Source organism: Bacillus sp. REN10, from assembly GCF_016820555.1.
Classification (GTDB): Bacteria; Bacillota; Bacilli; order Bacillales; family Domibacillaceae; genus Bacillus_CE.
In genome coordinates this window covers 57,672-115,342 of the sequence record NZ_JADHDW010000011.1, presented here as the reverse complement: position 1 = coordinate 115,342, position 57,671 = coordinate 57,672, and the positions used below count along the sequence as shown (strand labels likewise).

Sequence of the window (57,671 nt, the reverse complement as noted above, 5' to 3'; positions counted from 1 at the left end):
CTGCTGCTAGAACAGGAATGTCTTGTGATGGAAACCTTTGGATGGATAACCCAATCTCTTCTCCTTTTATCGCATCTATTGCTATTAAAGCGGCCGAATTACAAGGGCGACGAAGTGGCAGCCGTTTCTTGCGGAAATTGCAGGAAGTTCTGTTTTTGGAAAATCAAAATGTTGCTGATCTGACTGTATTAACTAATTGCGCGGATCAATCAGGCTTAGATAAAGCAGAGTTTTTAAACGACATCTATTCTTCTAGCGCAGCGAAAGCTTTTCAATGCGATATGAAAATCTCAGTAGAAATGGATGTAGAGGAAGTACCGACTCTCGTTTTCTTTAACGAAAATATTGAGGAAGAAGGTATTAAAATTTCGGGTCTTTACTCTTATGAGATTTATGTTCAAATTCTTCAAGAAATGCTTGAAGAACTGCCAGAGCCGCTTTCCCCGCCGTCTTTAGAGGAGTTTTTGCAGTACTTTCGCCTAGTCGCTACAAAAGAAATTAGTGAAGTATATAATTTATCGATCAAAGAAGTAGAAATGACTATGAAAAAGCTCCAATTGCAACGAAAAGTCCGCAAAATCACAGCAAAGTACGGATCTTTTTGGGAGTATATAGAGGGATGAAATCCAAAAATGCCAGCGCCTCGAGAATGTAAGCTTAGCTGATGATCTCGAGGCGCTGTTTGTTTAGTTTGGATAAAATAAGAAAAGACCTTGTATCAGCTACAAGGTCTTTTCTAACGAACAAAGGGGATGGGAGAAATTTTTCACGGTCAAACAAAGGGGTATATGTTTGCTTGTGATCAACTTCACGTTTTCTATATTATCACCTTCAATGTCGATTGACAACACTTTGTATAACCTTTCACATATTTGTCATAACAATGGAATAGTAAGCGTAAACTAACATAAACTGGCACACTATAAAGGAGGGAGAAAGCATGAAATGGCTCGCCTTTTGGCTCTATGTTAGCTTGATCATGATCGCTTTTTTATTTAATTTATTAGGTTTAATGAGATTATACCCTGTATATGTAACAGCCCCTCTTCTTTTCATCGTGCTCTTTTTTCCCGTCTACTTGTTCAATAGAAAACACAAAAAAGTCTCCAGATAACAGAGACTTTTTTGTGCGTGTCGCCCCATAACAGTCGGCTTCGCTTTTAAGACAACAGGTTTTCCATTTCTTCTAGTTTTTGTTCGAAGACTTTGCATGCTTCTTCGATTGGAGCGGCTGTGTTCATGTCTACTCCCGCTTTTTTCAGTACTTCAATTGGGAAATCTGAACTGCCTGCTTTTAAGAATTCATTAATATACCGATCTACAGCTGGCTTGCCTTCCTCTAAAATTTGAGCGCTTAAAGCTGTAGCTGCACTGAAACCAGTCGCATATTGATAGACGTAGTAATTGTAGTAGAAGTGTGGAATTCGCGCCCACTCTAGGCCAATTTCTTCATCGATGACCATATCCTCACCAAAGTATTTTTTATTTAATTCATAATAAGCGCTTGTTAAAGCATCAGCTGTTAATGCTTCTCCATTTTGCGCTTTCTCATGGATCAAATGCTCAAATTCAGCAAACATTGTTTGACGGAAGACGGTGCCGCGGAAACCTTCTAAATAATGATTTAAAATATATAAACGCTTCTTCTCATCGTCAAGATTTTTTAACATATAATCATTAAGCAGTGCTTCATTACAAGTAGAAGCCACCTCTGCTACAAAGATAGAATAATTGCCGTACACATAAGGTTGAGACGCGCGTGTATAATAGCTATGCATGCTGTGACCAAATTCATGAGCAAGCGTAAACAAGTTGTTCACATTATCTTGCCAATTCATTAAAATATATGGATTAGTCCCATACGCACCAGATGAATAGGCACCGCTTCGTTTACCTTTATTCTCAACAACATCCACCCAGCGGTTGTCTAACCCTTGTTTTAATATACCGATGTACTCTTCCCCTAACGGAGCGAGACCGTTGATCATATACTCTTTTGCCTCATCATAGCTAATTTTCATCTTTACATCCTTCACAAGCGGTGTGTAAAGATCATACATATGCAGTTCATCGACACCTAACACTTTTTTACGCAGCTTAATGTAACGGTGCAGCAAATGTAAATTTTTATTGACCGTTGATACTAAATTATCATACACCGTCTCTGGAATATGATTGTTAGAAAGAGCAGATTCTCTCGCGCTATTATAATGACGAACGCGCGCATAAAAATTATCTTTTTTCACTTGGCTGCTCAGCGTACTCGCAAATGTGTTTTTAAACTTTCCATACGTTTCATAGACTGCTTTAAACGCTTCTGCACGCACGCGGCGGTCATCAGACTCTAATAATTGAATAAAGCGTCCGTGCGTGATTTGCACCTCTTCTCCATTCTCGTCTTTAATTGTTGGGAATTCAAGATCCGCGTTGTTTAACATACCAAATGTATTACTAGGTGCCGAAGTCACTTCTGATGCTTGAGCGAGCAAACTTTCTTCAGCGGCCGATAACACATGCGGACGCTGCAAATTAATTTCAGCAATAGCTTGCTTGTACACTTGTAATAATTCATGACTATCGACAAATGTTTTCAACTTTTCCTCATCGATCGCCAACAATTCAGGCGTAGCAAATGATAAAGCATTAGCAATTTGTGTATATAAATTTCTTGCTCGATCATCCATTCCTTGATAATGCGCATTGGTTGTATCTTGATCGTAGCGCATATGGGAATACGTATATAACTTCCCCATCCGTTCTAATAATTGATCTTGATAAGTGAAAAATTCATACAGCTGCTCTGCGCTCTCTCCAAGTGTTCCTTGAAAACTTTGCGCTTTCTTCGAAAGCTGCTTCACTTCCTCATATTCTTTCTCCCAGACTTCATCACTCGAAAAAATATCTTCTAGCTTCCACGTTAATTCCTCTGGGACCTCACTTCTTGAAGGTAATTGATTTACCGCTTGCTCGTTTGTCATCGAAAACCCCTCCTACATCTACTGTTTCACTACTTTATCATAGTATTTCGCCTGCCGAAATTCAAAGGAAAAGCCGGTTAATAATCAATTCTTCATATTGTTCGCTAAACCTTTTTTCTCTTTCCATTTGTTTATAAGTATGAGAACTGCTCTGTAAACTTTCAGGACTAGCCATTTGTATCAAGGAAAGATATTCTTCAACCAACTGATGTAAATTAGGCGATTGAAGCAGCGGAAATACATTTAACTGTAACCTTCCTTTTTCCACATATTTCTCTAAACAAGCTACTGCTTCCTCTATTTTATGCAAAAGACCTTCTTTCCATAAATAAAATTGCCACTCTAACGGATGACTTTTGAAAAGGGCCATATATCGAATGGGAATTCCCACCCATTCCGATAATAAAAATGGATTGTTCCCTGACTCATAGACATCACTTAAAAAAGGGTGATACCTCCCTTGTTGAAAATAAAGTTGCTTGTGAATCCATTGATGCTTTTGCTTTAGCCAATGAGCAAGGGAAAATGTTAAATTCGATGAAGGTTTGGAAAATAAAGGGGGGAAGGATAAACGAGAAAGCGGAATATTTTGTACAGAAGCTGTATATAACGAAGAAGAAAGCGGAGTCAGCCGTGAATAAAAAGTGCATATTTCTTTCTCTGGACAGTAAGCGAGAAGCCAGAAGCCAAAATCAGGTGAATATTGAATAAACAACCGATGGAATGCTGTCAATTTAAAATAGCCGCCTTGCCTTTTAATGGGCGGACCACCGTATATCCAAAAAGGTAAGTAGTCATTTTCAAGATAACCATTTGTCCTCTCTATAAATAGGTGCGTAGAAAGAGGTGAGCATTGAAATTCAATGGCAATTTTATTGGCAGCCAATATATCGGGCCGTTGAGAAAGCGAAGAAAGAAATGGCTCTAGCTGAGCTATGCTATTATGACTAATCCAAGCATACAAATCCGCCTTTCCTTTCAAATGACGTTCTGATTCACGTTCTGAAAAAGAGAAACAAGTAGAAGTGTGTTTATGGGCAAAATGGGGAATTTTAATCGCTCCTGCTTTAAAAATGACCGGACAACGACATTGAGGGCAGTAATATGAAGATTTCCTTAATAAATCCAATTGCTCCTGCGACTGCTTCTGTGCAAGATTAACTAGCTGTCCATTTGAGTCTAATGCAACAAGCATTCTTTTACTCACTCCTTATTTTTAGTCTATACATTAATATTCGACTTTTATTAATGAATTCCTGTTTAAAAAACCATATCAAAATATCCCCCATTGCTTGGAACAATAAAAAACGCTGATTTCAAATTGAAATCAGCGAACTTATTAATGAAAGTATTGACGGACGGTCTGGAATACATCTTTTTCCATTACACATGTTCCGTACTCTTGAAGTCTATGGATCGTCATTCCTGATTCATGAGTATATTCTAAAAGAATACTGAGTGTATCCTCAATATCCTCTTCGTCAAAATCTTCTTCATCAAATTCAACATACAAATAATATTTGTTATTAAAAGAATAGAGCTGCGTGAAGAGATCATCTAAATCTGAACGTTTACTCAACTGAATAATATCTTCAAAGTCATTAAATACGAGCAGAAACTCTAAAGCCGTCTCCTCCGTCTCTTCTTCATTGACAGTAAAGTGTTCATCCAAAAATTCTTCAAGACGGTCATCTACCGGAAAATCCCGATATTTATCTCCAGGAAGCGGCAGTTCAATACGCTGTCCATCTTTCGTTAAATTAGCTCGAGTGACTAAAATTTCTAATCCCTTATCTAAAGCTTGAACTTGAATCCACAGCGGCCCATCGACAGTAAATCCTTCTTCGTCGTGAATTTCCTCCATCATATCCCAGAAAAGCTCTTCACTGCGATCGCGATTATACCAAATCTCATCACGATCAAAGCCTCTCTCCTCTATATCAACGTAAGAAATGTAGAACTTAACTGTGTGATCATTAATGCGCTCAATTTCCATAACTACCTCTCCCTTCCGTCTAAGGGTACTTGAGGATTCCCCCTTATTATTAGGCATTTCCCACAATGCCTTGGTGATATACATTCACCTTATAATTATTGTATGACAAAAGAGCCATAAAAGAAAATATAAAGATTAGAAAAATATTGATGTGTGGCAATTCTATCTGAATCTTTTCATTATTTCAAGAGAAATTATTAAAAAAATAAAAACCCTCACACAATCGCATGAGGGATTTTATCCATGTTAGTTGACCAACCGCTGAGCTTCCAAAAGTTGAAATGTGCGAACTTTTCTTGGAAGGAAACGACGAATTTCATCCTCGTTATAGCCGACTTGCAATCGTTTTTCATCCATAATAATCGGACGGCGCAACAATCCTGGATTGTTTTGAATTAATTCAAACAAATCTTGCAACGGCAACATCTCAAGATCCACATTTAATTTTTGAAAGATCTTAGAGCGAGTCGAAATGATTTCGTCCGTACCATCTTCAGTCATTCTCAATATTCCTTTAATTTCTTCGATGCTCAAAGGCTCAGAAAAAATATTTCTTTCAACGTAAGGAATTTCATGTTCTTCTAACCATGCTTTCGCTTTACGGCATGAAGTACAACTAGGTGATGTATATAGAGTAACCATTCCTCAATCACACTCCTTAAAAATAAAATATAATACCAGTTGTTTATCATGAGGAATCTTCGTTCATACAGATTTCTAAATCAAATCTTTAAACAAGGCTACGATATGTATTATACCATGAACAGAAGATTGTTGAATATACTTTTCATTACTTTGTAATAATAATTTTAAAAGATATGTGTATTGCTATTAATATACATGTACCCTAAACAGAAGAAAGTTAAACATTTACACATCAATTTTTTCATTTATTTTGCCTAAATGATAGTTGTCATTTCAATCATTGTTGAATCAGCCATGCAAAACAGCCATCTTGACATTTTTTTAATATATTATCTTTCTGCTCTTGCTGAATGAAAGCAAAAAGTTCCCCACACCTTTCTCCATCTTTCTATTTATAAACAAGACGATACGTTTTCACGAAAAAAAAGCAGCCTAATGATCAACATCATCGGACTGCTTTTCAACTTATTTATAAGATTCTTGATACATCTTCATTTCTTTTTCTGAACAATAAACAAAATGACCAGGTGCAATTTCTCGCATTTGCACATCATCTGCTTCTGTATACTGATGCACGCTCGGATTATACGTTTTTCTCACTCTATTTCTCTCATAGTCCGGATCCGGCAGTGGAATCGCTGATAGAAGGGATTGCGTGTAAGGATGAAGTGGTTTTTCATATAGCACATCACTTGGCGCCAGCTCCACTAGTTTACCGAAATACATAACACCAATCCGGTCGCTAATATATTTCACCATTGATAAATCATGGGCAATAAATAAATATGTTAATCCTTTTTCTTTTTGCAGCTTTTGCAGTAAGTTGACAACTTGTGCTTGAATCGATACATCGAGTGCCGAGATTGGTTCATCGGCAATGATGAAATCCGGTTCAACAGCTAAAGCGCGAGCAATTCCTAAACGTTGACGTTGACCGCCAGAGAACTCATGAGGATAACGATTCGCATGTTCCCGATTCAATCCAACCGTTTCAAGTAGCTCATACACTTTCTCTAGACGCTCTTTTTTCGTCTTTGCTAACCCATGAATATCAATGCCTTCCGCAATAATATCTGCTACTTTCATGCGCGGATTCAGTGAAGCATAAGGGTCTTGGAAAATCATTTGCATTTTTCGGTTGAATTGCTTTAACTCTGATTTAGATTTTTTGCCATGAACATCTTTGCCGTCAAACAGCACTTGACCGTCAGTTGCATCATATAGGCGGATAATGGTACGACCAGTTGTTGATTTTCCGCAGCCTGATTCTCCTACAAGCCCAAGCGTTTCACCACGGTAAATATCAAAGGAAACATCATCTACGGCTTTCACCATGTTCGGCTTACCTTCGTTAAAGTATTGTTTTAGATTTTTAATTTCTAATAATTTTTCAGCCATCTTAGCGTGCCTCCTCAAACAATACAGGCTTATCATAATTGCCCGGCATTGGACGCCTTTGCTGTTGCACCATTAACGGCGGCTCAACCGCAGGCGCGTCAGGATGCAACAGCCAAGATTTCACAAAATGAGTATCAGACACCTTATAAATTGGTGGTTCTTGCTCAAAGTCAATTTTCAAGGCGTAATCACTCCGAAGGGCAAACGCATCCCCTTTCGGTGGATTTAATAAGTCTGGTGGTGTCCCTGGAATAGCATACAATTGCGTTTCTTCCGATGTTTCTAAGCTCGGCATAGAGGAAAGCAGTCCCCACGTATATGGATGACGCGGATCGTAAAATATTTCATCTACTGTTCCTGTCTCAACAATTTGTCCCCCATACATGACTGCTACTCGGTCAGCCACATTGGCCACAACACCGAGATCATGGGTAATAAAAATAATGGATGTATCAATCTTCTTCTGTAAATCTTTCATTAACTCTAAAATTTGCGCTTGAATCGTTACGTCAAGAGCGGTTGTCGGTTCGTCAGCAATTAAAATCTTCGGGTTACAGGCAAGAGCAATCGCAATAACGACACGTTGGCGCTGACCGCCAGAAAATTGATGCGGATATTGCTTCATTCGTCCCTCTGGATTCGGAAGGCCCACAAGGCTTAATAGCTCGACCGCTCGTTTTCTCGCTGCATCCCTGCTCATCTTTTGATGTTTAATGAGCGGCTCCATGACTTGTTTTCCAACCATCATTGTTGGATTCAATGAAGTCATTGGATCTTGGAAAATCATTGAGATTTCTTTCCCGCGAATCTTCTCCATTTCCTTCTCAGACACTTTCACTAAATCCTTGCCTTCAAACAGCATGTGTCCTTCTTTAATCCGCCCTGGCGGATTTGGAATCAATCTCATTAACGCTTTCGTCGTTACAGACTTTCCAGAGCCTGATTCACCTACGATCGCTAATGTCTCTCCTTTTGTTAAATGAAAGTCTACACCGCGCACAGCTTTCACTTCACCCGCATGCGTATCAAAGGAGACATGCAGATTTTTCACATCAAGTACTTTATCCATTGTTGTTTTCTCCTTTCCTTCTATTATTTACGCATTTTCGGATCGAGTGCATCTCGCAATCCATCAGCTAGTAAGTTAAAGCTTAAAATCAACATACTGATGACAATTGATGGAACGAGTAACATATGCGGATAAACTTGTAATGATTTAAATCCATCATTTACCAACGAACCAAGTGAAGCTTCCGGCGGTAAAATCCCTAGACCAATAAAGCTTAAGAACGCCTCTGTGAAAATCGCGCTTGGAATCGTAAACATCGTTGTGACGATAATTGGCCCCATCACGTTTGGCATTAAATGTCTCCAAATTAAACGGCTGTTAGACGCACCTAGCGTTCGTGAAGCTAATACAAATTCTTGATTTTTTAATTTTAAAAATTGTCCACGTACAATCCTTGCCATACTGACCCAACCAGTGATAACCATCGCCATCGTGATCGAGAAAATACCCGGTTCAAACACGAGAATAAATAGAATAACAACAATTAAATGAGGAATTCCCACTAGAATTTCAATAATCCGTTGCATAATGCTATCTACTCGTCCGCCGTAAAAACCTGAAATACCTCCGTAAGCAATTCCAATTATCAAGTCAATGACAGCTGCGAGCACTCCGATGTAAATCGAAATACGTGTTCCATACCAAGTTCTTGTCCATAAATCACGTCCTAAATCATCTGTCCCGAACCAGTAATATTCTTTTACACCTTTTGCTTCATACATATCAAAGCCGTCTTTATCTTTTCCGTCAAATGGCAACCAACTAACATTTTCAAGCCCTGGCACTTTCGGTGGCAGTTTTGCATGAGCAATGTTTTGCTGTTTATATGTGTATTTGTTCATTGAAGGTCCGAAAATGGCCATAAATGAAATAAAGATAATTAAAATAAGACCGACGATAGCCCCTTTATTTCCTTTTAATCGCAACCAAGAATCTTGCCAAAAATTTAAGCTTGGTCGGCTAATTTTCTCAGCCTCATTCTCACGTCTATCCGCAGGCTGGAAAAGGTCGTTAGAAAGTTGATCGTTCGTTTGTAATTTGTCCATGTTCATCATTTCTTCCCTCCACTTATACGGATACGTGGATCGATCACTCCATATAGAATATCAACAACAAAGACAACAAAAATAAATAGTACACTATAGAAAATTGTAACACCCATAATTACAGTAAAGTCATTCGTCATAATTGAACGAACGAATTGATCTCCTAAACCCGGAATACCGAAGATACGTTCGATAACAAGCGAACCAGTCATAATATTAACAGCAAGCGGGCCAAGTAATGTAATAATAGGAATCAATGCATTACGAAGAGCATGCTTTATCATAATTCCCGTTGAACTAATTCCTTTGGCACGAGCCAGCATAATATAATCAGAATTTAATACTTCCAGTAATTCTGAACGCATATAACGGGCAACCGTCGCAATAACAAATACCGATAAAGCAATCGTTGGTAACACCGTATAAGAGAAGCCTTCCCATCCTAGAACTGGGAACATATCCAGTTGAACGGCTAAATAGTATTGTAAAAATCCAGCAAATACAAACGATGGAATCGAAATGCCGATAACAGCAAATGTCGTCGCCGCATAATCAACCATCGTATTATGCTTTAAGGCGGCTAATAATCCTAAAATAATACCAACCACTGTCCCTAAAAGAATCGCTTGGAAACCTAAATAGGCAGAGGGACCAATACGTTCAGCAACCATCGTTGAAACAGGACGGTTATCGTATTGGAATGACAAACCTAAATCTCCTTGGAATAAGCCTGTCATATAATTGACGTATTGAACGGGAAGAGGATCATTGAGTCCATATTTATCAAGAATAATTTGTTGTTGCTCTGGAGAAAGCTTTTCTTGATTTGTTAATGGAGACCCAGGAAGAAGTTTCATTAAGAAGAAAGTGATCGTTGCAATGATCAGCAAAGTGATTAGCATATAAAATAAACGTTTCAGCGCGTATTTTAACACTTTTGAACCCTCCTTTACTCATTAGTAATATTTTTATTATTTTCGATTAATTCTGATAAATATCGCCCAATCAGGGAAAAAGGAGAGCATATGCTTGTTGTTTGAGCATATACCCTCCCTTTTATATATTTACAATGTTCTTACTGAACTTCTGCCCATTTGTAGGAATAATCTCCACCAGCATTGTGAAGAAGAATACCTTTTACGTTTGGACGTTGTAAGTAAGCACGCGCTCTTTGATACATTGGAGCAATCGCTGCGTCATCTTCTAACAAGATTTTCTCAGCTTTCAAGAAATTATCCCAACGTTTCTCAGGCTCCATTACAAGAGTTGTTTTTGCTTCTTGAATTAACTTATCATACTCTGGATTTGAATAACCTTGTTGGTTATGAGCTCCACCTGTGACGAACATATCAAGGAATGTCATCGGATCAATGTAATCTGGACCCCATCCACCGATAGAGAAGTCATAATTCATTTTTGTTTCAAGATCTAATTTTTGCTTAAATGGTTGTTGCTTAATTTTCACTGTTAAGCCATCTAAATTCGATTCAAGTTGCTCTTTCAAATATTCGCCAACTTTTTTAGACACATCGTCATCATAATTCAATAACTCTAAAGTAACTTGATCTTTGCCAATTGCTTTTTTCGCTTTTTTCCAATGTTCTTTTGCTTTCTTCAAATCTGTTGCTAAATATTTACCGCCCTCTTCACGGAAATCTTTTCCTTTTGGACCTTGGACGAAGTTAGCAGGTACAAAGTAATCAGCTGGTACAGATCCGTTGTTTAGAATAACATCTGTAACGCCTTTTTTGTCATAGCCCATTGCGATCGCTTTACGAGCATCTACATTTTTCAATACATCATTAGACGTTTGGTTTAAACGTAGGAAGAAAACTGACGCTTGTTTATGCGTAAAGAATCCTTCATTTTCTTTATACTTGTCCACAAATTCAGATGAAAGAATGACACGGTCCGCGTCTCCGCTTTCATATAAGTTCACTTGTGCTTGTGTGTCTTTTACAATTTTTGTGTTGATTGTTTCAAGTTTTACTGTGTCTGCATCCCAGTATTCAGGGTTTTTCGTCATAACGAACTTGTCTTCATGCTTCCATTGAGATAGTGTGAATGGTCCGTTATAAAGAGTTGTGTTTGCCTCTAAACCGAATTTATCGCCTTGTTCAGTAACAAACTTCTCATTTTGTGGCATGAAAATTCCGAATGCTGTTAACTCTTTTAAATAAGGAATGGCGTTTTCTAATTGAACTTCTAATGTTTTCTCATCTACTGCTTTCACCCCAAGCTCTTCTGGCTTCATTTTGCCTTCGTTAACCGCTTGAGCATTTTTGATATCATACATAATGTAAGCGTATTCAGCAGCAGTATCTGGATTTAACGCTCGTCTCCAAGCAAATACGAAGTCATTCGCAGTGACGGGATCTCCATTAGACCATTTAGCATCTCTTAATTTAAACGTCCACGTTTTACCGTCTTCGCTAATTGTTGGTTCGCCTTCAGCAATCCCTTCAACCGCTTTATCGTTTTCTCCTAAACGGTAAAGTCCTTCCATTGTATTGTTCATAACAATAAAAGAAACAGCATCTGTTGCTAAAGCAGAATCTAGAGATGGAATATCTTGTGTTTCAACTAAATTTAATACGTTTTTATTCTTGCTCGTTGTCTTTTCTCCTTCTGTGCTTTCCTTCTTTTCACCGCCGCCGCAAGCAGCTAGAAAAGTGCTCATTGCGAGCAGAAGCACAAGAAAAAGAGCTGTACTTTTTTTCTTCATCTAGTAACCCCCTCACTGATAATATCTTCCTGATTATTCAGAAGATTTCATAACTAATTATAAACCATCTTAACTTTTTTGCAATAATTATTTTATATTTTATTTACAATGTTGTCACAATTCAATACTTTTTTTGTTTTTTTTATTAGTTCTTCAGTAGCATAAGCTTTATATTTTAATTGAATAACTATTCACCGCGTTAAAGCGCTTTCTTTTTTCGATTATTACGAATATTTTATCTTTGTTATTGTTTTATATATATAATAATAATGTAAAATATATCGTAACATATATAGGTTCAACTTGTTAGATCAACATAAGAGTGTTTATTTGGATACGCTGTTGATTTTTGGCTAGATAGGATGTAATGATGTCGGAATTAGCTCTTTGCTATATAAAGTTGAATAAATAGCTGCTTTTAGCTATAATTCTGTTGGCTTATATGAAAAGAAAATAGGTGACTGCTTTGACAAAGTTTCTTCGATTATCTCTTATCATTATTGGTATAAATGTCATTTTCCCAATATTACTGTCATTGTTTTCGGTGAATTTCTCCAAAAGTCTTATAGATTATTCTTTCTTTTTCTCTCTGATCAGTTTAACAGTGGGGGCTAGTTTATTCGTCATTGAAGGAGGATTCTTTAACGGAATTCGTTATAGCTTCAAAAAAGTGAGAAAGTCATCGAAGGAAGGCGAATATATAGCTAGCTTTGATGATTTAGATGACACAAAAGAAGTTTATGAAGAATATCCTAAAAAGAGAGTGTTTATTTGGACATATCCGCTTTTAGCTGGCGGAGGCATTGTTGCTCTTGCTTCGTTTATTGCAGCATTTGTCATAAGCTAAACCATTTGTTCTCTTGACTCCATTTTTTGTTTCATTTATAATCGGGGCACATCATATTTGAAGCGTGTAAGAAAGAAGAGTACAAATAGAAGCTGGTTATCAGAGAGCCTGCGTTGGTGTGAGCAGGTAACCACACTGTTTGGAATGGGCTTTTCGATGCTCCTTTTGCGAACGTATACAGTAGCAAAACGGCGTATTCCATGCGTTAAATGGCTAAAAGAGGCTTAGCAGCAGCTTAAGCAACTTAGGGTGGCACCGCGGATATAACCATTCGTCCCTATTTGGGATGGATGGTTTTTTTATGTTTATTTTTAATTGCTTAAACAAGGAGAGAGATTTAATGGAAAATATTTTTTCAGGCATTCAGCCGAGTGGAACCATTACGTTAGGAAATTACATTGGAGCGATGAAACAATTTACGGAACTGCAAGATGATTATAATTGTTACTTCTGTATCGTAGATCAACATGCGATCACTGTACCACAAGATCGCTTACAGCTTCGCAAAAATATTCGCAGCTTAGCGGCTCTGTATCTTGCTGTTGGTATTGATCCTGAGAAAGCGACTTTATTTATTCAGTCGGAGGTACCGGCTCATGCTCAAGCCGGTTGGATGCTTCAATGTGTAGCTTACATCGGTGAACTTGAGCGCATGACACAATTCAAAGACAAATCATCAGGAAAAGAAGCGGTTGTTGCTGGTTTATTAACGTATCCGCCACTAATGGCCGCTGATATTTTATTATACAACACGCATTTAGTCCCTGTTGGTGAAGACCAAAAGCAGCATCTTGAACTTACACGTGATTTAGCGGAGAGATTTAATCGCAAATACAATGACATTTTCACAATGCCAGAAGTACGTATTCCAAAAGCGGGAGCACGCGTTATGTCCCTTCAAGATCCAACGAAGAAAATGAGCAAGTCCGATCCAAACTCTAAAGCATTTATTACGCTATTAGATGAACCAAAACAAATCGAAAAGAAAATCAAAAGCGCCGTTACTGATTCAGAAGGCGTTGTCAAATTTGATAAGGAAAACAAACCTGGTGTGTCTAATTTGCTTTCCATCTATTCTGTTTTAGAACAAGTCTCCATTGAAGAGCTTGAACAACGTTATGAAGGAAAAGGCTACGGCGAGTTTAAAGGAGATTTAGCAGAAGTCGTTGTTCGCCATCTTGAACCAATCCAAAAGCGTTATTATGAATTAATTGATTCAGAAGAACTGGATTTCATCCTTGATGAAGGGGCAGCAAAAGCTAATAAAGCAGCTTCAAAAATGATCAAAAAAATGGAAAACGCCATGGGACTTGGTAGAAAAAGAAAGTAACATTAAAAGCGGAAGGCGCTGTCTAGCAACGTACAAAAGACTGAATCCGAACCGATTCAGTCTTTTATGTTTATTGATTGCTTGATTGATTAATTTTTGAAGCGTGCTCTACTTCCCATAATTTCTCAAAAAAAGCTTGTCCTTTAATGAGGTTTTCGCATAAGCGATAATGCTGTTTCGACCAGCCTGCCTTTGCTTCTTGGTGAAAAGCTTTCTTTACTTCTTCAAAGTCCATTGATTGAATATCTTCATATTTATCAGGTGCCCACTCAGTATACCAATAACGAATTTCGGCTGAATTTTTTGATGAAAACAGCTGGTCTAAAGCCATGAACAACAATTGTTTCAACTGTCTTTCTTTACGAGTGAGCCCCTTCATATTTATCGGATCAATGGATAAAATATGATATTGTTTTTCTTCTAAAGCGACTTCAAATTCGTACCTTTCAACCGGATGAACTTGAAACATTTCATATACAAGCTGCTCTTGCCGAGGGACTAGACGGCTTTTTCTAACAGGGATTGTATAGCCCATTGTATCAATGGCTAAAATCCCTTTTCCATCTGAAACAACAAAGCAATGCTCAAGTTGAATTCGTTCGTGATTTCTACGTAGAAAGGCTTTTTTTCTTACATCTTCAAGTAATTGCTTTGGCAATTCTGATAATTGATTTTCAATATAGTCAAATAATGACTCTTCGATTAAGACGACTGGCACTTGATCTAATAACTCAACAGCATCATCTTTACGCCACTCGTGAAAATGACATACGTTATAGCCATTCTCCTCTCCTTCAAACCAATTCACCCAGACATCATGAAGATACAACATAATGACCCTCCTCACTTCTTCATCTATTTGTCTTCAAGTATGGGCAAAATAAAGTAATATTATTCCTTCTAAGTCTATATTTTCTCAACTTTCCACTTCCCCGGGAAATAAAGAGATACGGCCATTAACACAAAACCAATAATAAATAAGTAGCATTCGGAACGTTCTAAAATAAAAGCAATATATTCTTTCAGCGTCCAACCAGCCGTTAATACATTTAAATACATAATACAGCTAACTCCCCCCAGAACCGAAAAACCAAAACCAATTAAAAAGAGCGCGAGACGAAAGGCCATTAGCTTCTTCCTTTATTTATTTTTTCTGCTTGTCCTATATGTATGATTAATTAATAAAAACATGCAAAAAAGAGATAACTAAAATGAAAGCTTTTAGTTATCTCTTTTTGTTATTATTTCTGGAATTTACGTAAGGCAATCGTCGCGTTATGACCGCCAAATCCTAAAGAGTTGCTAAGTGCCGCATGCACTTCTCTTTTTCGAGATTCATTTGGTGTATAGTCAAGATCACATTCCGGATCTGGAGTTTCATAATTAATCGTTGGTGGAATCATATCATGCTTAATCGCTAGCGCAGTAAAAATAGCTTCTACTCCACCAGCAGCTCCGAGTAAATGACCTGTCATTGATTTCGTTGAACTAATCGAAAGCTTCTTAGCATGATCGCCAAACACTTGCTTAATCGCCATCGTTTCAAATTGATCATTATAAGGCGTGCTTGTTCCATGTGCGTTAATATAATCAATTTTCTCTGGAGAAATACCACCGTCATCCAGCGCTATTTGCATCGCTCTAGCTCCACCTTCTCCACCTGGAGCCGGTGCGGTAATGTGGTGAGCATCTCCTGTTGAACCGTAACCAACAATTTCTGCATAAATTTTGGCCCCGCGTTTTAAGGCATGTTCAAGCTCTTCTAGCACAAGAATTCCCGCTCCTTCACCCATAACAAATCCATCGCGATTCGCATCAAACGGACGGCTTGCTGTCTTCGGATCTGGATTTGTAGAAAGAGCTGTATTCGCACAGAACCCTGCCATGGACATTTGCGTAATTGGCGCTTCACTTCCGCCTGTAATCATCGCATCCGCATCTCCACGCTGAATCACTTTAAATGCATCCCCAATAGAGTTTGTTCCTGTGGCACAAGCGGTTACTGTACAAGAGTTTACTCCTTTCGCTCCTAGATGAATCGACACTTGTCCCGTTGCCATATCCGGAATCATCATCGGCACGAAGAAAGGGCTGACACGGCGGTAGCCACGCTCTAAAAAGGTCTTAAACTGATTTTCAAAGGTTTCCATGCCGCCAATACCTGAACCTACCCAAACACCAATTCGTTCAGCATTCGTTTCATCAATGGTTAAGTCGGCATCCTGTACAGCCATCTTAGCAGCAGCGACGGCAAATTGGGTGAAGCGGTCCATTTTGCGCGCCTCTTTCTTGTCCATAAACTGTTCTGGATCAAAGTCATTAATTTCAGCGGCTACTTTTGCCGGATAATCATCAGGGTTCACTCGTGTTAACGGTTTAATACCGCTTACCCCGCTTAATACATTTGCCCATGCTTCTTCTACTGAACTTCCTACAGGAGAAACAATACCAAGTCCTGTAATGACTACTCTACGTTTTTCCATGTTCCCACTCCTCATATATTCATAAAAAATTTTTCGTTTTAACGTCCCCATCTCATGGCAATAGCTCCCCAAGTTAAGCCGCCGCCGAATCCTACCATGACTAGTAAATCGTCATCTTTAATTTTTCCTGCTTCCAGTTCCTCAACAAAAGTAAGCGGAATAGAAGCAGCTGATGTATTTCCATATTTATTAATTGTTACTGACATTTTTTCAATTGGCAAATCTAATCTTTGTCTAGCCGCTTCCATAATACGAATATTTGCTTGATGCGGCAAGAGGAAATCAACATCCTCTTTTTGCAATCCGGCTTTTTCTAGAACATTTACACAAGACTCTCCCATTTGACGAACAGCAAACTTAAAGACTTCTCGCCCGTTCATTTTAACATGCTCGTCTTGATATAAATGCTTGAAACCAGCACCATCTGCTCCAAGCTCAAAAGATAAAATTCCACGTCCCTCTGAAACTGGGCCAAGCACAGCCGCTCCGGCTCCATCACCAAATAATACAGCTGTATTGCGATCATTCCAATCTAGTATTCTAGACAGTTTCTCCACACCAACAACCAGGACATACTTATAAGCCCCAGTATCAACAAATTGCTTAGCTGTCACAATTCCATACATAAACCCTGTACAAGCCGCACTAATATCCATTGCTGCTGCTTGTTTCGCGCCAATTTGCTCCTGAATCATGCAGGCAACGGAAGGAAAAGCATGATCAGGCGTAACTGTAGCAACTATAATAAGATCAATTTCCTCGGGGGCAATGCCAGCTTGTTCAATCGCGTTTTTCGCGGCCTTCACCCCCATATGGGAGGTGTTTTCTTCCTCACCAGCAATTCTTCGTTCTTCTATTCCAGTCCGGGTCCGAATCCATTCGTCCGAAGTATCCATTACTTTCTCTAAATCAACATTCGTTACAACTTTCTCAGGCACATAGCGCCCCATTCCAAGAATACCAGTATTCATAAGGTTTTCCCTTCTTTCAACCTCTTTTTTAAGATGATATCAATTATTAAGACTTGGTACTAATATTACTGAAAACAGCTCTATTTTGCAATAGGGGGAATTTGTAGAGCGTCGTCGAGCGGTGAAAAAAGGGGGCGAAACTAATTTTCTCGTATTTCCATCTGATCACACCCAATTCGAAACTAATTCCTACGAAAAAAGAGCCTCCTTAAAAATACGGAAGGCTCTCTTATCATTAGTTACTTTCTTGAGCGTCTTTTTTCCCTAGTTCATACGCTTCATTCATCACTTTTAAAAACATACCCATAAACGGTTCCACAAGATCCATGGAAAATTCAATACCTGCTTCTTTTACCTTTTCCTGCGCCTCTGGAAGATATTTCATCGCGATTTGCATAAATTCTAGATTTTTATTTTCGTTCATTTGTTCTCCTCCTTTTTTCTTGGAAGTTTACCGGTTTCGATATAATGATCAATCTCTTGGTTAATTCTCTTCACAAAGCTTTTATCCAATATTGGGCTGAACTTACTTAATGACAGTACACCATCTTGAAAATCAAAATGAAGGTTTCCTGACTTCAAATTTCCTTCAACAAACTGAGTAGCAGCCAATAAATATAACTTATCCACATGCTGAACCGTACTGGTTAATACGGTTTCTTGTCCAAGGTCAGATTGATCAGAAACATAACCGATAGCGTACAATCCCTTTTCTTTTAATTTTTCAATAACAGGTACATTATACCCATCCCCCGCAGGATAAACAACATCTGCCTGCTGAGCAATAATTGGTTCTAGCAACGCCAGCGCTTTTTCTGAATCGTCCCAGTTTCCTACATACCGTGTAACAATATTAATATCCGGCCTTTCGAACTTCGCTCCATCAACAAAACCTTTGACTTCGGGCTGCCATTTATATGTAGCTAAAACGCCAATAGTACCCGTTTTCGAAGCATATGCGGCCGTCATTCCTCCAAAGAACCCCATCGCATGGGCTTCAAATTTTAAGCTTGTTGTATTCTTCTCTTTTGCATCACCATTAAAACTGACAAAGTGCATATTAGGATACTCAGGTGCAATTTTATTAAAATAATCAGCATATTCACTTCCATGACCAAAGACAAGGGTGACACCTTTATGATCAAACTCTTCTACCGCTCTTTCGACTAAAGCTTGGGAGTCTATTCCTTCTTTATAAAAAATCTCTGACCCGTATTGAGACTGGATCTTCATCATACCTTTGTAACCCTTTGTTCCCCAGACTTGATCATTGATCGTTTTCGGAACAAGTAATCCCACTTTTTTCAGTGCTTCTGCATCGTCATTTGTTTGGCACCCCACAGCAGCCGCTGACAAAAGAATGGTGAGTGCCATCAATAGTATTTTTCTTATCATATACTGGATACGCTCCTTCTAGATCGATCTCGCTCCTGTTTCTATCTTACTGTTATTTCGTAAGGAGAAAAAGAGAAATCTTTGATTGAGAACGGATAAAAATACGAATGAACGAAAATATCTCTTTATCGTGCTCTAATTTCTGTGCTAAGATTAGGGGTGAGTGACAAAAAGATTTTCGTTGAAGGAGGAAAAATTCGGTGCAATATATTATGACTTTCTTTTGGTCTTTCTTATTGATTCAAATGTTAAGTTACGTTGTTGGTTCCATGAACGGAGCGGCATTTACTTGGATGCCTGGTACCATCATTTCAATCATCGTAGCTGTTCTTCTATTTGTCATTTCTGCCCTTGTTCCAAACGATCCGGTAGAACATCATTAAGAATCGCATGATACAAAATAGGCTGCCCAACTACGGGACAGCCTTATTTTCATTTGACAGTCAGTTCATAATCAATTACATCAATAGTTGCTGTTTCATGAGCAGAAATCTTTCCAGCAATCATCTCTCGAGCGAGCTTTGTTTCGACTTGATGCTGAATAAAACGCTTTAATGGTCTTGCTCCATATACAGGGTCAAATCCTTCTCTGGCAATCAATTCTTTCGCCGCTTCTGTTACTTCTAATTTGATTTGCTGATCATCTAACCGTTTTCTTAAATCATTCAGCATTCGGTCAGCAATTCCTTTAATGTTCTCTAAACTTAACGGCTTAAATAACACGATATCATCGACCCGGTTCAAAAACTCTGGGCGGAAATGACGACGTAATTGCTGAAGGACTTGCTCTTTCGTTTCTTCTTGAATTTCTTCCGTATTTTCTTTTCGCTCTAGTAAAAATTCCGAGCCGATATTAGAAGTCATAATGACGACCGTGTTTTTACAATCAATTGTTCGGCCCTGGGAATCCGTAATGCGACCATCATCAAGCATTTGCAATAAAATATTAAATACTTCTGAATGCGCCTTTTCAATTTCATCGAGCAACACGACGGAATATGGTTTTCTTCGCAATGCTTCTGTGAGCTGTCCACCTTCTTCGTAACCAACGTACCCAGGAGGTGCTCCGATTAACCGGGAAACCGCATGCTTTTCCATGTATTCTGACATATCGATCCGAATCATTTGCTCTTCGCTGTCAAATAACGTATGAGCCAATGTTTTCGCTAATTCTGTCTTCCCCACCCCCGTTGGACCAAGGAAAATAAATGAGCCGATTGGGCGGTTTGGATCTTTAATGCCAGCGCGCGCCCGCAACACAGCATCACTGACTAGTTGAACCGCTTCATCTTGTCCCACAACACGCTCATGCATAATGCTCTCAAGACGCAATAGCTTCTCTCGCTCTCCTTCAACTAGCTTGGTCACAGGAATTCCCGTCCACCGAGAAACAATCGCTGCAATCTCCTCATCCGTCACTTCTTCTCGCAACAGTCGATGCTCATTATTTTCAGAGGCAACCATCGCTTTTTCCAACTCATGAAGCTCTTTCTCCATCATTGGAATTTTGCCGTGGCGCAGTTCCGCCGCTTTATTTAAATCGTAGCGATTTTCCGCATCTTCTAGCTCTCGTCTCAGTTTCTCAAGATATTCCCTTTTCTCCTGAACTCGCTGAATAGCTTCTTTCTCCGCTTCCCATCTTGCTCTCATTTCATTCGCTTTTTCTTTTAAAAGAACGAGTTCTTCTTGTAATTGCAGGAGACGATCTTTACTCGCTTGATCTTTCTCTTTCTTTAATGCTGCCTCTTCAATTTCAAGCTGCATCACACGGCGCGTCACTTCATCTAATTCACTCGGCATAGAATCAATCTCCGTCCGAATCATTGCACACGCTTCATCCACTAAATCAATCGCTTTATCCGGTAAGAAGCGATCAGTAATATAGCGATTGGATAATGTAGCCGCTGCCACAATCGCTCGGTCGTGAATATTCACGCCGTGGTGAATTTCAAATCGTTCCTTCAATCCTCGTAAAATTGAAATCGTGTCTTCCACTGTTGGTTCTTGTACAAGCACTTGCTGAAAGCGGCGTTCAAGTGCGGGATCTTTTTCAATGTATTTGCGATGTTCTTCTAGCGTGGTTGCTCCGATACAATGAAGCTCTCCACGCGCAAGCATTGGCTTTAGCATATTGCCAGCATCCATTGCTCCTTCCGTCTTTCCAGCGCCGACAATCGTATGGATTTCATCAATGAATAGCAAGATACGTCCATCACTTTTTTTCACTTCATTTAATACAGCTTTCAATCGTTCTTCAAATTCTCCGCGAAACTTAGCCCCAGCAATTAACGAACTCATATCTAATGAGAAAATCGTCTTATCTTTTAAGCCATCAGGCACATCTTTCCGAACGATTCGTTGCGCTAATCCTTCGACAATCGCTGTTTTCCCCACACCTGGTTCACCGATTAAAACAGGGTTATTTTTTGTCTTTCTTGAAAGAATACGGATCACATGACGAATTTCTTGATCACGGCCAATCACCGGGTCCAATTTCCCAGAGCGGACTTCCTCTACTAAATCGCGGCCATATTTACTTAATGCTTCATAACTAGCTTCCGGATGTGGTGATGTCACTTTTTGATTCCCCCTTATATCATGAACAGCCTTTTCTATTTTTTCCTTTGTTAATGTCTCTTTTGTTAAAAAGCGCTTGATGTCATAATCGTTTACACTTGCCAAAGCAAGGGCAATATGTTCAACAGACAAATAGTCATCTTTCCACGCCTCTTTAATACGGTTAGCAGCTTGTATTACATTTTGTGCAGAAACTGATAAATAGGCTCCATATTGTACATTTTCTCCTGAAATAACCGGCTTTTTCACCAGTTCACTTTTCAAAAAAGCTTTCCAGTTACCATCGCTGCTCCCTGCGCGTTCCATAATTCTCACTAATAAACTGTCGGGACGATTCACTAATGCTAGCAATAAGTGATGAAGATCGATTTCCGTATGTTCATGCTCTTTCGCCAATATTTGTGCATCAGCTAAACCTTGTTGCACAGAATGTGTCATCTGTTCAATATCCAATGTCCCCACCTCTTTTGACCTTTTTTGACCTTTTTCATAATTATATTTCTTTCACAATAGACTTGTAAAGTGATAAGCTAGTCACTAGGAGAAAAAAGGTTATTTTAACCAAAACGCTTTACAATTTCTTTAGTTTTAGTGTTCAATAAAAAAGTTAATGATGAGTTGGAGGGTGATAAACGTGAATGATGCTATTTTACTATTAAAATACTTACTATTAGGAATGTTTCAAGGGTTTACAGAACCGATTCCCATTTCCTCGAGCGGCCATTTGCAGCTAGCCAAACATTTTTTTGGCATTGAAATTAAAGGCTTAACGTTTGAATTAATGGTAAATACAGCTTCCTTACTTGCTGTTTTAATGATTTACCGTCAAGATATTATCCGCCTGGCTAGCAACGGCTTAAGCTATGTAAAAACAAAAAATCCAGACGACCGTTCTGAGTTTATGTTTATTATTTATTTAATAATCGCTACGATTCCAGCTGGAGTAATCGGTGTTGTGTTTGGAGATTTTATTGAAAACAAGCTTTCAAGCGTACGGACGGTCGCCATTACATTAATTATTACTGGTATCGCCTTATGGACCATTCGCAACTTGCGGGGGCGAAAAAACGATGGCGATATGAAACTGAAAGATGCATTAATCATCGGTTTCGCTCAAGCCATTGCTTTAATTCCGGGGATTAGCCGGTCTGGAGCTACCATTGTTGCAGCGATGGGGCTTGGGATGAAACAAGAAACGGCTCTTCGCTTTTCATTTTTGTTGTTTATCCCTGTCAGCTTAGGCGGCGCCATTTTAAGTTTTTCAGACATTTTAGCAGATCCTCAGCTTACGCAGCTGGCGATTCCTTATACGCTCGCCTTCATTGGCTCATTTGTCATGTCTTACTTTTCGTTAAAATGGTTTATGAACATTATGGCTCAAGGTAATTTAAAATATTTCGCCATCTACTGCTTTATCGTTGGACCACTTGTTCTTTTCCTTACATAGCAACCCAAAAGGGAGCCATCTTTACTCGGTTCCCCTTTTTCTATTTGCTTCCTTATCATTCAATCAGAAAATTCGTCAGCCTGTTTCTAAAGGAAAAATACTTTTTTTGTACCGCGGGTTGTTTATTACTTTTTTTACTATTAAAATGAGAGTAACTAAATTTGTTTATAGAAGGAGAGTTCAATGAACAGATGCCATTCTCTTTCAGAAAAGTTAACTAAACTATTTGAGGAAGAAAAGAGCGTGAAACTTTTCCGTAAAGGAGATTATTTATTCCAAGAAGCGACTGAAGCAAAAGAACTGTTCTTGCTATTAAGCGGGAAAATTCAAGTAAGCAAATTCTTTCCAGATGGACGTGAGCTGTCTTTGCGTATTTGTGGAAAAGGCGATATTCTCTTTGAATTTTCCGTTTTTTCTAGTAACGCGCAATATTTATCTAACGGAAAAATTTTAGAAAACGGCGAAGCGCTTGTGATGACGAAAAAACGCCTAGAAGAAGTGCTTTCCTCCGATCCTCAATTAATGATGAAATGGTTTGAATATACGCAACTAGATAACCAAAAAACACAATCAAAATTGCGTGATTTAATTATTCATGGAAAAAAGGGCGGAGTATATTCTACCCTCATTCGATTAAGCAATACATTTGGACAACAAACAGACGAAGGTATTCGTATAGATGTGACATTAACAAATCAAGAAATTGCTAATTTATGCGGCACATCACGCGAAGTCGTTAATCGTATGTTCAGCGAACTGCGAAAACAAAACATTATCTCCATCGAAAAGAGCCAGCTAATCATCCATGACCTTGACTATTTAAAAAAAACCATCGACTGCGAAAACTGCCCAATAGAAATATGCCAAATTGACTAATCAAAAGCGAAGGGCGCTTGGTTATCGGCGACAAGCAAATAAAAGGATGCAACTGCAAAATAGTTGCATCCTTTTATTGCGCCTAGCTCCTGTGCTCTTATTGAATACCCAGAGCAATTTTGGCATAGCGAGACATTTTGTCGCGAGTCCATGGCGGATTCCACACAATATTTACTTCCGCTTCTTTTACTTCTGGAATATCTGCCAGTGCGGCTTTGACTTGATCAACAATGACACCTGCTAGCGGACATCCCATTGCCGTTAAGGTCATCGTTACAATTGTCTTTCCACCCTCTTCCATATCAATATCATAAACAAGACCGAGATTGACAATGTCAATCCCTAGTTCTGGGTCGATGACTTGTTCAAGTGCCCCCATAATGTTATCTTTTAAATCTTGATCCATATCTTTTCCCTCCTCTTTCTATTTCACTATTTCTACTATAACAAAAGGAAGAAATAATTATCACCCTTGATGCTTATAATTATTGACAGTTTTAACATTGGACATATCGATTTATTAGAGCGTACACTAAAGAAGTAACTATATAGAGACAAGGAGAGTGCCGCTTGATGACTGAAAAACATTTAATTGTATTAGACTTAGATGGAACTTTGCTGACTGATGAAAAAACGATTTCTCCTCGAACAAAACAAGCGCTTCAAAAAGCAATGAAACAAGGGCACGAAGTCATGATTGCTACCGGCCGTCCTTATCGGTCAAGTGAACTTTATTATAAAGAGCTAGGTTTAACGACACCGATTGTTAACTTTAATGGCGCTTTCGTGCATCATCCGAGAAACAATGCTTGGGGAATGTACCACGAGCCGATGGATGTGAAAACAGCTATTGACATTGTGGAAGCTTGTCATGCATTTAATTTCCATAATATTGTTGCTGAAGTCATGGACAATTTATATTTCCATTATCATGACGAACGGCTAATTGATATCTTTAGTATCGGAAACCCCGGGGTGACAACAGGCGACCTTCGCCGAGTGTTAACTGAGCATCCTACTTGCATGTTAATTCACGCTGTGGAAGAACATGTACCTAGTATTCGCAAGCATTTAAGTGATGTCCATGCCGAGATGATTGACCATCGCCGTTGGGGAGCGCCTTGGCATGTCATTGAACTAGTGAAAGCTGGTCTGAATAAAGCAGTCGGTATTCAACGGGCAGCAGCGGATCTTCATATTCCAAAAGAACGAATCATTGCTTTTGGTGATGAAGATAACGACTTAGAAATGATTGAATACGCAGGAATTGGTGTAGCCATGGGAAATGGCATCGACCCATTAAAAAATATTGCTAACGAAGTAACTTTAACAAACCAAGAAGATGGTATTGCTATCTTTTTAGAAGAAAGACTTAGCCTGTAAAATACTCATATCTACTGTCTTGAGGAGGAAGTTTTATAGATGAAATTATTTGCCGACACAGCCTGTGATTTACCGCTGTCCTTTTTTAATAACGAGCACATTACATTAATCCCGTTGCATGTACATTTAAATGGTCATGATTACGAAGATATGAAAGGGATTGATCCGAAAAAAGTGTATGAAGCGATCAGAGATGGAGAAAGACCTAAAACATCTCAAGCTTCTCCACTTCTGCTAGAAAAATTATTTATCGAGCTAGCTAAAAGCGGTGAATCCGGTATTTACCCCGCCTTTTCTTCTGCTTTATCGGGGACCTACCAAACAGCGATCATGATTCGCGATCAAGTGAAAGAACAATATCCAGCGCTTGATTTAACTATTATTGATACGAAAGCGGCTTCCTTAGGTTATGGTTTAATCATATTGCGTGCTGCTGAACGTTTGCATGAAACTTCAAAAGAAGAACTTATCTCGGATATCCATTTTCATTGTCACCATATGGAACATATTTTTACTGTAGAGGATCTTGACTATTTAGCAAAAGGCGGTCGTTTATCAAGTGGCGCCGCTTGGATTGGAGGGCTGCTAAATATTAAACCGATTTTGCATATGGAAGATGGAAAACTAATCCCTATTGAAAAAATTCGCGGACGAAAAAAAGCTTTTCAGCGCATGTTGGATTTAATGGAACAACGAGGAGAACAGCTTTCTACCCAGCGGATCGCCATTAGTCATGGGGACGATATAGAAACAGCTGAACAGTTCAAACAAATGATCGAAGAACGCTTTAATCCTCAAGAGGTGGTCACCCACATCATCGGCTCAACGATCGCTTCTCATGCCGGTCCTGGAACAATCGCGTTATTTTTCTTAAACCAACAACCGAAAGAATAGGATTTGCTGGTTGTATTTCCTTCCATTATAATGAAAGATAAAGTGAAGCTTCAATTAGTGAGGTTTTCTTCATCCCCGCCTACACGTCTGCCTTTCTTCTGACTTGTTGAGGTGGGAGTCTTACAGCCCGTTAATGCGGGATAAATACTTAAAATTGTTGGAGGTTCCTATGGCGAAAGAAAATTCATTTGATATTGTCTCTAAAGTAGACTTTGCAGAAGTAACAAATGCCATTCAAATGGCAATGAAAGAAATTCAAACTCGCTATGATTTCAAAGGCAGCAAAAGTGATATCAAACTAGATAAAGAAGAGCTCATATTAGTCTCAGATGACGATTATAAGCTAGAGCAGTTGAAGGATGTTTTAATTGGCAAATTAATTAAACGATCTGTTCCAATTAAAAACTTAGACTATGGAAAAGTGGAAGGCGCATCAGGCGGTACCGTTCGCCAACGAGCTAAAATGGTGCAGGGAATTGATAAAGATACAGCCAAAAAGATTAATGCACTTATTAAACAAAGCGGATTAAAAGTCAAATCGCAAATTCAAGATGATCAAATGCGTGTCACCGGAAAAAACAAAGATGATCTCCAGCAAGTAATCGCAGCTGTTCGAGGCGCTGATTTGCCAATAGATGTTCAGTTCGTCAACTTCCGCTAATTTTTCAAATCAAAGATTCTATCCAAAAATCAACACTTGAACATAGTCATAAAAAAGCTTCGAAATCAGCACTGATTTCGAAGCTTTTTTACTTATCTTGATGCTTTTCCACGTTTCCAAACAAAATAAATAAACACCATAAAAATAATATATACAGCAGCTAATGCCGCAATAAAGGAAACATTGATTCCGGACTTTTCAGCTACAACAAATATGTCTGACTGTTCTCGATCCAAAATAATCGTAAACTCATCGTTTTCTGCTCGAGATAAGTTATCATTTAAAAGACCGCGCAGCTCTTTATCATTGGAAAATTCCTTTGCTGAAATCCTGACTTTTTGTGTTTCATCTGTGTTATTGATCGCCACAACTAATGTTTCATCTTGATACTCTCTTTTAAAAACAACCATGCCATTTTTCTCATACAACGGTTCATATGATCCCCGTGTTAAAGCAGGCAATTGCTGACGCAGATCACCAATTTTCTTCATATAATCGATCAGATCTTTATCGATTCTAAAGTTCATGAGACCATGATTGTCTACCCCTTCTCCTCCATCAAGAGCAATTTCTGATCCATAATACACAATTGGCGTGCCTGGAATTGTATAAAGGTATGTTAAAGCCAGTTTCCAACGAGTACCTGGAAACATATTTTCCTGAACAATATCGCGAGTAAACCTTGTCGTCTTATTCGTGTCTAAATAATGAGCAGCTAATTCCGGTGTCTTCCATGTCGTTTCTACTTCTTTTAACAGATTCGGAGCTTCACTAGAATTTTGATTCACATTTTTGAATTGTTCACGTAACGGAGACATTATAGGCCTATTCATCATTCCATCTAAGCCCGCTTTTTGATATGTTGCTAGCTCACTAACAGTCATATCCTTGTTATTGCTTTCACCAAGCAAGTAAATATCTTTATTTACCCCTTTAGAAAAATCTTTCCAGAAGGCAACTGGCGCTTCTGTCGCATCACTTAAATAATATCCATCAATTTTTGCCTGCTCGCTCCAATAATTCGCTACTTTAATCAGTTCTTTTGTTACATCCTTATTTTCTAAATTGAGCGCAGCCATTTCTCCGAGCCATTTTTCTGGCGCCATCTCGCGTTTATTCGTGAACCAATCTGCCTTTTTCGCATCTTTTGTCCACGAGTGAGTCGCGCTTACACGAGTCAATGGAAGATCAATCAGCACCTTTAAGTCACGCTCATGTGCTTCATTGACTAACTTTTTCAGCTCTTTCATCGTTCCAAATTGCTTATTTGTTTGATAAAAATCGGTTGTCCAATAACCATGATAGCCGCCTTTTTCATTTTGAAAGATAGGACTTAAAATAATCGTTGTAAATCCCATGTCGGTTATATGATTTATTCTTCCAGTTATTCCGGTGAAATCACCACCCTGGTAGGCCGAAGGATCATTATTATTCACTTCTTGGTTGTTTTGATTATCACCATTATTAAAGCGATCCACCATTAAATAATACATGGTTTCGTCTTGCCATTTTCGTTCTTCTTTTTCTGCCGCACTAACAGGAAAGGCGTATAAAAGAAGAAACGGCAACAGTATAAGCGAGCATAGTCTTCTTTTCACTTCCGCTTCCCCCCATATGTAAATGATCGTACCGCCTTTAAGATTACGCGTTTGTGGACATTACGTCAAATCACAACCAAGAAAATTCAACAAAAATACAAATATCAAAGAAAGATGTCATAAAGTCAGAGAAAGGCTAGTGAAGGTTGAAGAAACACTCACGCTCCCATTAATCTACAAAAAAGCCTAGCTGTTTTGCTGAATAGCAAAGCAGCTAGGCTTTCAAACATACTAGGCTAAGAAGTTCAGTCCCATCGGCAATTTAAAGCCTAAGTAAAGAGTAATAATTAGCAGCAAAATTGCTCCAATTAATAACTTACTTGTTTCTTTGCCTTTTTTCTTGCGCACTAATACCATTTCCATTAAACCGATCGTCAAGATACCTGCAAGCATCTTCATGCCATACAGCATATCATTAATCGAATGATGTCTGATGAACAGCAATAAGCCTGTTCCTAACACAAGGATATAAAACAATCTTAATCCCATATGCGCACCTGTTGAAGTTTTTCCAAGTGCGATAAAAAACAAGATGATAGCAATCACCCATGTCGTAATATGTAAATGGGTACTGTTAAAGAATAAAGCTTCCACGTTTGCTCCCCCTCCTTTCTCACCTTCTTCATAGTAACACGTTCCGGATTTAGAAGAAAAGTAAAGGCTCCTTATTTAGCGAACATTATTCTGTAAAGTACCAACCTTTTCAATTGTAATTTCCACTGTATCGCCAGCTTTCAATAATTTAGGTGGATTCATACCAAAACCGACACCAGCTGGAGTTCCTGTCGCGATCACATCTCCCGGCTCTAGTGTCATTCCCTTAGAAAGTGTGGAAATGATTTCATCAATCGGGAAAATAAAATATTGGGTATTTGATTGCTGACGGATTTCTCCGTTGACCTTCGTCTCAATATTTAATTGATGCGGATCTTCAACCTCATCAGCAGATACAATCCAAGGTCCCATCGGGCAAGTGCCATCTAAGCTTTTGCCAAGGAAAAATTGCTTATGTCGCTTTTGAATATCGCGAGCCGTCACATCATTAATGATCGTGTAGCCAAATATGTAATCCAGTGCATCTTCTTTATTAATTTCTTTTCCACGCTTACCGATAATCACACCTAATTCTCCTTCATAATCAAGTGCTTCGGTTAAATTAGAATAGGCAGGAATCGTATCTTGGCACCCAATGACCGCTGTTGGCGCTTTTGTAAACACCATTAAATCAGTTGGAATACTCTCTTCTCCACCCATTTCAATCGCATGATCCCGATAGTTTTTACCGATACACATTACATTTTTCGACGGACGTGGAATCGGTGCCAACCACTCGATATCACTCGCTGCTACCACTGCATCAACGCCTGCCTCTGCCATGTATTTCTCTGCCACGCTCGGTAAATTTTCCACCTTATCAATCGCTTCAATGAGCGTATCAGGCAATTGCTCACCCGATAAGGCAACTAAATCCAAAACCAGCTGTTCTTTTTCATCATACACCCCATACGTTTCTTTTCCATTTACGCGAAAACTAATAAATTTCATGATTAATCCCCCTTGTTCTTTATTTAGTTAAAATAGGTAACTTTACGCCATAAGTGTTCCACCGGACCTCTTTTAAACTTCGATAACCACAGTTCCGAAAGTACCACTTGTAAGGCAAAAATAGCGAGTACGAGCCAAACACCTGTTGTTAATGTAATTTGTCCATAAAAAGCAAGTCCATAAGGATAGAAAATCAACGTGCTGATGACGGATTGCAATAAGTAATTCGTTAACGACATCCGACCGACCGCAGCGAAAGGCCTACCTATTAGCTTACAATACTTCCACTTGCCAAAGATAATGATCAATGCCGCATAACTAATTGCTAACAGCGGTCCTCCAATGGAGTCTTGAATGAACACATAAGCAAGATTCGGCTCAGCAACATACGGCAATGATTTTAATACTGCTCCTGTGACAAAAAAAGAAAGAAACGTCATAATAGCCCATCTCGATTCATCACTCCATCGAGCAAACACTTTCAATTTCTGCGCACCAGCACCAATTAATAAATGCGGAAAAATAGAAATCAATTGAAAAAATACAGAGTCCGGTCCATTCACCGCCAACCAGTCCTGCAAGCGCTGGACACTAACCTCCATAAAACTGCCGCTTCCATATGCAGCCATTGACTCATTCACACCCATAATGTCGGTCCATAGCACAACACCTGTTGGATCTGTTTTTGCCATTAATAACATTAATACTCCTAAAAAAACATTAGGAATAAACAATAACAAACTACCAATGAAGACTAGTACTTTTCCTGATAAATGCAAAAACAGTAATAGCAAAAAGCCCAACATGGCATAATTCATTAAAATATCGCCTGACCAAATGAAAAACGCATGAATGACTCCAATGAACAACAGAAAAGAAAAACGACGCACTCCTATTAAAGTATACGACATTCCTCGATTCATTGCACTCTCCCGCTGCATCGCTACTCCAAATCCAAACATCATAGCAAACAGCGGATAAAAACTTGCTTGAACAAAAATATCAATCCAGCGATAATTTTGAAAGTCTTGGGCTGCATCCCACCATTCAAACGGATTGTAGTACAGATAGGGGGAATGAAAAGCAATCATATTGACTAAAAAAATTCCCAGCAATGCTAAACCACGTAAACTATCTAACAATTGAATACGGGCTCTTTCTTCTACAGCTGTCATACAAACACACTTCTTCCCTTCCACTTTCACAATTTTTATTCATTTACATATCATATCATTAAACATAAAGAAAGAGGATGTGAAATATCTTGCCGGCACTCGTTGGAACAGCAACTGTGATCAATGTCTCTTCAGGTGGTGTCTTTAATGTCGGCGATGTCTTCCAAATCCATCCCGTCACCCAAGCAAAAACCTTTTCTGGAGCCGGTTCATTTAATACCGGTCCTGGTTTAACCGTATCTTCTAATTTATCTAGCACAAACACGCTAGATATCGATGGAATCGACCAAGGTATTATCGGCTCTCTTTAGGAGGTAGCTCATGAATATCCATATTTCTCAAACCATTAATATTCGTTTCATTAACATCACTAGTATTACCAATTCATCGATGCTCCAAATTGGTACAACTGGTCAAGTGGAACAATCGTCTTACTTATTAAACACAGGTGGATTCACTCAACAAGCACCTGCAGCAACAGACGAAACTGTCACTGTAGAAGCGAGTCCAACTCCACCGTTTCTCATTCCACTTCCACAGTAATATTCTTTTTTGAACGGAGGGGATTTTATGATCCAATTGCAAGACATCCAAAACCTTTGGCAGTATATTCAGCAACAGCAAAGGCAAATCGATGCTTTAACGAAAAAAGTACAAAAACTTCAACAAGAGATGGTTGAAGTAAAAAAGCGCCCTCCTGTTTCAGTTGATAAAATTGAATATTCCTTTGACCAATTAAAAGTTGAAACACTAGCTGGCACTTTAAACATTGGTTTAAGTCCTAGCGAATTATCAGGCATTAAAGATTATGCGGTAAATGTAAAGGGGCAAAGTGTGCCATCTGGTCAGCAATTACTCCCGCAACTATTACATTCTTCCAATCGCTTTATTGATGAAAACTTAGATCAATTGATTGAAACATATGAAGGGCAATTACAACGATCAATCAACCCTGAAATAAAAGAGCATATGAAACAGGATCTTACAAAGCAGTTACCTGAAAGAATAGGTTTTTATTTAAATCAATGCAAAGAAGAACCTCCTGAGATCGTGGAAGAAAAAGTGCTAGAGAAAATAAAAGAAGATATCCAACAAGCTCTACTATCGTTTATTAGTAAAATCCCAGAAATGGAGTGAGTATATTGTATTTACAAGTTATGAATCGAGAATTAGAGGTGGGGCAAATCTCCATTATTGCCGTCTCCAGTTCTTCCTACTTTCAAATTGGCGATACCGATACGATCACATTGTACTCATCTTTTGATACACCTCCTGAATCATTAATCATCAGTCCTTTTGTACCACTTTAATAGTAGGTCACTACATCATCATGCGTCTATCTATTGTCGACCATTTACTAGTAAACACTGTTTTTTTTAGCTCGATATTAGAAATTGGAGATACTAATCAATCACAAGCCTATTCGACAGTCTATGCAGTTCAAGAACCAAGCAAAGACTTTCTCAACACCACTCAACAACCGAGTATCGTGTTGCCACCTCCTACAGTGATCTGTCAAAAAAAACAACAAAACACTTCTACGATCCATGCCTATCCGTTCATCCATATTGGCCATGTTCACCTTATTGGTGTATCTACTTCTGCCGTTGTGCTCATTGGTTCTGCTAACGAAGCAACTGGATATTGTAGAATTCAACATGTAAGAAAATTGAAAGTAAAAAAATAAATTAAAGTCAAAAGGTGGAGTTTTTATGCCTGCTGTCGTTGGACCTGTACAAATCTTCACCGTGTCTGGTGGGGTCGTTAACTACGGCGATACATTAGTTATTTCTCCAAAAAACCCGGGTAAAACAGTTGCGGGTGCTGGAGCGGAGAATACAGGAGCTTTCGTCGTCACTTACTCTTGTTTAAGCACGAATACTGTTTTTGATAGTACCGGTGCCGACCAACCAATCGTTGGCACTTTGTAAAAATTAAAAAGACCCCGCTTCATCCCCATCTATGAACTGCACCCTAATTGTTAGACACACCTAACAATTGGAGGTGCAGTTTTTTATGACCTCGTTAATCTAATTGAAGAGCATGAGCTCCATCAAAAAAGAACAAATACTTTCTGGCAATCTTTCGTTTCCAAATTTGTTCAACTGCTTTCGCATATAAATCAATTTGCAAGCGATAACGATCCTCCAGCACCGGACGAGCTTCAGCCAATCCCCCTGGGAAGCGACCTGTTATTTGATCGGTTTTATAATCGAGCAAATACAATTGACCGTTCACTTCCATTAAACAATCAATTACCCCTTGAACGAGTACAACCTCATTCTCTCCATCCCACTCAGCATGTAATTCACTAGCTTGTACTCCCATATTAAATGGTGTTTCACGATACACATGATCGGCCGTGAGTAGCATTTGCCCCACTTCGGTCTCAAAGAAGGACACAATACTTGTTGGATCGATGACTTCTGCCTGTTCATTCGTCAGTAACTCTCGTTGTACTAATTTTTCTAACAAAGAGGAAATATCTGTCGCAGTTGGCTGCTTATTTAACGGTACATGCTGCATCACAGTATGCACCGCCGTCCCAATTTCTGCTGGTGAAAGCGCCTTTTGCTGCATAAAGGCAGGGCGACTGAAAACAGGCCGCTGAAAGCTTTTCACCAGTTCATTTTCTGCCCTGTCGTTATAAATATCATTCATCCGTTTTAAATCAGACACCGACTGCTTTGAGCGCAATTTAGTCGCCATTGGATTCGGATATTGCCAGCTCATGCGTTTCATAATCTCCTCTTTATACCTAGAGGAAGAAGTGATCGGTTCACTGCTCTCTACTGTCGTTTGCCAATCTATTTGCTGCTGATGATCTTCTAACTCTTGTTTGAGCAAACTTTCTGGAGGAACGATTTCGACCTTCCATCTCGAAGTGTGACCGTAAATATCAGACAGATGTTCTAAATTGGGTCCCTCACTAATGGCCCAATCACGGTGCCTAACGAGGGATGGGCCGATCCAATCAAAATACGACACAGCTGTCGCTCGGTCCACATCACTTAATAACCAGTCTGTGCTACTCCACCCTTTTTCCCAGTTTGCTAACACTTTATCGACATTTTTCTGCGTGCCAAGCAAAAATAATTTCTCTTTTGCCCTTGTTAAAGCGACATAGAGGACTCGCATTTCTTCCGCTAACAATTCTAGCCGTTTTTTTCGTCTTAAAGCGAGCTGCGGCAAAGATGGATAGCTAATCCGTTTTTCTACATGCGTATATTTAGCCGCAATTCCATAGTCTTGATCAAATAAATACGATTGACGCACATCCATTAAGTTGAATTGGCGGCCAAGTCCGGCAACGAACACGACAGGAAATTCTAAACCCTTGCTTGCATGAATCGTCATTAGACGGACGACGTCTTCTTGTTCACTTAATGCTTTCGCTTCTCCTAAGTCATCGCCTCGCTCTTGAATTCGTTCAATCAAGCGTAAAAAGCGGAACAATCCTCGAAAAGATGTTTCTTCATATTGCTTTGCGCGGTCATATAGAGCGCGTAAATTCGCTTGCCTTTGTTTTCCTCCAGGCATGCCGCCGGCGAAATCATAAAAATGAGTATCTCGATATAATTGCCAAATGAGTGAAGATAGAGCACCGCTTCTACTAATCGTTCTCCAACCCAATAGTTTTTCCAGGAACTTACTGATTTTTTCATAAAGAGCTTCATGTTCTGGTGCTGGCTTTTTCCTAGCAAATGCTTGAACCGCTTCATAATAGGCACCCTTTTTAGAAGCTAAACGGATGATCGCTAAATCATTTTCCGAACAGTTCACAATCGGCGAACGGAGCACAGAAGCCAGCGGAATATCTTGATACGGATTATCAATTATTTTCAGCAATGACAGCATAATCACCACTTCTGTCGCTTGAAAATAACCTCCAGAAAGCTTCGCGTAAATCGGTACCCCAGCCCGACTGCCTTCTTCTATGATTTCTCCAGCCCAAGGCGTTGACCGTAGCAAAATGACGATGTCGCGATATCGAATCGGACGCTCTGTTTTTGTTTTCGGATCATATACTGGATATCTCGACTGAACTAATTCTCTAATCTTTTGTACGATCCATCTTGCTTCTAACTGAGATTGCTCCGCATCTTCAAGCCCGGCTTCATCCTCTTGCTCCGCTGTTCCTGTTTGCTCGATGATCGTCACTTCTACAGGAACAGTAGGCTCTTCTGGATAATCCGCTCCCTTCACAAGTTCAGCTTGGGCATCATATTCAATTTCTCCGACTTTCACGCCCATGATTTGCTTAAATAAATAATTCGTTCCATCTAGCACTTCTCGACGACTGCGAAAGTTCTTAGCTAAATCAATCCGCAAACCGCTGCTTTCCCCTGTTGTGGAAAACCGTCTATATTTACTTAAAAATAAATTCGGCTCCGCTAAGCGAAAACGGTAAATACTTTGTTTAACGTCCCCCACCATAAATAAATTGCCTTCTTCTTCCGTACCCGATGTAACGAGACGAATAATCGACTCCTGCACAAAGTTCACATCTTGATACTCGTCCAACAGTACTTCTTTGAATTTCTTTTGATAAAACAGGGCGGCTTCAGAAGGAACGAATTCTTCCTCTTCGTTGCGATCAGTTAAAATACCTAATGCAAAATGCTCTAAGTCACCAAAATCAACAAGCCCCTTTTCCCGTTTCATTGCTTGAAATTTCTCAGCAAATCGCTGCACAAGCTGAGCAAGGGCAGCAATTACATCCCTCATTTCTCTCATATCTCGCAAATAACTTTCGGGCTTTCGAGAAAAATAATCTTCCTGTAAAGAAGTAATGATTTTCTTTAACTCATTTCTAATCTCTTTAGACTTCTCAACAAGCTCAGGATCATATTCTTCTCCTTTGCAAGTCTTCAATGTTGAAAATTTCACCACTTGCATTTCTGCATACAAGTTGTGCCAAGATGAAATGGCATTACGGAGCCGATGGATGGTTTGCTGATCATCCATAAAATTCACCATTCTTGGAGACGGCCCTCCCGGCATATTTGCTATTGTTAACAATTCATTTACTAGCGCTTCCGCCCCTTCAAGCTGCAACTCGATATCAAATTTCAATTCCTTCATAAAAGGTAGGTCATCAATGTTTGTCGTCTCTTCATTCACATCATAAAGCTGTGGTAAACGGCTTAACCATTCTTCTGGATGAGGATGAGACTTAGCAAAATCATAGAGCCGATTGACAATCATTTGTAATTGCGCATCACTTCTATCACTAGAAAACGTATCTACTAATTGATAGAATTCATCATTTTCTTCTTTTCCGTATTCTTCTTCAAATAACTCATCTAACGCTTCATCCCTTAATAACGCTCCTTCCGCTTCATCCGCAATTCGGAAAGAAGGATCGATATCCATTAAATAATAATATTTCCGAATCACTTCTAGACAGAAGGAATGCAAGGTCGAGATCGACGCTTTATTTAATAAGCTTAACTGTTTTCGCAAATGCTTAGAGGTTGGATCAGATTCCATCGCTTTTTCTAGAGCTGCTCCAATCCGGTGTCTCATTTCAGCCGCAGCGGCATTCGTAAACGTCACCACGAGCAGCTGATCAATATCGACAGGTTCTTCTTCATTTAACACTTTACGAATGATTCGTTCCACAAGCACGGCTGTTTTTCCTGAACCAGCAGCGGCAGCTACTAAAATATCTGTTCCTGTTGCTGTGATCGCCTTCCATTGATCATCTGTCCAAGTTGCACCTGCTGGCTTTTTTGGAATCACTTGCTTAGTCACGTTCATCCCTCTTTTCACTCATCTTTTGAAAAATTTCCTCTTTCTTGTACGGCACAATCGTACGATAATGATTTTCTTCCATCATCTCATCGAACTGACAAACCGGCCGATACGAACAAAAGTCGCAAGGTGTCCGCTTTTTATATTGATACGGGGCAATGTCCACCTTACCGGCAACAATGTCGTCCCCTGACTGTTGATAAATGTTGCGAACATGCTGGCGCATATCATCAAACTGCTGTCTATGAGCCACTTTCGAACTTTTTGCTAGCTTACCGTTAGATTTATTAATCCCAGCAGAAATAATTTTTGAATTTCCTCCTTCAAGGCTTGTATCCATAAGGCGGACTACCTCTTCTTCTGCTAATACAAGACCTTTCATTTTAAAGCTTTTAAAGATCTCTTCTTCAATTTGTTCAATCGTCATCACTTTTTTACTGTTAACCATTGGATTATGAACATGGAAGTATAGTACTCCTGCTGGATGAGCCTTCTCGCCAACAAGTTGCTGCGAGTAAGTGAGCACAATATCCAAATACGTTAGCATTTGCAGAGCAAAACCGTAATACACTTCTGTCATATCTAAATCTCTACCGCTCGACTTATAATCAATAATCCGTAAATACACTTCCTCGTTATTCCTTGCTTGGTCGACCCGGTCAATTCTTCCGGCCAAAGCCATCTTTGTTCCGTTCTTTAATGTGAAGGAAAGCGGCGGCAGCTCAGCTTGCGGTCCAAATCCAAGTTCAATTCCAACCGGTGCAAAGCCGCTCACTTTTGCTTGCCCACTTAAAATATATGAAGCTCTGCCGATAATTTGTTCGAGCTTACGACTGATATAGAGATGGCGATTCGAGCTTAATAAAATTTGATTTTGCAACTGAGGACCTAAGTGAACTACCGCTTCTTTGGCTAATTGTAAACATTGCTCTTTCGTCAACTTCCCCCAGTACAATCCGCGTTTTTCAATTTCCTCCGCAATCCATTTAAGCGCCCCATGAAATAAATCGCCAATATCCGGCGCCTGCAATCGGTACATTTCCCGCTCTCGCAACTTCAGGCCGTGATTGACAAAATGAGAAAACGGACAACTATTAAATAATTCCATCCGTGAAACACTAGCAAGTATTTCTTCACCGTACAAACTTTTACTTACCTGCTCATCTAATACTTCTGTTTTATTTTTATAAAACAGACTAGACAGCACTGTGCTCACTTTCTCTTTTTGTTCTGGGGTATCCAGATAAAAATTGTAGACATCCCACCAATAATCGTACATCGGATAACCTAATCTTTTCAGTTGAAGCTGAGTCGTAAGATAGGATAGTGTTGGGTTTGGATGACATACATAATGTAAACCTTCTTCCTCTGACAGGTCAGACGGTTCATTAACAAGCACTCTCTCTTCTGCGCTCGGAAACATTTCCTTCAGTCTCTTAATAAACAGAGAGGGCTGCAGTGCCTTTCCTTCTTCATCTGCGATTGGATAAGAAATATATAGCCGACTTGATGGAGTGGTAAAGGCTTTATAAGCGATAAATTCTTCATCAAGGAGTCTCGTCTTACTGCTTTGAGCAAGTTTTATTCCTCTTGAAAGCAGCAGCTCGCGGTCATCGTCAGCTAATACCCCTTCTTCTTTCACCGTTCCGGGCAATACGCCATCATTCACACCAACGATGAAAGCTACATCGATATTAGCAAGCCTAGAAAGTTCAAGATTAGCTACCATCACTTGATCGGCAGCAGCGGGAACATTAGAAAACTTAAGTGTTTCTAATCCAGCATCGATCGTCGCTGCAAATTTCTTAACTGTCATCGTTTCTTCGCCTAATACTTCCACATACTGGTCTAATAATTCGATCACAGCGCTCCATGCTTGACTATGCTCTCTCGCAGTAATTAAATCCCCTCGGTCTTGTGCGTCCATACTCAATGTTTCAAGTTTTCTTGGAATCTCCAATTCCTCCAAATACAGATATATCGCTTCACAAAATGCTCTGCTCGTCTTTGCTTGTTTCAATCGACGAGCTAATCGCGAAATCGGTTTAGAAATAAGCCGCTTTAATTCATTAATCTCTCTTTCTATCCGCTGTTCTTCGTCTGTTTGCACACGGTTGATCCCCTCAAGCCCGCGATAGCGCCGATAGCTCCACTGTTCTTCTTTCGTCCATCGATCTCCTCTGATGCCATAAGCTAATACATAATTTTCCAAACGGTCCATTTGTTCGCGCAGCTTATTCCAATTCCCTTTGAGTGGGAACAGCAAATCCGTTTTCACCGCTCGAAAGACAGGTTCATACCGCCAATTACTAGCAACAATTTCTAATGTCGCCCGAATTAACTCAATGACCGGATGATGAATCATTGGATTTTTTTTATCGATATAAAATGGAAGGTTATAATCATGAAAAACAGTTTCAATCAGTTGCTGATATTCATGACCATTACGGACAAGAATCGCCATTTGCTTATAACGATATCCTTCCTCTCTTGACAGCTTTCGTATTTCCCGAGCTATCCCCTCAATTTCAGCTCGCCGATTCGCCGCTTCTAAAAAGGAAAGCGACGTTGCATTTTGATAAGGCACAACAGGGCGATGCTCAAAATATTGCTCTAAATGAATAAGGCTTCTTTCTTGGTAACGTCTTGACGCTTCCAAAATCTGATCTTCTTCTATTGACACACCGCTATGTTTCGCTAGCTCATAAAGAGTTACATACGTTTCACCTGTTTGCCGAAATAAATGTGTATCCTCAGGAAGCCTTGTTCGAAATGCTTGATCGACGGTTAAAGCAATGGTCACTCGTTTCGCATGCTTCATGAGCTGTCCAATAACTTCATATTCTTGCGGTGTAAAACTATGAAAACCATCAATATATATATTTGCCGTCTGTAAATACTCCGACGAAGCAACTGCTTCTGCTAATAAACGTAAATAATCTTCAGAATCGAGATATTTCCCCATTAACGATTTCTCAAATTCACTGTAGATCATCTGTAAATCATGAAGTTTATCTGCTAACGCTTTTGAGCCTTTTTGCTGTTGTACTGCTTCCCTTGTTTCACTCAATGTTTCCGGTGTAACGCAATAGCGCTTAAACTCCGTAAGCATAGCTTCAACATGACTAACAAAACCACTCTTATCTGCAGCTTTTGAAAAAATTGTTAATTCTTCTTTTTGATCTTCAATAATTTTTCGAATCAGTATGTTTAAACCAGCTGCTGAAATATGCTTGCGACTCATTCCGCCTGTCTCTTGCAATACACGCCAAGCGAGACGAGTAAAACTGTACACTTGAGCACGCATCACTCCACCAAGCGCCGGATCAGCAGCTAAATCATATTCTGATAAAAATGTCATTTGCTCCGGAACAAGATAAATCACTGGATCGCCTATCGGTCGCTCTTTCACTTGACTCTTTATTTCCTCTAATATACGAGCTGTCTTTCCGGTTCCAGACCGACCGAGGATGAACTGAATCCCCATACTTTCTCCTCCCATCTATCTGCTACTTTCTATTATAACGGAAAAACCCATTCATTTTTTTAGAATGCTCTATGCAAACATTCCATTCAATAACAATAAAAAAAAGAGCTGATGCCCATATCAGCCTCTTTCTCGTGTCCCTTGTTTATTTAGATGGGCTTCTATTTTCTTCCCACCTAACCATAAAATTAAAATGACCATTGCAACGATCGCTGTTCGTATCGGCTGCTGAATTAAAGCAGCCACATCATATCCGATAAAGCTAATGGTCAAAATCATGACAAACTTCCCTGTCATCACAGCCAGTAAATATTGTGTCACACTTATATTAGAAAGCCCAGCCACAATATTGACGACTGCAGAAGGGGTAAATGGAAAACAAAGCAACAAAAATACCGGACCAAACCCATGACGATCCAACCAATTCATGAGTTTCTTAACTTGTGCATGCCTTTGCAGAAAGGAAAGCATGCGCCGCTGACCATAATTTCTGACGAGCAAAAAGATAAGAAACGCACCAGTGACCGCTCCTCCCCAAGACAAAATAAAACCAAACCATAAACCAAAAGCATTGACATTAGCCAAAACAAACACAAACAGCGGCAAAAATGGAAGAAAGGCTTCTAGCATAGGCAAGATAAATCCAGGGATTGGACCAAATGACTGGTAGCGGTCAATTAAATCCATGATATTTTCAAGTGTAAACCATTCCCGTATATTATTTACATCCATGACGGCTTTTCCCCTTACTTAAACAAACCTCTACATTCGTTTCTTCCATTTTACCATATATGTAGAAAATCTAATAAAACATTACTTATAAAAATAGCTCATTGATCAGGTAAATACGACCTTTTATTCTGTCTCTTAAACAGAAGTAGCCATTTCTCTTTGAATTTTTCTATTTAACTCATACAATTGCTCCTTGATTACGACTTGCAATTTTGAAGCTTTTGCATATTGTTTTTGTAATGAGCGTTCACTAACAGGAAAAGAAAAGCGTTGTCCATTTCGAAACAAAACAGACGTACATTTACTAGAAACCGGTAAAATTCTTTCTACCTTAGATAAAGAAATCCAAGCATTTCCTCGACCGATATGTGAAGCGAGCGGAAATAAGTATATTCCATCAATATGATCAATAATAACGGGGACTTTTTTTTCTGTGGATAATAACAGCTTACTTGCATCTCTTCTACCATTATAAGTAACTCCATAGGCAATACAGCTTTTTTTAATTAGGTCTAGAGGATTCATCGTCACTTCGAGCGTTTGTTTTTCTTCGACAATCATCGTGTGCTCCCTTCCATTGCACTCTATTGCTTTAATAAACATGACTTCAGGACGCAGAACATACTCATCATAGACGACATTCACATTTCACACTTCCTTTCGACTTATTACACCTATTTTAACATATAATGGGATTATTTTCTCCAGAAAGAAAGGATTAATTTTTCTAAAAATTTTAAAATTTCTGTTGATTACACTTTTTAGATCATATATAATAAGAAAAAGGTATCCGAGGTGATGAAAAAATGGAAAACAACAACTATTTCACTGAAATGATGAGGTCCCCGATGCCACGTGAAAAAGAAAGAAATGCTACTGATGTATATATCGACAAATTGTTAAATGGCATTCTTTTTAAACAAGAAAAACAACGAATGATGGTTGCAATTGATCAAGCCCTCGATAAAGGAGATCGCGAAGCATTTATGAAGCTATCCTACAAGCTTAATGAGTTAGAGAGAAACTTCAATTCCCAATGATTTTCTTCTCGTCGAGTTCCTCTTCCATCAACATTCTCCTATAACGCATAAGTACAGAAATTAACTAAAAATAAGTGCCGATTCTCTCTTGATTAAGAGAAAGTCTGGCACTTATTAGTATGTTAGTTATCATAACTTCTCCTCATTTTTATTACTTTTCTTTTGTTTCTTCCAATGGATACGTCTCAATCGTATAAATCCGCTCTGCCATGGAAGGATGACTATATCGGAAAATCTTCACAAGCAGAGGAGGCTTTACTTCCGACAGCCCTTCTTTCGCAAGCTTTTGAAAAGCGGTAATGGCTGCTGCTTTATTTCCCGTCATTTCAATCGCATACGCGTCAGACTGCTTCTCTTCCCACCTAGACAGGATATTTGAAAATGGACTAACTACAAATGAAAGCATCGAAACCATCATTAAAATTAACGGCAAGGTTCTCAGTTGCGCAATATTCGTTATACTCAATTCTTCTCCTTTCCGGTTAATAAACGACTCCATAATTTTAGCAATCAGCCAGAAGCCAATAAAAGCAAGAACTAAATAACTAGCAATACCAATATAAATATGTTTCTTTACATAATGCGCCATTTCATGAGCCATTACGAACAAAATTTCCTCTTCATCGAGCTTATTTAATGTCGTATCCCATAAAACAATACGAGCATTGCTGCCGATCCCTGTTACATAAGCATTTAAAGCATTCGTCTTTTCGGACATATTCACTTCATACACGTGGTTTGCTGGAATATTAGCTTGATCCGCTAAAGACAAAATTTTTGCTTCTAACTGTTTATCTTTTAGCGGATAAAAATCATTATAAAGCGGATCAATAAAGACTGGCTGGACATACATTAAAAAAATAGTAAAAGGCACAAATAGTGTCCACGCAGCAAGCCACCATCTTTTTTTGAACCGTTTCATCAGCTCATACATCACGAAGATCAAAATCATCATCAAACCATAGCCAATCCAAAAGTCAATTAATTCATCTTTCATCCATTGAGAAAAAGTTTGCGTGGAAATGTTGTAGACTTTAGACAAATGAAAGCTAATATATTGCAGTGGAAAAGTCAAAACAAAAGTAAAAACAGATAAATAAAATAAATAAATCGATGTTTGCCAAAAAGTAATACGTACTGTTTCCTGTGCCCATTTCTCCAAACGGTGAGATAAACCAAACAACACAACTAAAAAATAAATGAGCCATTCAAGCGGCGTACTAAGAAAGAATAGGAAATTTTTGATTTTGGAAAATTCCCCACTTAAAGAGCGCTCCTTTTCACTTAAAAAAGTAGCAGGATCAGCACTTGTCCCTTTATAAATATCAGGAAGTTCCCCTGTCGGCATCACAAATAAATAGTAATACATACATGCTGAAAACAATAAATAGCCTACAATGACGATCGCGGCCCATTTGATCTTCATCTTAATTCCCCCTTCTCTCCTTATATTATATGTAGTCCAAGAAAAGAAAATTTAGACCTAAAAAGAAAAAGCCTCTTTCGTTAGCTGAAGAGGCCCTATCGAAAAAATTTAGTTTTGCTGTACTTGTTTTTTAAGCGCTCGTCTTAAAATTTTGCCTGTTGTATTTTTCGGAAGTTCGTTTAAAAATTCTACTTTTCTAGGGAGTTTATATTTCGCAAGATGATGATGACAGTAATCAATGACAGCAGCTTCATTTAAGCGCGAGTCTTTTGAAACAACAAAAGCAAGCACACTTTCTCCATAATCGGGATCTGGAACACCTACGACCGCTGCTTCAACAATACTTGGATGACTGTAAAGTACTTCCTCTACTTCACGAGGGTACACATTATACCCTCCTACAATAATGAGCTCTTTCATGCGGTCAACAATGTAGAAATAACCTTCTTCATCCATTCGGGCTAGGTCACCAGTATGCAGCCAGCCATCTTTCAAAGCAGCCGCGGTTTCTTCAGGCTCTTTATAATACCCCTTCATGACATTCGGCCCACGAACAACTAATTCACCTACTTCCCCTGGCGGCAACTCTTCTCCTAATTCATTAACGACTTTATTTTCTACATTTATAATGGAGCAGCCAATCGAACCCGCTTTTCTTGGTCGGTCTAACGGATTAAAGCAAGTAACAGGGCTAGCTTCAGATAGCCCATATCCTTCTGATACAATGACATGAAATTTCTTCTCAAAGTTTTCAAGCAGGGCAACCGGCATCGATGAACCACCGGAAATACATAAACGGATATTAGCAAAACTTTTTGCATCTCCATCAGGATATTGATATAAAAAGTTATACATCGTCGGCACGCCGGCAAATACGGTCGCTTTATGCTGTTTTGCTAAAGCAAACACTTCTTTCGGACTAAATTGTGGAAAAATTAAAATGGTCGCACCACTAATTAATGGAGCATTTAAAGCGACACTTAAGCAAAACACGTGAAACATTGGAAGCACAGTCATAAAGCAATCCTCTTGTGATACTTGTAAATAACCACTTATATCTCTCGCATTAGAATACAAATTATTGTGAGTAAGCATCGCTCCCTTTGGTTTACCGGTTGTGCCTGACGTATATAAAATAACCGCGACATCATCATCGACTAGCTCTGGACCTTGGTAGTCGCGCTTGCCTAAAGATAGTAAATCCGAAAACGCTTTCATTCTATTCGATGTGAAATCTATTTCTTGCATGCGTTCAGCCTTTGTTTCACAAACAATGTATTGCTCAACTAGAGGTGAATATTGATTCATTTTTTCGGCAAGCGGAAGCAATAGATCAGGCAAAACGACCGCTTTTACATCTCCATTATTCACAATATAACTAATCTCATCCGGTGCATACAACGGATTGATTGGAATAACAGTTACTCCTGCTCTTAACGCACCGTATAAGGAAATGATAAAGTGAGGAGAGTTTCCTAGTAAAAGTGCAATATGGTCCCCCTTTTGAATCCCAAGCTCATTAAGCCCCGAAGCAAACTGATTGACAGCTATATTCAACTCTTCATATGTAGCCGTCTGATCTAAAAAGTGATACGCAATTTTCCCCTTGAATGCCTTTGCTGACTTCGACAATGCAACTGAAAGATTCATCCCCATACTCCCCTTTTTAAATGAATGAATAATCATTCAATTTCGAATTTTCAACTTTTATTATATAGGAAAACAAGCAAGCCGGCAACTATAAACAGCCAAGAATAGGAAAAGGTTACCTTATATGAAAAGCAAGATAGTATAATGTAAGCTTTGATAAACCTCCCCCCACCTACACCTGAGCTTCTTTCTTCGATGTTAAGGTGGGGGTTTTACAGCCCGTTAATGCGGGATAAATAGCACTGTAATCCTCTACTTATAACTCTATTTCTAAATCTTGCTTTGCCAACAGAACTGTACCATAGAATTCAGCTTCCGCTTCTTCTTTGAGCTTCGTCAGTTCGCCAAAATGAGGCAAATGCGTTAAAACTAAAGTTCCCACACGTGCAAAATGAGCAAGCTGGCCTGCTTCTGTACTTGTCATATGGCCAGCTACTTGTCCGTTCATGCCGCTATAAAAGTTGCTTTCACAAAGAAGAAGGTCACATTCTTTTGCAAATGGAATAAACTGTTGTTGAAAGGCAGAGTCTGCTGTGTACACAACCGTATGACGACCAGTTGAAATTTTCATGGCGAAGCATGGAACAGGATGAACAGTACGTAAAAATTCAACCATAAACGGGCCAACGCTTAACTTTTGACTCGGCTGATACACTCTTCCTTCCGTTAAATCTTTATATGTAAGTGAAGCGAATGAAGAATCTTGATCATGACCGTAAATCGGTAAAGTATTTACTTCTTTTCCTAAATGCTTTCGGATTAACAAAGCATGCTGCAGAACACCAATATCCGCTATATGATCGGCATGATAATGAGAAAGTAAAACAGCATCTAGCTCTTCCGGTGCTAGATGACGCTGGAGCTTCGATAATACCCCACTCCCGCAATCAACAAGCAATTTATATCCTTCTTCTTCAAATAAATAGCCGGAAGTTGCTTCATTGACTGACGGATAGCCACCCCAGCAACCAATAATAGTAACTTTCATGTTCTACACACCTCTCCATTCAATTCCATTTCTCTCTCATTGTATTCCTCAGCTCTCTTTACTTCAACTAATCGAGTTTTTCTCTCCATTAATTATTTTTTCTGAAAATTTTAAAAAAGATATTGACGATGTCATTCTGTTATAATACAATAAACACATCAAATAGATCAGTTATATAACAAAAATGAGGAGGAACACAAATATGGTTAAAAATATTGTTGATTTTTTCAAAAATATCCCTGCAAAACAATGCGCAAAATGCGGTTCTTATATTGAAGAACAACATGAGTGCTACGGCAACCATTGTGATGACTGCATCGATATCCAAGATCTTTAATCTTTCAAATCGTGATCCAATTCCATAAATATAAAAAAGAAGCAAGAACCCACCTTCGCCTTGAGTGGGTTCTTGCTTCTTTCATTACATGTCAGAATGTTGTTGATGCTCCTCTGTTTCCGCTGGAGTTTGCGTTGAGTCAGTTGACTGTCCTTGCCCGATGGTGATTGGCTTTTTAGGCATTGTATGCAATCCTCTGGCAGTTACATGAACTTGTACATGATAGATGCCATCTTGCGGAAATGTTTTTTTGGCGATGTAATTTTCTTCTTTGTCTTTTTTAGCTTCAATCATTTCGCTGTCTTCTTTTTTGCCTTCCTGCCACACTTCATACACTACCTCATCGGCATCACTGACAATCTCTTCTCCTTGTGTCACCTTTGTTATCAGTGCCACTTCTTCATTTACTGCCGCTTTCTCAGGCACAGTCAGCTCTGCTACAATCGGTTGCGGTGTTGCATTTTCGTTTGGCTGCTTTTGCTGTCCGCACGCTCCTAATAGAAAGAGGGAACAAATAACAGCTATCATCCCATACTTCTTCATTCTTTTTTCTCCTTTAATCATCGTCTTCTTCAAGTAAAGGAAATTCAATTGTGACCGTTGTGCCCTGGCCATACTTACTAGTGATCGTTAATCGTCCTTGATGGCCTTTCACAATGTTCTCAACAATTGACAATCCTAAGCCTGTTCCGCCATCTGCCCTTGTCCGTGCCTTATTCACACGGTAAAATCGTTCCGTAATCTTTTGTAAATCCTCTGGAGGAATACCAATACCAGAGTCCTTACATTCGACTACAGCTTTTCCAGCCCTTTCAAACAAATGAATGGTAATCAAGCCGTCTGCTTCTGTATACCTTAGCGCATTGTCCACCAAATTGACAATGACTTGTTCGAGACGATCTTCATCTCCTTCAATAATAATATCATGATCCAGTTCTTCTTGCAGATGAACCTTTTTCTGCCTAGCTGCAGGCATCAGCTTTTGAAGTGTTTGATGAATCGTTTCAGCTAATGGTAACGGAACTTTTTCTATAGCAGCAGAATCTCCTTCCAACTTGATCAGCTCGAGCAGATCATTGACAAGCCGCTCCATTCTTTTCGCTTCTCTTGTAATAATATCGACATACTGCTGCTCTTCCGCCTCTCCTTTCACGATTCCAGATGAAAGCGCTTCGCTATAGCCTTTTATGTAACTAAGCGGCGTGCGCAATTCATGGGAAACAGTCGCTAAAAACTCTCTTTTCTTTTCATCTTCCTTATCGATCGACTCGGCCATATGATTGAATGTTTCAGCTAGCTGACCAATTTCATCCTTTGTCTGCACATTGACCCTTGTCGAAAAATCGCCTTCTGACAATTGAACAGCTGCCTGTTTCATTTCTTCAAGCGGTCTTGTTAAATACCTTGCCCATTTTGTTCCAATCACTAACAAAACGATAAAAAACACAGCGGCACCAACGCTCCAATAAATAGTCAAATCAGCTGTTAACTCTTCCATATTTTCAAGCGGCAAGTATAAATAAATAATTCCTTGCAATCGCTGCTCTTCCAATAAAGGCACAACGACCGAAATAATTTTACGATCAAACCGCGCCATATAACCCACTTTTTGCACTGGCTCATTTTTCAGTAGTTGTTCTCGCTCAGCTGGGCCAATTAATGTATCATAATCAACTTCAAAGGGCACACAAGCAGCTAACTCTCTCGGATTTCGAACAGCAAACACTTCAAACTTCACTTTTTCATTATACCAATCTATTTGCTCGATAAATTCATCCGTCATTTCTCCGCCATCATAGTCAAGTGCTAAGCTCTTTCCCACTTGTAGCATTTCCTTCTCCACACTGTCAACGTACAGTTTTTGATACAGCGTATAAGACAGTGCATAGGCAAAACCGATAGACAAAAGCAAGGTCATTAATAAAGTGAGCCATAGTTTTTTTGCTAAGCTCATGCAGTCGGATCCTCAAACTTATAACCAATTCCCCATACAGTGGCTACCGCTGCTCCAGCTTCCTTGCCAAGCTTCATGCGGAGCGTTTTAATATGGGTGTCTACTGTTCTCGTACCACCGCTGTAATCATCGCCCCAAATTGTCGTTAACAATTGTTCACGCGAAAAGACACGGCCCGCATTTTTAATTAATAATAGCAATAATTCAAACTCCTTTAACGTCAATGGAACTGATTTTTTCTTTACTTTGACCGCATGAGAGGTTAAGTCTACAGCAATCCCTGCTTTCTCAATAATAGTTGAAGGTTCATCTTCTTTATGAAAACGGCGCAATACTGCCCGTATTCTCGCTGTTAATTCGCCAGGTGAGAACGGTTTAACAATGTAATCGTCACCGCCAATTTGCAGTCCTTTCACCTTGTCCCATTCTTCCCCTTTCGCTGTTAAGAATATCACGGGAATATCACTTGTTTTACGGATGTCTGCACAAATATCAAAGCCGTTTTTCCCAGGCAGCATAATATCTAGTAACACAAGATCTGCTTTTCCTTTTGCTAATTGTTTCATTGCTTGTTGACCATCCTCCGCATGGCTAACCGTAAAGCCGGCATTCTCCAAATACATGGAGATAAGATGGCGCATATCTTCTTCATCATCAACAATTAATATATGGGTCATCGCTTCTACTCCTTTACAAAAATCATAAATGGGCCTTGCCCTGTTTTTACTTTATTAATAATCTTTAAACTTCCTTTTTCAAGAAAATATAGTTCATCACTGTCATACCCTGCTACTGCGATATAGTCAGCAAATGGCTCAACGGTAAACGGATTCGCTCCTACCTCCACCTTAGCGACTGTTTCTTTCTTTTCATTTAACATATAAACCATATTGGAACCATGGCTGACAACATAGTGATACTTTCCATCAGACGCAAAGTTAACAGGCATGACAGGCGTATAGATTTGCTCTATCTCCTTTGCAGTATCAAGCGAATAAACATGCACTTTAGATTGGGCTTCTTTGCCGTGACCATGTCCGCCAATCCATAATTCCTTTTCGATTGGTTCAATCATTAGTCCTGTTGAGGACGAAGGAATAGAAAATTCTCTTACTACTTTTTTCTTTTGAAGATCTACTTCCGAAAGAATCGTATCTTGATAATTAATGACATAAAGCATTCCCTGATGTTCAGCGAGCGACATCGGGTACTTTCCTGTTTTCACCTGTTCGACTTCTTCACCGTCTTTATTATAGAAATGAAGCGACCGATCTTCTTTATTAGCAAACACCACTTCTTTACTCTTCTCTAAGTACAGAGCACCTGTTGTTCCTTCATCGACTTTCCATTCATCTATTATTTTCCCTTGAGATAATGAGAAAATGGTCGCATGGTCTAATTGCGTACCATAGAGCAACAAATGATCACTATCTGGATACAAAACTCCCCCTGTGTACATTTCATCAAAAACCCAATCGGCTATTCGCTCCCCCTTTTGATCAATGAACGTTAAAGAGGACTCCCTTAAATTTAATGTCAATAAATAGCTTTCCTCTTTAATGACCGGATAAGAAGGATGACTGCAGCCAGCTAATATCCACATCAAGACTGCAACAAACAAACATGTGCGAAATTTCAAGATATCCCTCCTCCAGCTTTCTTTTTACCTTCTATTATAAGAAAGAATTGTGAAATATATTTGAAGAAAAAACGAAAAAAATGCTGAAAAGCGGCCTCGCTCTTCAGCATTTTTATTTTTCTCTTACTTTTCAGTTGTGACCGCTTGATGGCCGTATTGACGTTTGTACATTCCTTGGAAGAAAATGATCGTCAATATTAAGCACACCACAGCAAACGCACCTAGAATGACATTATTATTCCACATAAAGGAATAATCACCGCTTGAAATGACGGCCTTAAAGGCTGCTACAGAATACGTCATTGGTAATAATGCATTAAACGGCTGTAAGGCATTTGGAATTAATTCTAACGGGAAAGTTCCCGCACTTGTTGTTAACTGGAAGATCAAAATTAAAATCGCGACAAAGCGTCCTGGATCTCCCAAAATCGTAACCAGCATTTGGACGAGTGCAATAAATGTTAAGCTTGTGATAACTGCCGTTAAGAAGAACAGCGGTACACTTTGCACTTCAATTTTCAGACCAACAAGTAACACAAGTACAGCTAGAACGGATTGAGCGACACCAGCAATCAATAGTACACCAAACTTACCGATAAACCAGCTGAATCCATTTTTCGGTTGAGTAGCTGGCTCTCTTAACGGGAAAACAATTGATAGTAATAATGCGCCCACAAATAAACCGAGTGATAAGAAATAAGGAGCAAAACCAGTACCGTAGTTTGGCACAGGGTTTACTGCATCTTTTTTCACTTTTACCGGATTGGCAATCATATCGTTCGTATCATCTGTTGCGTTTACTTTATTCGCCTGATCTGCCGCATCCGCTAATTTTGTATGAAGATCATTAGTTCCTTCCTCTAGCTTTGTTGTTCCATCTGCTAATTGTTTCGAACCATCAGCTAACTGCTTCGTTCCTTCAGATATTTTATTGGACCCTTCATCTAATTGACCAAAACCATTGCTTAACGTTGTTGCACCACTTGCTAACTCTGCTGCGCCAGCCTCTGCTTCACCTAGCTTACTAGACAATAGTCCAACACCACTCAATAATTCCTTTTGTCCAGCTTGCAGCTTACCAACACCTCCAGCTAGCTGATCAGCTCCTGATGCTAACTCGTGAACACCTGCTTTTAATTGTTGCTGTCCTTGTTGTAATTCTCCCAATCCACTATTTAATTTATTAATATTAGGAGCTAATTGTCCGCTAATTGCTCCATTCAATTCTCTAGAACCAGCTGCTAGTTGCTGAGTTCCCGATTTCAGCTGACCAACAGCACCTTTCACTTGTTGTTCCATTTGCTGTTGCTGTTGAGCCATTTGCTGCTTTAATCCAGCAATTTGTTCCGGTGTCATACTTTGCTGCAGCGCCGGCATTAACTTTTCGATTTGTTGACTCATCGCACCATTTAATTGTGAAATTAATTGCTGCTCAAATTGATTTAACCCGCTATTTAAACTTTCAGCGCCAGCTGCTAAATTTTGCGTGCCTTGTGTAAGAGCCGGAAGTTTCTGTTGAAATTGTTGAACTCCAGCTTTAGCTTGCTCTGTACCAGCTGTTAAAGCGTTCATTTTGTCATCAACGGTATGCAATCCGCCTTGTACTTTAGAAATTCCAGCCGCTAGCTCTCCTGTACCGCTTTGCAACTCTTTTCCTCCGGCTACAAGTTTATTTCCACCTTCTTCTAATTGAGCCAAACCGGAGTGCAATTGAGAAGCACCTGATACGAGCGCTTTTGTCCCGTTTCCAGCTTTAGATACTCCTTGTGAAAATTGAACAGACTTTTCCGCAAGCACACCTAAATTTGCTTTAATTTTCTCAGCGCCGGCTGAAAGGTCAATCGCCCCTTCATCTAAAGCTCCTGCGCCATCACTTGCTTTTCCTAAACCGTCTCCCATTTCTTTAATCTTATCAAAGATCGTTTCCGAATAGGTTTTCGTAATACTTTCTTGAAGGGAAGCACGAATTTCTTTCATCGCTGTTTCCCCAATTTGTGAAGATAAGAAGTTGAATCCTTCATTTGGAATATACTTCAACTCTAGTTTTTTGGGTTCATCTTCTAATAAGGTTGTTGCATTTTTAGAGAAATTCGGTGGAATTTCAATTAACATATAATATTTTTGTTGCTCAAGACCTCTTCTTGCTTCTTTATCACTAACAATCTGAAAATTAAATTCATCACTTTTGCCTATTTCTTTCTCTAGCTCTTTCCCTAGCGTTAATTTTTCTCCTTCAAAATCAGCGCCTTTATCTTTATTAACAACAGCTACAGGCAAGTCTTTCAAATGCGCATATGGATCCCAAAATGCCCATAAAAACATTCCCGCATATAAAAGCGGAATAAAAAGGACCGCCAAAATCGGAATTAACAATTTACGCGTTCTGATAATCTCCTTCAGTTCTGCAAAAAACAATGATTGTTTCATTACTTCCTCCTATGTTGTAAAAAAACGGTAACCAATGACCGTTTTGTTCATTTAGTCATTTTCTTGTGAAAGAAAAGGACTGTCCTCACAAGGATAATCCCTCAAATAAATGAAGCTCGAATAAGTTTAATATTTCTGTTTCACTTAAAGGCTCCTTATGCTGTTCCCAGTCGAAGATTAAAGAAATATAAAGTTTAAACATAATAAATGCTGTAATCTCTGGATTGCAAGGCTTAATTTCTCCTGCTTGGATAGCAATCGCTACTTTCTCTTTAATGAAAGAAAGTACCTCATCCTCCATTTTCTTCACCACATCCAGTACAGCTGGTGTCCCCATCTCTTTCCCCTCTTGGAACAATTTGATCGCTAGTTGATGCTGTTTTCTAAATTGCAAAATTTGAAAAAGGGCCCGATGAACATTTTCATGAAAAGAGCTGTTCGGGTCCGCCGCTGCTTCCGCCCGACGCCTCATTTCTAGAATAAGCGACTGCACAATTTCATCAAAAAGTTCTTCTTTATTTTTGAAAAAGGTATAAATCGTCCCCTTTCCAACATTAGCTAGTTTTGCCACTTGATCCATTGTTGTTGCCTTATAACCAAACAGCGAAAAAGATTTCGTAGCCGCTTCAATAATTTGCTGTTTTCGGTCAACAGACATCCCATCGCCCCCTTTTTTTGACCAAATGAACATTTCGGTCAATTTGTACGTATTTTAATTTACTATATTCAAACAGCAATTGCAACCTCTTTTTTATAGTTTGTTACTGCTTGTGAAGATCAGTCGCAAAAAAGAAAATTAGTCGTATCTTCCCTACCATCAAGCGATGGTCCTCAAAGAAAAAGAAGGTATCCGAGATGGACACCTTCTTTCTTCTACTCTATAAATTCCAACACTTTTCGCACTGCCGCTTCTCCTTGATCAATACAATCAGGCAGGCCAAGACCTTCAAAAGAGCTCCCAGCAATAAAGAGCCCTGGCAACTCTTTTTCAACTTGCTGATACATCTCATTCATCCGCTGCTTATGACCGACTGTGTATTGCGGCATGGCTTTTTTCCAACGGCTCACAATGGTGAATTCTGGCTTAGCCTTAATGTTCATTGTCTTATTTAAATCTTCAAGGACAATGCGTTCAATTTCAGCATCTGATAAATCCACTACTGTCTCATCGCCCGCTCGTCCAACATAACAGCGCAATAATACTTTTCCGTCCGGCGTAGTATGCGGCCATTTTTTATGCGTCCATGTGCAAGCTGTAATCGTATAATCGCTATTGCGAGACACGACGAATCCCGTGCCATCAATATCTTTTGTAATCGCGGCTTCAGGGAAAGCCATCGCGACTGTCGCCACAGAGGTAGCAGGCATCTCCTTTAACCCATCAAAAAAGCGGTACTGCGGCATCATGGCAGACAATGTGAAATGAGGAGTCGTCACAACAACGCTATCAGCTTGAATAATGCTCCCACTATTTAAGGTAAGGACATAGCCACCATTCGGTTTACGTTCAATCGCACCGACTCTTGTTCCTTTTAAAACCGAGCCTTTATTCAGCTTTTGTTCAATCGCTTCGACTAGTGCCTCTAGTCCATTGGTCACTGTCATAAAAATCCCTTTTTTCTTTGCTGTACCCGCTTGTTTTGGCGGAGCAGGAGTCGTTTTCTTCATTCCTAATACAAGGCTGCGATATTTTTGCTCTACTTGATAAAACTGTGGGAACGTTGACATTAAACTCAACTTATCAATATCACCTGCATAAATGCCAGATAATAAAGGTTCGATTAAATTTTCTACTACTTCATCTCCGAGACGTCTTCGGAAAAAGTGACCTAATGATTGGTCATTTTGAGGATCGGATTTCGGTAAAATAAAGTCAGCAGCCGCTCTCACTTTGCCAGGAATCGAGAAAAGACCAGTGGTAATAAAAGGAGCAATCTGTGTTGGAATGCCCATCACAGAGCCTCCTGGCATGGGGTGAAGCTTCCCGTTCACTAGCACATAAGATTGGCCAGTTGAGTTATTGACTAAGTCATTCTCAAGTCCCACTTCTTTCGCTAGCCGGGCAGCGCTTGCTTTTCTTTCAAGAAAAGAATCGGGACCTCTTTCAATAACAAAGCCATCTTTCCGAACGGTTTGAATTTTTCCGCCAAGACGCGGAGTCGCCTCAATTAATGTGATATCGAGCGGAAGTTGATTTTCCTTTGCTTGCTTTTGCAAATAATAAGCAGTTGTTAAACCGGTAATACCTCCCCCGATTACAACTACTTTCTTGTTATCTTCCAACACAGTTGCATCGCCTTCTTTTTATAATTTTGCGTTCGCTTTTATATGCTGCATAATCACATCAGCCATTGCCTCAATAAATAGCGGCTGTGCATTTGGCATTTCTGGACGGTAATAGCTTGCTCCAATCTCCTTTGTGACCACTTGGCATTCATAATCATTATCGTACAACACTTCTAAATGATCGGACACAAAGCCGACAGGTGCATAAACAAATGCTTGATAGCCTTTTTCATTAAATAGATCGCGAGTTAAATCCTGTACATCCGGTCCGATCCATGGCTCAGGTGTATTCCCAGCGCTTTGCCAACCGATTTCATAGTTTTCCACACCTGCTTTTTCAGCAATTAAATCGGCTGTTTCTTGCAATTGATCAGGGTATGGATCGCCTGCTTGAATAATTTTTTCAGGGAGGCTGTGCGCAGAAACGATTAACACATAATTATCGCGCTCTTCTTGCGGCATCGAGGCGACCGTTTCCTTAATTTTTTGGGCCCAATAGTCAATAAACTTCGGCTCCTTATACCAACTTTCAACTGAAAGAATTGTTGGCCCACCGATCTTCTCTGCTTCTTCTTTCGCTCGTCCATTATAAGACTTCACGCTAAAAGTAGAAAAATGTGGAGCCAACACAATTGACACCGCTTCTTCTATACCGTCTTTTTTCATTTCTCCAACCGCATCTTCAACAAAGGGTTCAATATGTTTTAAGCCAAGGTATAAATGAAAGTCAATTTCTTGTTGCATCGCATTTAAATGTTCTACTAATTTCTCTGCTTGATCTTGCGTAATTTTAGCAAGGGGAGAAATTCCGCCAATCGCTTCATAACGAGAACGCAAATCCTCAAGCATTTCTGGTGAAGGCTTTCGTCCACGACGTATATGTGTATAGTATCTTTCAATATCTTCTTCTTTATATGGCGTGCCATAAGCCATTACTAATAAACCCATTTTTCTTTTTGTCATTGCTTTCACCTCATAAATAATAGAAATACTTTTCTATTTTGACATGTCTTCTTTAAGTTTTCCAAAAAGAATCTTCTTATTTCAGCTTTTCGGCACTATATTCGTGAATAAATGTAGTTAAACGCTTTAATGTGTCCGGATTAACTTCCGGGAAGACACCGTGACCTAAGTTAAAGATATAACCAGGCTGCTGAATGCCTTGGTCAATGATCGCTTTAGCTCGTTCCTCAATCACTTCCCACGGTGCAAGTAAAAGGGCTGGGTCTAAGTTCCCTTGAACTGTTTTTGTCATGCCCATTGCTCGTGCTTGTTCAATTGGCAAACGCCAATCTAAGCCCACCACATCTAATGGAAGGTCATGCCATTCCATCGCTAGGTGACTAGCTCCAACACCAAACATAATTAATGGAACACCTTCAGGGCGCAACTCATTAAAAATTCGCTCCATGACAGGCTTAATAAATGTGCGATAATCTGCTACATTTAATGCACCCACCCAAGAATCAAAAATTTGAATAGCACGAGCGCCTGCTTTAATTTGAGCCTTCACGTAAGTAATCGTCATTTCTGCTAACTTGTCCATTAAGGCAAACCAAGCTTTAGGCTCCGCATACATAAATGCTTTCGTTTTATTATAGTTTTTGGACGGTCCGCCTTCGATCATATAACTCGCCAACGTAAAAGGAGCCCCAGCAAATCCAATCAACGGAACGTTCAGCTGTTCCTGTGTCAGCAAACGGATCGTTTCTAATACATAGGGAACATCATTGGCTGGATCGATCTCTCCAAGCTTCTCCACATCAGCTAATGAACGAATCGGATTGCTAATCACCGGGCCGATTCCAGACTTAATATCCACATCCACACCGATTGCTGGAAGCGGTGACATAATATCTTTATAAAGAATCGCTGCATCCACATCATATTGTTCAACCGGTAATCTCGTCACATATGCACATAATTCTGGCTGATGAGTAATTTCAAACAGCGAATATTTCTCCTTTAACTTGCGATATTCCGGCTGCGAACGCCCAGCTTGGCGCATATACCATACCGGCACATAATCTGTCTTTTCTCCTCTTGCTGCCTGTAAAAAAGTCTCATTAATCGTTCTCATCACGTTTCTTCTTCCACCTTTCCCGCATTAACAATCACTATCCCTCATTATATTAAATCCTCACTCGGAAATAAACGAAAATCCCCGTCTTTTATACGATTTACACTATAGATGTTTTACGAACAAAAGTATAGCAACAGCCCCCAAATGTCATAAATTCGCCAAAGAACACCGAAAGGCGCAAGGCGCTGCTCAGCGACGTATGAACTGGAACGAGCCGTATGAGATAAAGGAAACACGGTGAACGACAGTGAACCGATGTTGACTTATCGCAAGGAGGATCGTGGAAGTTCACTAGTCGCTAGCGCCTGGAGCTAGACATNGAAGTTCACTAGTCGCTAGCGCCTGGAGCTAGACATCACCGAAAGGCGCAAGGCGCTGCTCAGCGACGTATGAACTGGAACGAGCCGCATGAGATAAAAACACACTATTGGTTTACATGGAAAATTTTATGTGTAAAGTAATAGAATAGAGTAATCATTTTTTAATTGAGGTGACGAAAATGAATGTGTATATTACTTCAGGAACGTTTGAGTTTTTAAAGAAACTGAAAGAGAAGCATGCTAATGAAAAAATGATTGTGATGGAGAATGCGCAAGGAGCTACTCTTTTACATGAAACAGAGGAAAAAACAATTTTTCAATCTCCACGCAAATATGAAGTGATTGATGCGTCAGGTGAGTTAGCGAATCATGGCTATGTCGTTTTCAATAATATTCCTGTCACAGATGAAGGCAGGCCCATTTTTGAATACCGCTTTAAAAATCGGGCGCGGCTAATTGAAGAGGTACCAGGCTTTATTGCGATTCGCGTGCTCCGTCCGCTGAAC

Annotated in this window: 55 protein-coding genes and 1 other annotated feature (2 of these 56 cut by a window edge); of the genes, 18 read left to right on the top strand and 37 right to left on the bottom strand. The window is 39.4% G+C overall.

Annotated features, from left to right (window positions below):
• A protein-coding gene (locus IRB43_RS14475) for a ClpXP adapter SpxH family protein (RefSeq protein WP_203364216.1) crosses the window boundary here: on the top strand, positions 1 to 623 show its 3' portion. 172 nt of this gene lie to the left of the window's left edge; only the last 623 of its 795 coding nucleotides appear in the window; the start codon falls outside the window, past its left edge; the stop codon is at positions 621 to 623.
• Between the two features lie 537 nt (positions 624 to 1,160).
• Here IRB43_RS14475 and pepF read toward each other — a convergent pair.
• The 9 genes from pepF to IRB43_RS14430 form a co-directional block, all read right to left on the bottom strand.
• A complete protein-coding gene (gene pepF, locus IRB43_RS14470; RefSeq protein ID WP_203364197.1) occupies positions 1,161 to 2,978 on the bottom strand; it encodes an oligoendopeptidase F in 1,818 nt (605 codons plus the stop codon).
• Between the two features lie 61 nt (positions 2,979 to 3,039).
• Entirely contained in the window at positions 3,040 to 4,173 is a 1,134-nt protein-coding gene (locus tag IRB43_RS14465) for a competence protein CoiA (protein ID WP_203364196.1), read from the bottom strand.
• A 144-nt stretch (positions 4,174 to 4,317) separates the two neighbouring features.
• Positions 4,318 to 4,974, bottom strand: coding sequence for an adaptor protein MecA (gene mecA, locus IRB43_RS14460; protein ID WP_203364195.1), 657 nt, complete (start codon positions 4,972 to 4,974; stop codon positions 4,318 to 4,320).
• A gap of 246 nt (positions 4,975 to 5,220) precedes the next feature.
• On the bottom strand, positions 5,221 to 5,616 hold the full coding sequence (gene spxA / locus IRB43_RS14455; RefSeq protein WP_095479844.1) for a transcriptional regulator SpxA: 396 nt from the start codon (positions 5,614 to 5,616) through the stop codon (positions 5,221 to 5,223).
• A 468-nt stretch (positions 5,617 to 6,084) separates the two neighbouring features.
• On the bottom strand, positions 6,085 to 7,017 hold the full coding sequence (locus tag IRB43_RS14450) for an ABC transporter ATP-binding protein (protein ID WP_203364194.1): 933 nt from the start codon (positions 7,015 to 7,017) through the stop codon (positions 6,085 to 6,087).
• A 1-nt stretch (position 7,018) separates the two neighbouring features.
• Positions 7,019 to 8,086, bottom strand: a complete 1,068-nt coding sequence (locus tag IRB43_RS14445; protein ID WP_203364193.1) for an ABC transporter ATP-binding protein — start codon at positions 8,084 to 8,086, stop codon at positions 7,019 to 7,021.
• A 23-nt stretch (positions 8,087 to 8,109) separates the two neighbouring features.
• Entirely contained in the window at positions 8,110 to 9,132 is a 1,023-nt protein-coding gene (gene opp3C, locus IRB43_RS14440; protein ID WP_203364215.1) for an oligopeptide ABC transporter permease, read from the bottom strand.
• Positions 9,133 to 9,137: 5 nt separating this feature from the next.
• Positions 9,138 to 10,067: an oligopeptide ABC transporter permease gene (gene opp3b / locus IRB43_RS14435; protein ID WP_203364192.1), complete on the bottom strand. Its 930-nt coding sequence runs from the start codon at positions 10,065 to 10,067 to the stop codon at positions 9,138 to 9,140.
• A gap of 140 nt (positions 10,068 to 10,207) precedes the next feature.
• Positions 10,208 to 11,857 carry a peptide ABC transporter substrate-binding protein gene (locus IRB43_RS14430; RefSeq protein ID WP_203364191.1) on the bottom strand — a complete coding sequence of 550 codons (1,650 nt, stop codon included), beginning with the start codon at positions 11,855 to 11,857 and terminating at the stop codon, positions 10,208 to 10,210.
• A gap of 466 nt (positions 11,858 to 12,323) precedes the next feature.
• Here IRB43_RS14430 and IRB43_RS14425 point away from each other — a divergent pair, with 466 nt between their 5' ends.
• Positions 12,324 to 12,704: a DUF3899 domain-containing protein gene (locus tag IRB43_RS14425; protein ID WP_203364190.1), complete on the top strand. Its 381-nt coding sequence runs from the start codon at positions 12,324 to 12,326 to the stop codon at positions 12,702 to 12,704.
• A gap of 57 nt (positions 12,705 to 12,761) precedes the next feature.
• Positions 12,762 to 12,986 (top strand) — a binding site (T-box leader).
• A 19-nt stretch (positions 12,987 to 13,005) separates the two neighbouring features.
• Positions 13,006 to 14,034, top strand: a complete 1,029-nt coding sequence (gene trpS / locus IRB43_RS14420) for a tryptophan--tRNA ligase (protein ID WP_203364189.1) — start codon at positions 13,006 to 13,008, stop codon at positions 14,032 to 14,034.
• Between the two features lie 70 nt (positions 14,035 to 14,104).
• Here the strand turns inward: trpS and IRB43_RS14415 are convergent, their stop codons facing one another.
• The 6 genes from IRB43_RS14415 to IRB43_RS14390 form a co-directional block, all read right to left on the bottom strand.
• On the bottom strand, positions 14,105 to 14,866 hold the full coding sequence (locus IRB43_RS14415; RefSeq protein ID WP_203364188.1) for a YjbA family protein: 762 nt from the start codon (positions 14,864 to 14,866) through the stop codon (positions 14,105 to 14,107).
• Positions 14,867 to 14,940: 74 nt separating this feature from the next.
• Positions 14,941 to 15,162: a YuzI family membrane protein gene (locus IRB43_RS14410; RefSeq protein WP_203364187.1), complete on the bottom strand. Its 222-nt coding sequence runs from the start codon at positions 15,160 to 15,162 to the stop codon at positions 14,941 to 14,943.
• A gap of 113 nt (positions 15,163 to 15,275) precedes the next feature.
• Positions 15,276 to 16,517 carry a beta-ketoacyl-ACP synthase II gene (fabF, locus tag IRB43_RS14405; RefSeq protein WP_203364186.1) on the bottom strand — a complete coding sequence of 414 codons (1,242 nt, stop codon included), beginning with the start codon at positions 16,515 to 16,517 and terminating at the stop codon, positions 15,276 to 15,278.
• 38 nt (positions 16,518 to 16,555) lie between these two features.
• Positions 16,556 to 17,488 (bottom strand): beta-ketoacyl-ACP synthase III, encoded by a 933-nt coding sequence (locus tag IRB43_RS14400; protein ID WP_203364185.1) that lies wholly within the window; start codon positions 17,486 to 17,488, stop codon positions 16,556 to 16,558.
• Between the two features lie 235 nt (positions 17,489 to 17,723).
• Positions 17,724 to 17,912 carry a ComZ family protein gene (locus tag IRB43_RS14395; RefSeq protein ID WP_203364184.1) on the bottom strand — a complete coding sequence of 63 codons (189 nt, stop codon included), beginning with the start codon at positions 17,910 to 17,912 and terminating at the stop codon, positions 17,724 to 17,726.
• The gene (locus IRB43_RS14390) at positions 17,909 to 18,883 is read right to left on the bottom strand and encodes a BMP family ABC transporter substrate-binding protein (RefSeq protein ID WP_203364183.1); all 975 of its coding nucleotides are present in this window, start codon (positions 18,881 to 18,883) and stop codon (positions 17,909 to 17,911) included. Before IRB43_RS14390 ends, IRB43_RS14395 begins: the two co-directional genes overlap by 4 nt.
• Positions 18,884 to 19,083: 200 nt before the next feature.
• Here IRB43_RS14390 and IRB43_RS14385 point away from each other — a divergent pair, with 200 nt between their 5' ends.
• On the top strand, positions 19,084 to 19,266 hold the full coding sequence (locus IRB43_RS14385; RefSeq protein ID WP_203364182.1) for a DUF2929 family protein: 183 nt from the start codon (positions 19,084 to 19,086) through the stop codon (positions 19,264 to 19,266).
• 49 nt (positions 19,267 to 19,315) lie between these two features.
• Here IRB43_RS14385 and clpB read toward each other — a convergent pair whose 3' ends face one another.
• Positions 19,316 to 21,913, bottom strand: coding sequence for an ATP-dependent chaperone ClpB (gene clpB, locus IRB43_RS14380; RefSeq protein WP_238942024.1), 2,598 nt, complete (start codon positions 21,911 to 21,913; stop codon positions 19,316 to 19,318).
• 223 nt (positions 21,914 to 22,136) lie between these two features.
• Here clpB and IRB43_RS14375 point away from each other — a divergent pair, with 223 nt between their 5' ends.
• Positions 22,137 to 22,907, top strand: a complete 771-nt coding sequence (locus IRB43_RS14375; protein ID WP_238942033.1) for an undecaprenyl-diphosphate phosphatase — start codon at positions 22,137 to 22,139, stop codon at positions 22,905 to 22,907.
• Positions 22,908 to 23,090: 183 nt separating this feature from the next.
• Positions 23,091 to 23,783, top strand: coding sequence for a Crp/Fnr family transcriptional regulator (locus IRB43_RS14370; RefSeq protein WP_203364180.1), 693 nt, complete (start codon positions 23,091 to 23,093; stop codon positions 23,781 to 23,783).
• A gap of 97 nt (positions 23,784 to 23,880) precedes the next feature.
• On the opposite strand, the gene IRB43_RS14365 is transcribed toward IRB43_RS14370, so the two are convergent.
• Positions 23,881 to 24,189, bottom strand: a complete 309-nt coding sequence (locus tag IRB43_RS14365) for a metal-sulfur cluster assembly factor (RefSeq protein WP_203364179.1) — start codon at positions 24,187 to 24,189, stop codon at positions 23,881 to 23,883.
• A gap of 167 nt (positions 24,190 to 24,356) precedes the next feature.
• On the opposite strand from IRB43_RS14365, the gene IRB43_RS14360 reads away from it, so the two are divergent.
• The 3 genes from IRB43_RS14360 to IRB43_RS14350 all read left to right on the top strand — a co-directional run bounded on the left by IRB43_RS14360 (position 24,357) and on the right by IRB43_RS14350 (position 26,721).
• Complete coding sequence (locus tag IRB43_RS14360; RefSeq protein WP_203364178.1) at positions 24,357 to 25,166, top strand: Cof-type HAD-IIB family hydrolase; 810 nt, start codon at positions 24,357 to 24,359, stop codon at positions 25,164 to 25,166.
• Positions 25,167 to 25,205: 39 nt separating this feature from the next.
• The gene (locus IRB43_RS14355) at positions 25,206 to 26,060 is read left to right on the top strand and encodes a DegV family protein (protein ID WP_203364177.1); all 855 of its coding nucleotides are present in this window, start codon (positions 25,206 to 25,208) and stop codon (positions 26,058 to 26,060) included.
• Between the two features lie 169 nt (positions 26,061 to 26,229).
• Positions 26,230 to 26,721, top strand: coding sequence for a YajQ family cyclic di-GMP-binding protein (locus tag IRB43_RS14350; RefSeq protein ID WP_203364176.1), 492 nt, complete (start codon positions 26,230 to 26,232; stop codon positions 26,719 to 26,721).
• Between the two features lie 92 nt (positions 26,722 to 26,813).
• Here the strand turns inward: IRB43_RS14350 and IRB43_RS14345 are convergent, their stop codons facing one another.
• The 4 genes from IRB43_RS14345 to IRB43_RS14330 all read right to left on the bottom strand — a co-directional run bounded on the left by IRB43_RS14345 (position 26,814) and on the right by IRB43_RS14330 (position 31,039).
• Positions 26,814 to 28,319 (bottom strand): alpha-amylase family glycosyl hydrolase, encoded by a 1,506-nt coding sequence (locus IRB43_RS14345; protein WP_203364175.1) that lies wholly within the window; start codon positions 28,317 to 28,319, stop codon positions 26,814 to 26,816.
• A 231-nt stretch (positions 28,320 to 28,550) separates the two neighbouring features.
• Entirely contained in the window at positions 28,551 to 28,913 is a 363-nt protein-coding gene (locus IRB43_RS14340) for a DUF1516 family protein (RefSeq protein ID WP_203364174.1), read from the bottom strand.
• 75 nt (positions 28,914 to 28,988) lie between these two features.
• Complete coding sequence (locus IRB43_RS14335) at positions 28,989 to 29,864, bottom strand: fumarylacetoacetate hydrolase family protein (RefSeq protein ID WP_203364173.1); 876 nt, start codon at positions 29,862 to 29,864, stop codon at positions 28,989 to 28,991.
• 23 nt (positions 29,865 to 29,887) lie between these two features.
• A complete protein-coding gene (locus IRB43_RS14330) occupies positions 29,888 to 31,039 on the bottom strand; it encodes a DUF418 domain-containing protein (RefSeq protein ID WP_203364172.1) in 1,152 nt (383 codons plus the stop codon).
• Between the two features lie 89 nt (positions 31,040 to 31,128).
• Between IRB43_RS14330 and IRB43_RS14325 the strand changes: the two genes are divergently transcribed.
• From IRB43_RS14325 to IRB43_RS14300, 6 genes are read left to right on the top strand one after another with little or no spacing between them, the layout of a single operon-like run.
• Positions 31,129 to 31,350, top strand: a complete 222-nt coding sequence (locus tag IRB43_RS14325; protein WP_203364171.1) for a spore germination protein — start codon at positions 31,129 to 31,131, stop codon at positions 31,348 to 31,350.
• Positions 31,351 to 31,360: 10 nt separating this feature from the next.
• Positions 31,361 to 31,582 carry a spore germination protein GerPB gene (locus IRB43_RS14320; RefSeq protein WP_203364170.1) on the top strand — a complete coding sequence of 74 codons (222 nt, stop codon included), beginning with the start codon at positions 31,361 to 31,363 and terminating at the stop codon, positions 31,580 to 31,582.
• A 27-nt stretch (positions 31,583 to 31,609) separates the two neighbouring features.
• Positions 31,610 to 32,176 (top strand): spore germination protein GerPC, encoded by a 567-nt coding sequence (gerPC, locus tag IRB43_RS14315; RefSeq protein WP_203364169.1) that lies wholly within the window; start codon positions 31,610 to 31,612, stop codon positions 32,174 to 32,176.
• Positions 32,177 to 32,196: 20 nt separating this feature from the next.
• Complete coding sequence (locus IRB43_RS14310) at positions 32,197 to 32,349, top strand: spore gernimation protein GerPD (RefSeq protein ID WP_481748158.1); 153 nt, start codon at positions 32,197 to 32,199, stop codon at positions 32,347 to 32,349.
• Between the two features lie 20 nt (positions 32,350 to 32,369).
• Positions 32,370 to 32,726, top strand: coding sequence for a spore germination protein GerPE (locus IRB43_RS14305; RefSeq protein WP_203364167.1), 357 nt, complete (start codon positions 32,370 to 32,372; stop codon positions 32,724 to 32,726).
• Positions 32,727 to 32,751: 25 nt separating this feature from the next.
• Positions 32,752 to 32,970, top strand: coding sequence for a spore germination protein (locus IRB43_RS14300; protein ID WP_203364166.1), 219 nt, complete (start codon positions 32,752 to 32,754; stop codon positions 32,968 to 32,970).
• 94 nt (positions 32,971 to 33,064) lie between these two features.
• Here the strand turns inward: IRB43_RS14300 and addA are convergent, their stop codons facing one another.
• The 4 genes from addA to IRB43_RS14280 all read right to left on the bottom strand — a co-directional run bounded on the left by addA (position 33,065) and on the right by IRB43_RS14280 (position 41,660).
• Complete coding sequence (addA, locus tag IRB43_RS14295; RefSeq protein ID WP_203364165.1) at positions 33,065 to 36,802, bottom strand: helicase-exonuclease AddAB subunit AddA; 3,738 nt, start codon at positions 36,800 to 36,802, stop codon at positions 33,065 to 33,067.
• The gene (addB, locus tag IRB43_RS14290; protein ID WP_203364164.1) at positions 36,789 to 40,283 is read right to left on the bottom strand and encodes a helicase-exonuclease AddAB subunit AddB; all 3,495 of its coding nucleotides are present in this window, start codon (positions 40,281 to 40,283) and stop codon (positions 36,789 to 36,791) included. The genes addA and addB overlap by 14 nt, the downstream gene beginning before the upstream one ends.
• 120 nt (positions 40,284 to 40,403) lie before the next feature.
• Positions 40,404 to 41,015, bottom strand: coding sequence for a TVP38/TMEM64 family protein (locus IRB43_RS14285; protein ID WP_203364163.1), 612 nt, complete (start codon positions 41,013 to 41,015; stop codon positions 40,404 to 40,406).
• A gap of 135 nt (positions 41,016 to 41,150) precedes the next feature.
• Complete coding sequence (locus tag IRB43_RS14280) at positions 41,151 to 41,660, bottom strand: competence protein ComK (protein ID WP_203364162.1); 510 nt, start codon at positions 41,658 to 41,660, stop codon at positions 41,151 to 41,153.
• A gap of 161 nt (positions 41,661 to 41,821) precedes the next feature.
• Here IRB43_RS14280 and IRB43_RS14275 point away from each other — a divergent pair, with 161 nt between their 5' ends.
• Positions 41,822 to 42,055: an IDEAL domain-containing protein gene (locus tag IRB43_RS14275; RefSeq protein WP_203364161.1), complete on the top strand. Its 234-nt coding sequence runs from the start codon at positions 41,822 to 41,824 to the stop codon at positions 42,053 to 42,055.
• Between the two features lie 151 nt (positions 42,056 to 42,206).
• On the opposite strand, the gene IRB43_RS14270 is transcribed toward IRB43_RS14275, so the two are convergent.
• The 3 genes from IRB43_RS14270 to IRB43_RS14260 form a co-directional block, all read right to left on the bottom strand.
• A complete protein-coding gene (locus tag IRB43_RS14270; protein WP_203364160.1) occupies positions 42,207 to 43,481 on the bottom strand; it encodes a M48 family metallopeptidase in 1,275 nt (424 codons plus the stop codon).
• A 108-nt stretch (positions 43,482 to 43,589) separates the two neighbouring features.
• On the bottom strand, positions 43,590 to 45,131 hold the full coding sequence (locus IRB43_RS14265; RefSeq protein ID WP_203364159.1) for a fatty acid--CoA ligase family protein: 1,542 nt from the start codon (positions 45,129 to 45,131) through the stop codon (positions 43,590 to 43,592).
• A gap of 256 nt (positions 45,132 to 45,387) precedes the next feature.
• The gene (locus tag IRB43_RS14260) at positions 45,388 to 46,119 is read right to left on the bottom strand and encodes an MBL fold metallo-hydrolase (protein WP_203364158.1); all 732 of its coding nucleotides are present in this window, start codon (positions 46,117 to 46,119) and stop codon (positions 45,388 to 45,390) included.
• A gap of 202 nt (positions 46,120 to 46,321) precedes the next feature.
• On the opposite strand from IRB43_RS14260, the gene yhfH reads away from it, so the two are divergent.
• Positions 46,322 to 46,456, top strand: coding sequence for a protein YhfH (yhfH, locus tag IRB43_RS14255; protein WP_203364157.1), 135 nt, complete (start codon positions 46,322 to 46,324; stop codon positions 46,454 to 46,456).
• A gap of 84 nt (positions 46,457 to 46,540) precedes the next feature.
• On the opposite strand, the gene IRB43_RS14250 is transcribed toward yhfH, so the two are convergent.
• From IRB43_RS14250 to hemE, 9 genes are all read right to left on the bottom strand, one after another.
• Positions 46,541 to 46,999: a FixH family protein gene (locus tag IRB43_RS14250; protein ID WP_203364156.1), complete on the bottom strand. Its 459-nt coding sequence runs from the start codon at positions 46,997 to 46,999 to the stop codon at positions 46,541 to 46,543.
• A 13-nt stretch (positions 47,000 to 47,012) separates the two neighbouring features.
• Entirely contained in the window at positions 47,013 to 48,410 is a 1,398-nt protein-coding gene (locus tag IRB43_RS14245; RefSeq protein ID WP_203364155.1) for a sensor histidine kinase, read from the bottom strand.
• Positions 48,407 to 49,087: a response regulator transcription factor gene (locus tag IRB43_RS14240; RefSeq protein ID WP_203364154.1), complete on the bottom strand. Its 681-nt coding sequence runs from the start codon at positions 49,085 to 49,087 to the stop codon at positions 48,407 to 48,409. Before IRB43_RS14240 ends, IRB43_RS14245 begins: the two co-directional genes overlap by 4 nt.
• A 5-nt stretch (positions 49,088 to 49,092) precedes the next feature.
• Positions 49,093 to 50,049 (bottom strand): YncE family protein, encoded by a 957-nt coding sequence (locus IRB43_RS14235; protein WP_203364153.1) that lies wholly within the window; start codon positions 50,047 to 50,049, stop codon positions 49,093 to 49,095.
• 123 nt (positions 50,050 to 50,172) lie between these two features.
• Positions 50,173 to 52,476, bottom strand: coding sequence for a YhgE/Pip domain-containing protein (locus tag IRB43_RS14230; protein ID WP_203364152.1), 2,304 nt, complete (start codon positions 52,474 to 52,476; stop codon positions 50,173 to 50,175).
• A gap of 85 nt (positions 52,477 to 52,561) precedes the next feature.
• Positions 52,562 to 53,134, bottom strand: coding sequence for a TetR/AcrR family transcriptional regulator (locus IRB43_RS14225; protein WP_203364151.1), 573 nt, complete (start codon positions 53,132 to 53,134; stop codon positions 52,562 to 52,564).
• Between the two features lie 215 nt (positions 53,135 to 53,349).
• Positions 53,350 to 54,762, bottom strand: coding sequence for a protoporphyrinogen oxidase (gene hemY, locus IRB43_RS14220; RefSeq protein WP_203364150.1), 1,413 nt, complete (start codon positions 54,760 to 54,762; stop codon positions 53,350 to 53,352).
• Between the two features lie 18 nt (positions 54,763 to 54,780).
• Complete coding sequence (gene hemH / locus IRB43_RS14215) at positions 54,781 to 55,725, bottom strand: ferrochelatase (RefSeq protein WP_203364149.1); 945 nt, start codon at positions 55,723 to 55,725, stop codon at positions 54,781 to 54,783.
• A 76-nt stretch (positions 55,726 to 55,801) separates the two neighbouring features.
• Positions 55,802 to 56,842: a uroporphyrinogen decarboxylase gene (hemE, locus tag IRB43_RS14210; protein ID WP_203364213.1), complete on the bottom strand. Its 1,041-nt coding sequence runs from the start codon at positions 56,840 to 56,842 to the stop codon at positions 55,802 to 55,804.
• A gap of 502 nt (positions 56,843 to 57,344) precedes the next feature.
• Between hemE and IRB43_RS14205 the strand changes: the two genes are divergently transcribed.
• Positions 57,345 to 57,671: the 5' portion of an antibiotic biosynthesis monooxygenase family protein gene (locus IRB43_RS14205; RefSeq protein WP_203364148.1), read on the top strand. It continues 189 nt past the right edge of the window; only the first 327 of its 516 coding nucleotides appear in the window; it begins with the start codon at positions 57,345 to 57,347; its stop codon lies off the right edge, out of view.

Bases quoted from the DNA above. Each gene is read 5' to 3' on its own strand.
- pepF (WP_203364197.1), bottom strand. From the start codon at position 2,978: ATGACAAACGAGCAAGCGGTAAATCAATTACCTTCAAGAAGTGAGGTC.
- IRB43_RS14465 (WP_203364196.1), bottom strand. From the start codon at position 4,173: ATGCTTGTTGCATTAGACTCAAATGGACAGCTAGTTAATCTTGCACAG.
- mecA (WP_203364195.1), bottom strand. From the start codon at position 4,974: ATGGAAATTGAGCGCATTAATGATCACACAGTTAAGTTCTACATTTCT.
- spxA (WP_095479844.1), bottom strand. From the start codon at position 5,616: ATGGTTACTCTATATACATCACCTAGTTGTACTTCATGCCGTAAAGCG.
- IRB43_RS14450 (WP_203364194.1), bottom strand. From the start codon at position 7,017: ATGGCTGAAAAATTATTAGAAATTAAAAATCTAAAACAATACTTTAAC.
- IRB43_RS14445 (WP_203364193.1), bottom strand. From the start codon at position 8,086: ATGGATAAAGTACTTGATGTGAAAAATCTGCATGTCTCCTTTGATACG.
- opp3C (WP_203364215.1), bottom strand. From the start codon at position 9,132: ATGGACAAATTACAAACGAACGATCAACTTTCTAACGACCTTTTCCAG.
- IRB43_RS14430 (WP_203364191.1), bottom strand. From the start codon at position 11,857: ATGAAGAAAAAAAGTACAGCTCTTTTTCTTGTGCTTCTGCTCGCAATG.
- trpS (WP_203364189.1), top strand. From the start codon at position 13,006: ATGTTTATTTTTAATTGCTTAAACAAGGAGAGAGATTTAATGGAAAAT.
- IRB43_RS14415 (WP_203364188.1), bottom strand. From the start codon at position 14,866: ATGTTGTATCTTCATGATGTCTGGGTGAATTGGTTTGAAGGAGAGGAG.
- IRB43_RS14410 (WP_203364187.1), bottom strand. From the start codon at position 15,162: ATGGCCTTTCGTCTCGCGCTCTTTTTAATTGGTTTTGGTTTTTCGGTT.
- fabF (WP_203364186.1), bottom strand. From the start codon at position 16,517: ATGGAAAAACGTAGAGTAGTCATTACAGGACTTGGTATTGTTTCTCCT.
- IRB43_RS14400 (WP_203364185.1), bottom strand. From the start codon at position 17,488: ATGAATACTGGTATTCTTGGAATGGGGCGCTATGTGCCTGAGAAAGTT.
- IRB43_RS14395 (WP_203364184.1), bottom strand. From the start codon at position 17,912: ATGAACGAAAATAAAAATCTAGAATTTATGCAAATCGCGATGAAATAT.
- IRB43_RS14390 (WP_203364183.1), bottom strand. From the start codon at position 18,883: ATGATAAGAAAAATACTATTGATGGCACTCACCATTCTTTTGTCAGCG.
- IRB43_RS14375 (WP_238942033.1), top strand. From the start codon at position 22,137: ATGTTTCAAGGGTTTACAGAACCGATTCCCATTTCCTCGAGCGGCCAT.
- IRB43_RS14370 (WP_203364180.1), top strand. From the start codon at position 23,091: ATGAACAGATGCCATTCTCTTTCAGAAAAGTTAACTAAACTATTTGAG.
- IRB43_RS14365 (WP_203364179.1), bottom strand. From the start codon at position 24,189: ATGGATCAAGATTTAAAAGATAACATTATGGGGGCACTTGAACAAGTC.
- IRB43_RS14360 (WP_203364178.1), top strand. From the start codon at position 24,357: ATGACTGAAAAACATTTAATTGTATTAGACTTAGATGGAACTTTGCTG.
- IRB43_RS14355 (WP_203364177.1), top strand. From the start codon at position 25,206: ATGAAATTATTTGCCGACACAGCCTGTGATTTACCGCTGTCCTTTTTT.
- IRB43_RS14350 (WP_203364176.1), top strand. From the start codon at position 26,230: ATGGCGAAAGAAAATTCATTTGATATTGTCTCTAAAGTAGACTTTGCA.
- IRB43_RS14335 (WP_203364173.1), bottom strand. From the start codon at position 29,864: ATGAAATTTATTAGTTTTCGCGTAAATGGAAAAGAAACGTATGGGGTG.
- IRB43_RS14330 (WP_203364172.1), bottom strand. From the start codon at position 31,039: ATGACAGCTGTAGAAGAAAGAGCCCGTATTCAATTGTTAGATAGTTTA.
- IRB43_RS14320 (WP_203364170.1), top strand. From the start codon at position 31,361: ATGAATATCCATATTTCTCAAACCATTAATATTCGTTTCATTAACATC.
- gerPC (WP_203364169.1), top strand. From the start codon at position 31,610: ATGATCCAATTGCAAGACATCCAAAACCTTTGGCAGTATATTCAGCAA.
- IRB43_RS14310 (WP_481748158.1), top strand. From the start codon at position 32,197: ATGAATCGAGAATTAGAGGTGGGGCAAATCTCCATTATTGCCGTCTCC.
- IRB43_RS14305 (WP_203364167.1), top strand. From the start codon at position 32,370: ATGCGTCTATCTATTGTCGACCATTTACTAGTAAACACTGTTTTTTTT.
- IRB43_RS14300 (WP_203364166.1), top strand. From the start codon at position 32,752: ATGCCTGCTGTCGTTGGACCTGTACAAATCTTCACCGTGTCTGGTGGG.
- addA (WP_203364165.1), bottom strand. From the start codon at position 36,802: ATGAACGTGACTAAGCAAGTGATTCCAAAAAAGCCAGCAGGTGCAACT.
- addB (WP_203364164.1), bottom strand. From the start codon at position 40,283: ATGGGGATTCAGTTCATCCTCGGTCGGTCTGGAACCGGAAAGACAGCT.
- IRB43_RS14285 (WP_203364163.1), bottom strand. From the start codon at position 41,015: ATGGATGTAAATAATATACGGGAATGGTTTACACTTGAAAATATCATG.
- IRB43_RS14275 (WP_203364161.1), top strand. From the start codon at position 41,822: ATGGAAAACAACAACTATTTCACTGAAATGATGAGGTCCCCGATGCCA.
- IRB43_RS14270 (WP_203364160.1), bottom strand. From the start codon at position 43,481: ATGAAGATCAAATGGGCCGCGATCGTCATTGTAGGCTATTTATTGTTT.
- IRB43_RS14265 (WP_203364159.1), bottom strand. From the start codon at position 45,131: ATGAATCTTTCAGTTGCATTGTCGAAGTCAGCAAAGGCATTCAAGGGG.
- IRB43_RS14260 (WP_203364158.1), bottom strand. From the start codon at position 46,119: ATGAAAGTTACTATTATTGGTTGCTGGGGTGGCTATCCGTCAGTCAAT.
- yhfH (WP_203364157.1), top strand. From the start codon at position 46,322: ATGGTTAAAAATATTGTTGATTTTTTCAAAAATATCCCTGCAAAACAA.
- IRB43_RS14250 (WP_203364156.1), bottom strand. From the start codon at position 46,999: ATGAAGAAGTATGGGATGATAGCTGTTATTTGTTCCCTCTTTCTATTA.
- IRB43_RS14245 (WP_203364155.1), bottom strand. From the start codon at position 48,410: ATGAGCTTAGCAAAAAAACTATGGCTCACTTTATTAATGACCTTGCTT.
- IRB43_RS14240 (WP_203364154.1), bottom strand. From the start codon at position 49,087: ATGACCCATATATTAATTGTTGATGATGAAGAAGATATGCGCCATCTT.
- IRB43_RS14230 (WP_203364152.1), bottom strand. From the start codon at position 52,476: ATGAAACAATCATTGTTTTTTGCAGAACTGAAGGAGATTATCAGAACG.
- IRB43_RS14225 (WP_203364151.1), bottom strand. From the start codon at position 53,134: ATGTCTGTTGACCGAAAACAGCAAATTATTGAAGCGGCTACGAAATCT.
- hemH (WP_203364149.1), bottom strand. From the start codon at position 55,725: ATGACAAAAAGAAAAATGGGTTTATTAGTAATGGCTTATGGCACGCCA.
- hemE (WP_203364213.1), bottom strand. From the start codon at position 56,842: ATGAGAACGATTAATGAGACTTTTTTACAGGCAGCAAGAGGAGAAAAG.